The following is a 56214-nucleotide window of genomic DNA, read 5'->3' as shown; positions in this document are numbered from 1 at the left end:
GGGGTGAACAGCGAGTAGGCCGCGTGGCCCTCGTCGCCGTTGCCCTTCCACTCCCACGGCCAGAACAGGAAGACACCGATCAGCGCGGCGGCGGACAGGCCGGAGATGGCGAACCAGAACGTGACCTCACGTTCGGCGCGCTTCTCGGCCTTGGTGCCCGGCACCGGCCACCGCTCGTTGCGGTAGACAACATCGACGTCGTCGCGCTTCGTGCCGAGCTCCGCGAGCTCGGCGGTCGACATCGCGTCGAGTTCGTCTTCGGTGGGTTCGCGACCCATGTCGCCGTTCTCCTGTCCACTCATGATCGGGATCCGATCCACATCGCTGCGCCGACAACGGCGGTGATGCCGATGACCCAGATGGCGAGACCCTCTGTGGCCGGACCGAAGCCGCCCAGATCCCAGCCGCCGGGAGCCTTCTCCTCGGCGGAGTTCCTGACGTAGGCGACGATGTCGCGCTTCTCCTCCGGCGTGAGCTGCCGGTCGGAGAACTTGGGCATGTTCTGCGGGCCGGTGAGCATCGCGTCGTAGATCTGCTGCTCGTTGGCCTCGGCCAGCGGCGGCGCGAACTTGCCACCCGACAGCGCTCCACCGCGACCGGTGAAGTTGTGGCAGGAGGCGCAGTTCATGCGGAACAGCTCCGAACCACGGGCGATGTCGTCGCCGCGCAGCGATTCCTGCGCGATCTCACCGTTGGCGTCACGGACCACCGAGGGGCCGCCGCCGTTGGCCGCGACGAACGCGCCCATCGCGTCGGTCTGGTGCGCGTCGAACTTGGCCGGCTTGCGCAGCGCCTGGGCGCCGTTGGCGGCCATCGGCATACGACCGGAGGAAACCTGGAAGTAGACCGCGGCCTCGCCCACACCGATCAGGCTGGGACCACGGTCGGGCACACCCTGCAGGTTCGCGCCGTGGCACGTCACGCAGGAGGTCTCGTACAGCTGCTTGCCCTCGCGGATGAGCGCGGACTGGTCCTCGTGCGCGGTGGCGACCTGCGGCGCGGGGGTGAGCGCGGCAGCCAGGAAGCCGGCTCCGACCAAGCCGATCATCAGCGCGAGAGCACCCGCGATACGACGACGGGTGCGACGCTGTTTACGCGCCTTGGCGGCGGCCTGCCCGGTGCCGGGGCCGACGGCGGGCTCTGGGGCCGACGGGGGAGATGAACTCATCTGTGTCCCTTTGGAGTAGACGGAACCGACTTGTGCAAAAGCTTGGTGCGCCAGCGCGCTAGCGGACGAAGTAGATCGTGGCGAACAGCCCGATCCAGACGATGTCGACGAAGTGCCAGTAGTACGACACCACGATCGCGGCGGTGGCCTGGGCGGGGGTGAACTTGCTCAGCGTGGTGCGGATGAGCAGGAACACGAACGCGATCAGACCGCCGATCACGTGCAGACCGTGGAAGCCGGTGGTGATGTAGAAGACCGAGCCGTAGGAGCTACCGGCGATCGTGGTTCCCTCGTGCACCAGGTGGTAGTACTCGTACCCCTGGCCGAACACGAAGAACGCACCCATCAGCAGGGTGATCGTGTACCAGCGGCGAAGGCCGAACACGTCGCCCTTCTCCGCGGCGAACACGCCCATCTGGCAGGTGAACGACGATGCGATCAGCACGGCCGTGACCGGAATGGCGAGCGTCATGTTCAGCTCGGTCGGCTCCGGGGGCCAGTTGCCGTGCGCTTGCGCGCGCGCAACGAAGTACATCGCGAACAGACCAGCGAAGAACATCAACTCGCTCGACAGCCAGATGATGGTTCCGACGCTGACCATGTTGGGCCGGTTCAGCGAATGCACACGCTGAGTAATGGCCGATCCTGGGGTGCCTACTGCGGTCGTCACGGGGTAAGTATGACTCTTCGTAGTACGACACATGTACCCGGGTACGAAAGTTTGTGGCGCGAGTCGGAAAACCCACGCACAGAGGGGGTCTACGACTTCCGTCGGCGTGTTGGCGACGATCGCGCGACAACACATTGTGACAGCGGTTGATGTGGATAGGCTGAGACGCGAGGAGGCGGCGATGGTCGTGGTTCGGATGTGGCGGCGCGTGTTCGGTGGGTCCGCGCAAGCGTTGGATCCCGCGCGCGGGGACCTGGAGGTGGTGGCGTCGAGCTTCGACGATGTCGAGGCGTGTTCGACGGCGCTGGATCGGGCGAGCGAGCTGGATCGGGAGGCCGACGCGGTGTTGCGACACCATCTGCGCCTGCCCGCCGACCAGATCGAGGCGGCGTGTGAGATCGCGGGGTACGACGGTTATGAACGCGTCGACAGCGATGCCGCGTCCGGGGACTTGGTTCCGATCATCTTGCAGCGAGTGCAACGACTGGATCCGCTGACCTGTTCGCAAGAACGCTCCCGCATGGCGGGCCTCGCGCAACGCCACGACGGGATCGCCGACGGGTGGGACGCCCTGCAACCCCCGCGTACAGCCCCTTAAACTTGCCCGAACGGCGCAAAAGACATTGCGTCACCTCCGCGGTGCCCGATCTAGTAGTGGCGCAACGGTGTCGTCGAAGGAGAAGCAGAGCGAATGAGCGTGCGCAGCTGGCCCCAGGTGCTGGGAACCCTCGCCGACGGTGGCGACCTGGCCGCGGACGACACCACCTGGGTGATCGACGAGATCTTCACCGACAACGCCACCGCCGCCCAGATCGCCGCGTTCGGCGTGGCCATGAAGATCAAGGGGCCAACACCCACCGAACTGGCGGGCATGGTGGCCGGCATGCTCGGGCACGCGAAACTGGTGCGCATCGACGGCGACGCGGTCGATGTCGTGGGCACCGGCGGGGATCGTTCGGGGTCGGTGAACATCTCGACCATGTCCTCGGTGGTCGTGGCCGCGGCCGGGGTGCCGGTGGTCAAGCACGGCAACCGGGCGGCGTCGTCGAAGTCCGGCGGGGCCGACGTGCTCGAGGCGCTGGGTGTGAAGCTGGCGCTGGGGCCGGAGTCGGTGGCGCGGTCGGTGCGCGAGGCGGGGATCGGGTTCTGTTTCGCGCCGCTGTTCCACTCCGGGCTGCGGTTCGCGGGGGCCGCACGCAAGGAAATCGGCATTCCGACCGTGTTCAACGTGTTGGGTCCGTTGACCAATCCGGCGCAGCCGCGCGCGGGGCTGATCGGGTGCGCGTTCGCCGATCTGGCGCCGGTGATCGCGGGCGTGTTCGCCGCGCGGGGATCCAGTGCGCTGGTGGTGCGCGGGCGCGACGGCCTGGACGAGATCACCACCTCCGACCTCACCGACGTGTGGGTGGTCAGCGGTGGGCGGATCCGGCAGACGGTGTTGGATCCCACGGTGCTGGGCATCGCCCGCGTGGATCTGGCGGAACTGCGCGGCGGGGACGCCGAGGTCAACGCCAGGGTTGCGCGGGAGGTGTTCGCGGGGACGCCGGGTGCGGTGCGCGACGCGGTGCTGCTGAACTCGGCCGCGGCGATCGTGGCCTATGACCTGTCGCGCGGGGTCGGCGACGTCGACTCCGATCTGGACGCGGCGCTGGCCGGTGGGCTCGAGCGCGCCGCCGCCGCGGTGGACAGCGGCGCGGCGGCGAAACTGCTGCAGAGCTGGGCCGAACTCACCCAGGTGCTCGACGAGCGCTGAAAGCCCTACTCCCCCAACGAGAATCCGGCCTCGACGTCGTGGCTGGCGTAGGACTTGAACGCGATGTGCGTGGTGGTGTCGACCACGCCGTCCACCTTGTCGATGCCCTCGGTGACGACGTCGGCGATGCGTTCGAAGTCGCGTACGCGCACGATCGCGATCAGGTCCACGTCGCCCGCGCAGGAGTACACCTCGGTGACGCCTTCGGTGTCGGCCAGTGCCTGCGCGGTCTCGGGGATGCGAGAGCTCTGCGCCTGGATCATCACGATCGCGGTAATCATGGGATCACTCTAGAACTTCCGCGCCCGCGGTGGCAGCTTTGAACCGTCGCATCAGGTCGTAGCTCTTCACACCCGGTGCGGTTTCCAGCGAACTGGACACGTCGACGCCGTAGGGGTGGTGTCGGGCGATCACCGCGGCGACGTTGTCGGGGTCGAGGCCGCCGGCCAGCACGACGCGGCCCGGTTGGGCGCGCACCCAGTCGGGGAACTCCTCGAACACACCGGAGCCCGCGCTGGCGTCGTAGAAGAAGTACTGACTGGTCTGGTTGGGTTCGGGTGGGGTCGCGGAGCAGAAGGCCAGGTTCGGCAGGTCGGCCCACTGGTAGAGCTGGACCACGTCGAAGGCATCGGCGACATCCGCGACTTCTTTTGCTTCCAGTGCGACGGCGAAGGTGGTGATGCGGCCGCGGGCGTAGTCGGCCAGCGCGCGGGCCTGTTCGGGGGTGCGGTAGCGCTTGCTCTTGGTGGTGGTCATGACCCCGATCGCGGAGTACCCGAGCTCGACGGCCCAGTCGATCTGCTCCTCGGTGGTCAACCCGCACACCTTCACGAACATTCGCCGCTACTCCTTATCTCTGCGCCCGCTGCCCGCGGGTCGTAGTCCATGATCCAGGATCGTCCCTTCGGCCGACTCCAGCGGCTGCATCCGCCGAACTTCCACCCCCTTGCATTTCTCACCGTTCGGCCAGATATTGCTCTTCGGCACTCTTGGTGGTCGCGGCCGTGCGCGCGAGTTGCGCCCAGCCCATCCAGCGCGCGGCGCCGTGAAGGGGTTCGCAGTACCCGTCGCTGGTCCGCACGATCCGTGCACCGGGTTTGGCCAGCCACCGTGCGATTACGCCGACCTCCTCCGGGGGTGCGCCTCGCAGCGGCGGGACGTCGTGGTCGGGCTGCACAGATGCGAGGTCGGTGGGCAGGTGGGTTCGAACTTCCGACGCCGCGCCACCCGTCTCGGGGATCACCGTCTCGGCGGCGGCCACGATCTGGTCGACCAGCGCCATCGGTGGGGTGCCGCGTGCGGCGGTGCCCGCGGAGGCGAGGCGGCCGTAGCGGATGACGGAGAATTCCCAGCCGCCCGCACCGTCGGGCAGCGCGATGATCAGCTCCGCCAGGCGAGCCAGCGCGGCCAGTCGCTGGGTGCGGTGCAGTCGGGTGACCACAGTGGCGGTGCGATCGCGAAGCCGGGCGGCTGCCTCGAAATGCTGTGCGGCGGAATAGGTTTCGATGCGATCGATCATGGATCGAAGCAGAGCGTCGGAACGCCCGGTGAACAGATCGCGGACCGCGTCGACGGCGGGTGCATACCTGACCGCGTCGAGATCACCGTCCTGGCGCGCGGCGGAGCACCCACCGACGACCGCGGGCGGACAGGTGTGTTTCGCCGCACGCGACAGCCGAGTCGCGCACGTCCGCATCCCCGCGAACTCTGCGATGATCAACCCCACCTCCACGGCATCGGCACGAGAAGTGAACGGCCCCACCGCCGTTCGAGTCGGCGTACGCACCGCGATCAATCGAGGAAACGCCTCGTCACTGAGCGTGAGCCACCATCCCCGCTTCGGGAACTTCGACCGACGGTTGTACGGCGGCGCGTGCGCGGCCAGCAACCGCAACTCCCGCACCCCCGCCTCGAGCCCGTGCGCGCACACCACGTGATCCACCCGAGTCGCCAGCGCCACCATCTCTTTCATCCGGCCCCGAGTCTCCGAACCGGTGAAGTAATTGCGCACGCGCCGACGCAGATTTACCGCTGTCCCTATATAGAGGACTTCATCCGACGGCCCACGGAACAGATACACGCCCGGTGAGGCAGGCAGATCGGTCGCGAAAGTGCGCTTGGCGCGCTGGGTTCCGGTGACGCCGGGCAGATAGTCCAGCAGTTCGGTCAGGCTGTGCACGCCCTGATTGCCCACCCGGGCGATCAGCGCGTGCAGCACGTCGACGGTGGCGCGGGCGTCATCGAGCGCGCGGTGCGTCGGCGTGACCGACGCACCGAGAATCCGGGCCAGCACCCCGAGTTTCGCCGACGGCGCCTCATCGCGCGTGAGCACCCGCCGCGCCAACTTCACCGTGCACAGCACCTGCGGGTTGGGCCAGGCGATGTCCTGCCGTGCCGCGGCCGCTTTGAGAAAGGCGGTATCGAAGCGCGCGTTGTGCGCCACCAGCACCGCCCCCGCCGCGAACTCCATGAACCCCGGCAGCACCTCCGCGATCCGCGGCGCCCCGTAAACCATCGCGGTGGTGATCCCGGTGATCTGCACGATCGCGGGCGGTATCGCGTACCCCGGATTCACCAACGTCGCGAACTCCCCCAACACCTCTCCCCCACGCACCTTCACCGCCCCGATCTCGGTGATCGCGTCCCGATCAGCGCTGGTCCCGGTCGTTTCCAGGTCGACGACGACGAAAGTGGTGGCGTACAGCGGCGTATCGAGCTCATCGAAGGCCAGCTGCCGCGCGGCGGCTGGGAGCGGAACGGGATCGGGCACGGCGAGCAGCGTAGGGCGGGGGTCCGACAAGCTCGCCGTGTCCGAGCGGTTCACCCCTCCGACGATCGATGTCAGCGCCGTCCGTCGAACCGACGGCAGGTCGGCGATCAGCCGCCCGGCGACGTCCATCGCGGTGCGCCCGTCGGCGCCACTGTTATCGGCGCGCGCAGATCACCGGGCACGAATGTCTCGGAATGTCGAGGCTGCGACGGCGGCGCGAAAAGTGGAGAGTTCACCAGCTTCGCCAAGAACAACATGGCCAGAACGATCACGGCACCGACAACCCCGACCATTCTGAATGCCGCGCGCACCTTCGACTGGACGGGCTCCTGTGAGCGCCGCGCCGGTCGACCAGGGTGCCGCACCGGATCCGTCCCGGCCGCAGGAGCTGGTGCTCGTGCAGGCGAGCCGCCGTCAGCAGGCGAAGAGCTCGCTGAGTCGAACGCATCGGCAGGCTGGTCGTTGCCCGACCTCGCGGCCGCGATCCACGCCAGCAGATCACGCACGCGCGACCCGAAGCCCGGGTCGATCTCGGCAGCTCGCCGCAACCACAGGTCCGCCTGAGCCAACTCGCCTCGGTGCGCTGCGTCGTAGCCGAGCAGAAACAGCGCTTCGGCATCATCGGGATCCAGTTGCAGCGCGCGGTTGATCGCCTGCCGCCCAGCCTCACAGAAGTCGGGCTCTTGCCCGTCCCAGAGGATCTGTCCCCGCAAGCGATGAAGGTCGGCGTTGTCGGGGTCGAGTTCGAGCGCGGTCTCGATCGCCGCTATCGCACCGGGCTTGTCGCGATGCCGGACCGCCAATGCAAGCGCCCGATATGCCCCCACGCGTGTCGGATCCAGCTCGAGGCAGCGACGCGCTGCCACGATCGCCGCTTCCTCGTGCTGGACCGCGCGGGGGTCATCACCGGCACGCTCGGCCAAGACGCCCTCGACGATCGCGACGACCTCCCAGGGGACCGCGAAGTCCGGCCGCAGCCGGATGGCGTCCCGTGCCACCTCGGTGGCACGGGAATATTCGCCGGTCTGCATCAAGGTCACGGCCAGCATGGCGACTGCCACGACGTTGTCGGGCTCGGCGGCGACCACCTGCGCGAACTTCTCTCGGGCGGCCTCGTGACGCCCGAGTTTTTCCAAGACCATCGCCCGGTCGAACTCCACCGATGTCATCGACGTCCCTTCAGATACCGCGCCAGCTCGTCATAGCTGCCGTCACCGTTGGCGAACTCGACCACGTTGCGGGCAGATTCGAACCACGCCCCCGTGCTCGGCCGGATCTGAGCCAGAGCCGCTTGCACGTCCGGCATGCCGATCGGGCGCACCTCACCGGTGCGCATCGAGTCGGCCATCGCGAGTTGGGTGGCCGAGGTGCAGACGTGGGCGAGGTCGGCGCCGGAGAGGCCGTCGGTGTGGGTGGCGAGGGCGTTGAGGTCGATGCCCGCCACGGGGCGCTCGCGCAGGTGGTAGTGCAGGATCGATTTTCGGGCGGCGAGGTCGGGGAGGCCGACGAAGATCATCCGGTCGAAGCGGCCGGGTCGGCGCAGGGCGACGTCGACGTCCCAGGGGTGGTTGGTGGCACCGAGCACGAACACGCCGTCGTTGCTGTGGGTGGCCGAGTCCATTTCGGTGAGCAGCTGGTTCACGACCGTGCGCATGCCCGAGGACGCGTGCATCTGACTGCGTTTGTGGCCGAGTGCGTCGACCTCGTCGAGGAACAGCACGCAGGGGGCGTTGCGCCGGGCCATCTCGAAGACGCTGTGCAGGTTGCGTTCGCTGGCACCGATGTAGATGTCGAGAATGTCGGCGATCTCGATCGGGTAGAAGTTGGCGCCGAGCTCCCCGGCCACCGCCGAGGCGATGAAGGTCTTGCCGCAACCGGGCGGGCCGTAGAGAAGGAGGCCGCCGCGCGCCGACGTGCCGAAGGCCTTGGCCAGTTCGGGATTGCGCAGCGGGCCGAGCAGCGTGAGGTCGAGTTGCCGCTTGACCTCGGCCATGCCGCCGACATCGGCCAGTCGCAGGGTGGGGTGTTCGACGGTGGCGGCGTCGTCCTCGGTGACGAAGTCGGTGGGCACGCCGTGCACGAACGCCGGTTCGATGATGTCGCCGACTTCGTGTTCGGCGGCGTCCCAGTCGAAGCCCGACGGTGCCGCGGCGGCGGTTTCTAAAGCGGGAGAAGCACCCGACAGTGCCGTCGTGCACCGCGTCATCAACCCCAGGACCTGCGCGTTTCCCGGATCATGGCCGAGCGCGACCCCACAGTGGGCCAGTCCGTCGGCATAACGCTGCCGCTCGATCAGCAGCTCGATGACGCACACGCGCAGCGCGAGCACCTCCGGACTGCGATCCAGCATTGTCAGCATGTCGGTCAAAACCTGGTCGTCGGCCACCCGCGCCCCCTTCGAACTGCGAACATTCGGCCGTACCTTAACTGCCACAACGGGTTTCCGCCGAGGCGATGGGACGGGACCGGACCGCTGCGCGACGCGGGGCAACGGGGCTCGGGATCTTCTGTGCCGGGATTTCGGTGCGAGGGTTTCGTTCTGATCCGAACAAAATGCCCAAGATCAAACTCAAAAGTGACCGGGCTCACACATATTGGAAATTCACATGAATTCCTAAGATTCCAACGGGTAATCGGCCTTACCGGTCGGCGGGTGCCGGAGTCGGCGGCGCGCCGCCCGCGCGGTGAGCCACGCAACAGGCCCCTCGCGAGGGAGTGTTACGTACGCCACCTGCGCATTCACTGATTCCCCTCGGAAAAACGCCCGAGTGGACGGCGCCTCCGACGCGCCGCTAGCACCGAAAAATCTCGGCTGACGCGACCTGGCGTTATCGTTTCGTGATCGGGTGTGACCCAGCTCGCACCCATTCTTCGGCGATATCACCCAAAACGCCCTTTGGACCCATGTCCGACTTTACAAACCCCCGTGATGTCTTCGTAACCTTTTCGAGACCTCACGGAGTCCCGCCGACCGGAAACGGCTAGCGAGACGAAGCCCGCCGCGTCATACGGATGCGTCGTCGTGGGGCAGATTGGAAGTTCCGCATCATGGCGAACAACACCGTCAAGCGTCAGGCGCAGCGTGCCGTTGCCGTCGGAGCCGTCGGCGCTGCCACCATCGGCGCGTTCCTCCTGCCGATCGCCCCGGCATCGGCGACGCCGGTGACCGTGCCCGGCATCGGCACCTTCGAGGTTCCCAACGAGATCCCCCTGCCCCAGGGTGTGCCCGGCATCGAGATCCCGGCCGCACCGCCGGTGTTCACCGCACCGCGCGCCACCGCCGCCGACATCGCCGTCGACGCCGCGCTGAGCAAGATCGGCTCCCCCTACGTCTACGGCGCGGCCGGCCCGAACGCCTTCGACTGCTCGGGTCTGGTCCAGTGGGCCTACGCCCAGGCCGGCGTCGACATTCCGCGCACCAGCGGTGCCCAGCTGGGTGCGGGCACCCCGGTGTCGATCGACGCCCTGCAGCCCGGCGACATGGTGTCGTTCTACGGTGGCGGCCACTCCGGCCTGTACACCGGCGACGGCAACGTCGTGCACGCCTCCACCGCGGGCACCCCGGTCCAGATCGCCTCGGTGTCGTCGATGCCGTTCGCGGGCGCTCGCCGCTTCTGAGTCGACGCGGGGTACGGTGCGTCGTTCACGGGGAAGGGCGCACCGTCACCGCCGGTTCAGCGGAAGTCCAGCCTCGCTGGACACGGGCGCATACTGTTCCGTAACCTGATCGAGACCTTCTCGGCTGACGGGAAGTTCGCGCTGCGGTATGCGCTGGAATCGGCGACAACGAGAGAACGGGGCACGGGGCACTGTGACTGCACACCACCGGAACTCACGCGTCACGCGTGGTCTGGCCGGGACCCTGTCCGCCGCGATCCTGGTGTGCGCGATCTACTCCGCGGGCCCCTCGGTCGCCGACCCGGTCGCCCTGCCCACCACCGCCACGGACGCGATCACCGCGATGGTTGACCTGTCGCACCGGTCCGAGCAGCTCAATCAGCAAGCGCTGAACGCCCAGATCGATCTCGACGCGAAGCTGGCGACGCAGCGCGTGGCCGACGACAAGGTCGCCGCCACCACCGCGGTCGTGGAGGCCGCCCGCGCCGAAGTGCGCAAGTTCCAGCCGATGATCGACCGCACCGCCGTGGCCGCCTATACCGGCGTGCGCACCAACAGCATGTTCGCGGTGCTGTCCAGCGGTTCGCCGCAGCAACTGCTGGACAAGATGTCCACCCTGGATGTGCTGGGCCAGCAGACCGCCGACACCGTGCGCCAGTTCAAGCTGGCCGCCGACGCCGCCACCGCCGCGGACACCGTCGCCCGCGCCGCCGCCGACACCGCGCACGCCGCGACCGCCGCCGCCGATGCCGTGCGCATCGACGTCGACCGCAAACGCCAGGAGCTGGCCACCTCCACGACCCAGGTGGTCGAAGCGTGGAGCCAGCTGTCCGCGCGCGACAAGTCCGCGCTGGCCGGTTCGCCGTTCCCGCCCGGTTTCGACCGTGATTCGCTGCTGGCCGGGCTGGTCCCCGGCAGCGGCACCAGCGCGTTGGCCGCCGCGTTGACCCGCGTGGGCGATCCGTATGTGTGGGGTGCCACCGGCCCCGATCAGTTCGACTGCTCCGGTCTCGTGCAGTGGGCGTTCAAGCAGGTCGGAAAGAGTGTGCCGCGCACCAGTTCTCAGCAGGCGAGCTACGGCACGCCGGTGTCCAAGGACGAGCTGCTGCCCGGTGACGTGATCCTGTTCTATCCCGACATCACCCACGTGGGTATCTACGCGGGCAACGGAATGATGGTGCACGCCTCCACCTTTGGTGTGCCGGTGGCTGTCGCGCCGATCAACACCACCCCGTACCACTCGGCCCGGCGATACTGAGCGGCACCGGTGACCGATCCGTTCCCTCGCCCCGGCCTGCGTTCGTGGTTGTCGTCGAACGGCAGACTCGAATTCTGCATCACCCTCGCCTCGGTCACCCTGTTGACCGGGGCGTGCGTGGCCCTGATCCTGGTGCCGCGCAACGCGGGTCCGCTGCAGCTGGCCACCGATGAGGCCGAGGTGCTGGGCACGTCGACCGCGATCGACAATCCGCGCCTGAGCTCGGTGCGCCGCGACCTGCAGCCCTACGGCCCGATCCTGGTGCGTGAAGTCGACGCCTCGCAGGCATTGCTGGTGGCGCATCCGAGCCATCGCGCCGACCTGGATGTGCTGGAACATCAACTGCCCCCGGCCATTTCGGATGTGAGCGAGGTGTGGGGCACCGACTGGAACCGCGCGCCGGTGGTGGTCGTGGCGGGCAGCCCTGCCGAGTTCACCGCGCTGACCAGGTCCGCGGGCACCACCGCCGCCGATGTGGCCGCGGTGTCGCTGACCGGGTCCTACACGCCGGGCACGCAGCCCACCGACCAGCGCGTGGTGTTCAACCCCGACGCGCGCCGCCGAGTCGGCAACGAGGGTCTGGCCACGCTGCTGCGTCACGAGCTCACCCACGTCGCGACCAGGGCCGATACCGCCGACGGCGCGCCGCTGTGGATTCTCGAGGGTTTCGCCGAGTACGTGGCCCAACGCAGCCAGGGCAGCACCTTCTCCCAGATCGCGCCCACCCTGACCACCCGGTTACGCGCGGGCACGCTGCCCACCGATTTCGTCGTCGACGCCGATTTCACCGGTGTCGACGCGGCCTACGCGTACGAAAGTGCTTGGAGCGCTTGCGCATTCCTGGCCGACCGGTACGGCACCGCCACGCTCACCGCGCTGTACAAGCAGCTCGCGACCGGCCCCAAGTCCCCCGCGGCGCAAGATGCCGTGTTCACCGATGTCCTGCGCGCCTCGCGCGCGGAGTTGCTCGACGGGTGGCGTGCCTGGTTGCGCGGCCACGCCGTCTGACCGGTTAGGTTGTTCTCTTATGGCTCGAACTCTGCTGGTCACCAACGATTTCCCGCCGCGGCCGGGCGGAATCCAGTCCTATCTGCAGGCGCTGTCGCATCAGCTGCCGCCCGAGGATCTCGTCGTGTACGCGCCGCGCTGGCGTGGTGACAGCCACGAGAAGTTCGACGCCGCGCAGAAGTTCCAGGTCGTGCGGCACCCGTCCACGCTGATGCTGCCCACCCCCGCGGTGATCAAGCAGGCAAGCGCGCTGCTGCGCGAACACCAGTGCGACACCGTGTGGTTCGGTGCGGCCGCACCGCTGGCGGCGATGTCGCCGATGCTGCGCCGCGCCGGTGCGCAGCGCATTCTGGCCAGCACGCACGGGCACGAGGTCGGCTGGTCGATGCTGCCGGGTTCGCGCCAGGTGTTGCGGTCGATCGGCGAACACACCGACGTGATCACCTACGTCAGCAAGTACACGCGCGGCCGTTTCGCGTCGGCGTTCGGCCCGCACGCGGCCCTGGAACACCTGCCGCCCGGCGTCGACCCCAGCGAATTCCGGCCCGATCCCGCCGCCCGCGAGGAGTTGCGCGCCCGCTACGGGCTCGGCGACCGGCCGACCGTGCTGTGTCTGTCGCGGCTGGTCCCGCGCAAGGGCCAGGACATGCTGATCGTGGCGATGAACGAGATCCGCGAGCGGGTGGACGGCGCGGTGCTGGTGATCGCGGGCGGCGGCCCGTACGAGACGCGGCTGCGCGCGTTGTCCGAGGCGCTGGGCGTGCAGGACAGTGTGGTGTTCACGGGCAGGGTGCCTTCGGGTGAGCTGGCCGCGCACCACACCCTCGCCGACGTGTTCGCGATGCCGTGCCGCACGCGCGGGGCGGGCCTGGACGTCGAAGGCCTGGGCATCGTGTTCCTCGAGGCCTCGGCCACCGGCGTGCCCGTGGTCGCCGGCGATTCCGGTGGCGCCCCCGAAACCGTGCGCGAGGGCGAGACCGGGCTGGTCGTGCACGGCCGGTCGGTGTCGCAGATCAGCGACGCCATCGTCGAACTGCTCACCGATCGCGACAAGGCCGCCGCGATGGGTGCCGCGGGCCGCGCGTGGGTGGAACAGAACTGGCATTGGGATCGGCAGGGTGCCCGCTTGCGGGAACTGCTGCGGTGACACCCCGGCCGGTCGCGGGTGTGGCGTCTACTACGCTGCACCAGGTGAGCAGTATCCAGGTCGCCGATCAGACTTTCCTCGCCGCCCCCGGCACCGCGGTCGCCCCGGTGCTGTGCGCCCCGAACAACTGGCAGCGCTGGTGGCCCGACCTGCGCCTGGACGTGCGCGAGGACCGCGCCGACAAAGGCATCCGCTGGACCGTGGCGGGCGCGCTGACCGGCACCATGGAGGTCTGGCTGGAAGCATTCCCCGACGGCGTGATCCTGCACTACTTCCTGCACGCCGAACCCACCGCCGCGGAGTCGAAGTCGGCCCGCACCCTGGCCGCCGCCAACCGCTCCCGCCGAGTAGCGGGCCGCAACATGGCCTTCGAACTCAAAGCCCGCCTCGAAGCAGGCCGCCCGGCAGGCGTAGCCCCCGCAGTCGCAGCACTCCACTGATTCAGAGAATAGGGATTCGTGTTATGGCCGATAGGACTCAACGCTCGATCCTCATCGACGCACCTTCACGGGAAGTGATGGCCGTCATCGCGGATCTGGAGTCCTACCCCGAGTGGGTGGCCGCCGCGAAATCTGTCGAGGTCCTCGACCGTGACGCGCAGGGCCGCGCCGCCAAGGCCCGTTTCGTGCTGGACGCGGGCGTGGTCAAGGACACCTACGTGCTGTCGTACACCTGGCGCGCCGACGGTATGGCCGTGAGCTGGGAGCTGCTCACCGGTGACCTGCAGAAGGCCCAGGACGGCAGCTACGAACTGTTCGATCGACCGGGCGGCACCGAGGTGGTCTACGAACTCACCGTCGACCTGAACATCCCGATGATCGGCATGTTCAAGCGCAAGGCCGAGAAGGTCATCACCGATACCGCGTTGAACGAACTGAAGAAGCGGGTCGAAGGCTGAACGCCCCGGGCGGAACCCGCGTCGAATTGTTCGTCGGCAAGGGCGGTGTCGGGAAGACCACGCTGGCCTGCGCGACGAGCATGACCTATGCCCGCTCGGGCCAGCGTGTGCTGATCGCGTCGCTGGACCAGGCGCATTCGCTGGGTGACGCCCTGGGTTTCCGCATCGCCCACGACCCCGGCACGGTCGCGGGCGTGGTCAGGGTCGCGCCCGGCATCGAAGTGATCGAGATCGACTCACTTGCCCTGTTGGAAGACCGTTTCCGCGATGTGGTGGCAATGCTGGCCAAGGGCGGCAACCACGACCACGGCATCGACCTGGCCGCGCTGGATCCCGCCGAGCTGACCGGTCTGCCCGGCGTGCAGGAACTGCTGATGCTGGTCGAAATCGCCCAGTACGCCGAGGAAAACGACTGGGACGTCATCGTGGTGGACTGCCCGCCCTCGGCCGACATGCTGCGCATCGTCACCGCCCCCGACACGATGCTCAACTATCTGGAACGCCTGTGGCCCAAGCACGCCCGTACGATGAGCGCGATCAGCCTGGACCTGCGCAAAGCGGTCCTGGCGGCGGCGGTCGAACGGATCGTGGTCGCGGTGACGCAGGTGCGTGACCTGCTGGCCGACCGCACCCGCACCAGCGCCCGCCTGATCACCGGCCCCGAACAGGTCGCCGTCGCCGAGGCCCGCCGGGTCCGTTCCGCGGCCGCGCTGCTCGGCCTTCGGATGAACGCGGTGGTGGTGAACAAGGTGCTGGCCGCGGTACCGCCACCGGGCGACAACGCCCATCCGGCCGTGCACTGGTACCTCAATCGGCGCGCCGAACAGCTGGAAGTCGTTGCCCGGCTGCACGAACAACTCACCGACGTCCCGATCTTGATCGCCCAACACGCGGGCGCCGAACCGGTGGGCGTGCATTCGCTGTCGGCGTTCTCCTTTTCGCTCGACACGCTGCCCGCCCAGCGCGCTGCAGGTGCGGAAACCGGTGAACCGATGGTTCGATGGGAGTCCGGCTCCGGTGTCGACTCCGTGTACGCGATGCGGATGCGGCTGCCGGTGGTCGATCCCGGCACCTTGCGGCTGGGCCGAGTGGAGGACGATCTGATCGTGGGAGCCGATGGGGTACGTACCCGCGTGCGCCTGGCACCGGTGCTGCGCCGCTGCACGGTGGCGGGCGCCGAACTCGATACCGGTCATCTCGTGGTCCGCTTCCGGCCCGATCCGCGGGTGTGGCCCGCCGATCCGAACTACACGAAGGCCACCGCAGATGAGCAGTGACAGGCAATCCGACCGCCGCGGGCCCAACCCCGACGGCTTCGCCGAGTTCACCGAGGAAATGCGGTTACTCGCCGAAGTCCTGCTGGCGCGCGTGGAACCGATGCTGCGCCGCACCGCCGCCGACGGCCAACCCGACCTGGGCGGCTGCGCCTGGTGCCCGGTCTGCGCCGCCGCCGCCCTGGTCCGCGGCGACCACCACGACGTCATCGCCGCCCTGGCCGAACACGGCACCTCCATGGTGACGGTGCTGCGCGAAGCCCTGGCCGGCATTCCGGTGGAGCCGGTGCTGCCGCCGGAGTGGGCGGATCACGCTGCGGGACACCCTGATTCGAACCCCGGCGAACCGTTCACCGCTACCGCCCAGGACGACCAGACCGCCTCGAACCGAGCACACCGGCACCACACCGCCGCGCCCGCCGACGCCGCCGGTCACCCACGGTGGGCCACCGCCGACCATGCCCAGTCAGCACCCCCGCGCCCCCGCCGAGTAGACGGCCACGCCGCCCCCCGCCCGACCCGCGCACCCTCCACCCCGCACATCACTCCCGAGCCGACCGAAGCCGCCGACGATCGATCGACCCCCACCCGCGCGCCACGCTCGCAATATGTCGACATTCCGGTGACGATCCGGGGATGACGCAGCGGACCGACCCGGCCCACCTGCTCACCGTCGGTATCGACGTGGGTGGCACCAACATTCGCGCGTCGGTGGTCGACGCGCAGGGCGAGGTGCTCGACACCGTGCAGGCGCCCACCCCGCATTCGGCGCGCGCGCTCGAGGACGCGATCGACCGTTCGGTGCGCGAGCTGGCCCGACGGCATCCGATCGCGGCGGTCGGGCTGGCGGTGGCCGGGTTCATCTCCACGGATCAGTCCACGGTGCTGTTCGCCCCGCACCTGCCCTGGCAGAACGCCCCTGTCGCCCAACGTCTTTCCGCGCGTCTGGGCCTGCCGGTGATCCTGGAGCACGACGCGAACGCCGCGGGCTGGGCCGAATACCGTTTCGGCGCCGCGGCCGGCGGGCACATCGTGATGCTCGTGGCGATCGGCACCGGCATCGGCGCCGCGCTGCTCATCGACGGCAAGCTGTACCGCGGCAGTCACGGCATCGCCCCCGAACTCGGCCACCTGCAGGTCGTGCCCGACGGCCGCGCCTGCCCGTGCGGCAAACACGGCTGCTGGGAGCGCTACTGCAGCGGAACGGCCTTGGCCGACACCGCCATCGAACTGCTGGCCACCGACCCCGTGCGGTCGGTGCTGGCCCGCGACGTGATCGCGGACCCCGGCTCCCTCACCGGCCGCCGAGTCGCGGGCGCCGCGCAAGACGGCGACCCCCTCGCGGTTCGCGTCATGGCCGACTTCGCCCGCTGGCTGGGTCTGGGCCTGGCGTTCGTCAGCGACCTGTTCGATCCCGATCTGATCGTGATCGCGGGAGGCGTGAGCAGTTCGGCCCCGCTGTTCCTCGACGAGGCCCGCGAGCACTACGCCGCCGCGGTCACCGGCGCCGGCCACCGCCCGCTGGCCCGCCTGCGCACCACCCAACTGGGCGAGGCCGCGGGCATGATCGGCGCGGCGGAATTGGCCAGGGCGGCGGTCGATGCCCCGGTGGCGGGCCGCGCGGGGAGATGAGCGTCACAGCCATGCGCGTCGGCTACCAGCCTGGGTTGGTTGTGACCTGTAACCACCGGTAAAGTCGGTATTCGACCAGGCACTACCCGTCATCCGGTCCCGGAGAAAGGACGCCATGTTCTACTGGCTACTCAAGTACGTTCTCGTGGGACCGTTCATGCACGTGTACAACCGGCCCGAGGTCGAAGGCGTCGAGAACATTCCGACCTCCGGCCCGGCGATCATGGCCGGCAATCACCTGTCTTTCTCCGACTGGCTGTTCGCCCCCCTGCTGAGCCCGCGCCGGATCAACTACCTGGCCAAGGCCGAGTACTTCACCACCCCCGGTTTCAAGGGTCGCCTGCAGAAGTTCTTCTTCAGCGGCACCGGCCAGTACCCGATCGACCGCAGCGGCGCCTCGGCTGCCGAGGACGCGCTCAACGCGGCCACCAAGCTCCTCGACGAAGGCCGTCTGGTCGGCCTGTACCCCGAGGGCACCCGCTCCCCCGACGGTCGCCTGTACAAGGGCAAGACCGGCATGGCGCGCCTGGCGCTGGAGACCGGCGTGCCGGTGATCCCGGTCGCGGTGATCGGCACCGACAAGGTGTCCCCGCCCGGACCGTTCAAGTGGCGTCGCCAGAAGGTCACGCTGAAATTCGGTGCGCCGCTTGATTTCTCGCGGTACGAAGGCATGAGCGGCAACCGTTTCGTCGAGCGTGCGGTCACCGACGAGGTGATGTACGAGCTGATGCGCCTGACCGGTCAGGAATACGTCGACGTGTACGCCCACAGCCTCAAGAAGGGCGTGGCCCCCACCGACCGCCAGCTCGACGCGACCCGCATCCCCGACACCGCCGCCAGCTGAAACCCGCTGTCCCCCTGAGATAAGTTGCCCGGACAGGCGCGCCCGCTGTTGGTAGCGTCTGCGGGCAGAGACCGACCGGTGGGTGGACAACCGGTCGGCGTCGGGGGACAGCGAGGGTCACATGGTCGGCGAATCCGAGGGCGGTCGGGTCATGCCGTTCGTTCGACGGTCTCGCGAGGGCAATCCGCCCACCGGCCGCGTTGTCCGCGGTGCTCGCCTGGCCGCTGTTCCGGTCGCGTACGCCGGTCGACGCCTGGCGGGCATCGGCAAACGCGTCGCGGGCCGCGACCCCGGCGAGGTGGACCGCGACATCCGCGTCCGCACCGCCGAACATCTGTTCCAGGTCCTGGGCGAACTCAAAGGCTGCGTCGCGAAATTGGGCCAGTTCCTCGGCCTGCTCGAAATGGGCTTGGCCCCCGACCTCGCCGAACCGTTCCGCCAAGCCCTTGCGCGACTTCACGATTCGGTCCCGGCGATGCTGCCCGGCGCGGTCCACGCCGAACTGTCCACCCACCTCGGCCCGGACTGGCGCGCACTGTTCACCGAGTTCGACGACCGCGCCTGCGCCGCCGCCTCGGTCGGCCAGGTGCACCGCGCTCGCTGGCACGACGGCACCCAGGTCGCGGTCAAGATCATGTACCCCGGCGCCCGCGCGGCCGTCCTGGCCGACCTGCAAGCCCTGCGCCGCGCGACCCCGCTGTTCACCGCGCTGCTCCCCGGCGCCGACACCCGCCCGGTCGTCGAGGCCCTGTGCACCGAGATCCGCGACGAACTCGACTACGCCCGCGAGGCCGACAACCAGCGCGCCTTCGCCACCGCCTTCGCCGATGATCCCGAGATCGTGGTCGGCCGGGTGATCGCGCAACGCGGCGATGTCCTGATCACCGAATGGCTCGACGGAATCCCCCTGTCCCAGTTGATCATCGGCGGCAACGCCGAAGAACTCGACCGCCTCGGCGTGTTGATCCTGCGGTTCCTGTTCTCGGCCCCCGCGCGCGCCGCCCTGGTCTATGGCGACCCGCACCCCGGCAACTTCCAACGCATGCCAGACGGCCGCCTCGGGGTGGTCGACTTCGGTGCCTGCACCCCGTGGCCGCCCGCGTTCCTGGACGTCGTCGGTGACGTAGGCGCCGCCGTCATCGCCGATTCCCCGGCCGACCTCGAAGCCGCCATGCGCCGCCACGGCTTCGTCGCCCCCGACCGCGACCTGGACATCGCCACCGTCGCACAGCGCCTGCAACCGGTCCGCGAAGCCCTGCTGGCCACCACCTACCCGCTGTCGGCGGGCTGGCTACGCGAACAGGTCCGCCTGATCACCGACCTGCGCCTGACCAATATCCTGCGCCAACTGACCATGCCGCCCAGCCACACCCCCATCCTGCGTTCCTTCCTCGGCGGCGTGGCCATCCTGTGCCAACTGCACACCACGGTCCCCCTGCGCGCCGAATGCACCCGCTGGTATCCCGAAACGGCCAAAGCCGCGGGCCTGTAGTTCGACGTTCACGCACTGTTGCCGCGCGCACGACCGCCCGTTCCCCTCGGTGGCGCACCGTAAGTCGCATGGCTGTCCCGAATTTCGCGATGTCTCGGCGCACGCTGCTGCGCGCAACCGCTCTCGGCGTGGTGACCACCCCCGCCCTCGTTGCCTGCGGCGACGACGGCCCCGGCCTGGTCCGAGCCCGCCCCACACTGACTCACGGTGTGGCAGTGGGTGATCCGCGCAGCGACGGCGCGTTGATCTGGGCGCGCTCGGACAAGCCCGCGACGCTGGTAGTGGAAACCTCGGCCACCGAAAAGTTCAGCGACGTCAAACGTTTCACCGGCCCGCTGCTCACCCCCGCCTCCGACGGCACGGGCCGCGTGCGCGTAAACGGTTTACCCGCAGGACAACTCGTGCACTACCGCGTGCGTCTGGACGGTGAAGACGGCGCGAGCTCGGAAACCCTCACCGGCGTATTCCGCACCGCCCCGACCGCCCCCTCGGACATCTCCCTGCTGTGGTCCGGCGACGTCGCGGGCCAGGGTTACGGCATCAACCCCGACCTGGGCGGCATGAAGGTGTTCTCCACCATGGCCGCCCGCGACCCGCACCTGTTCCTGCACTCCGGCGACTGCATCTACGCCGACAACGCCCTCAAAGAGACGGTGACCCTGCCCGACGGTCGGATCTGGCGCAACATCACCGCCGAGGCCAAGAACGCCCCCGCGGAAACCCTGGACCAGTTCCGCGGCAACTACGCCTACAACCTCAGCGACGACAACTACCGCCGCTTCAACGCCTCGGTCGCCCAGATCGTGCAGTGGGACGACCACGAGACCACCAACAACTGGTCCCCCGGCGGCACGGTGGCCGCGGACAAGAACTACACCGAGCGCAGCATGGACACCCTCGCCGCGCGCTCCTGGCAGGCGTTCCACGAGTGGATGCCGTTGGAGCCCAAAGAAGCTGCGGACGGACGCCTGTACCGCAAGATCTCCTACGGCCCGCTCCTGGACGTGTTCGTCCTGGACATGCGCGCCTACAAGGACGCCAACACCGCCAACACCGGCCCCCAGGGTCAAACGATGGGCGCCGCCCAAACCAAGTGGCTCACCGAGGGCCTGAGGGACTCCAAGGCCACCTGGAAGATCGTCGCCGCCGACCTGCCCCTGGGCGTGGTCGTCCCCGACGGCAAGACCGCCTTCGAAGGCCCCGCCAACGCCGCCCCCGGCGCCCCCTCGGGCCGCGAAACCGAGATCGCGCAGATCCTGTCGTCGATCAAGGCCAACAAGGTCAGCGACGTCGTCTGGCTCACCGCCGACGTGCACTACACCGCCGCGCACCACTACTCCCCCGCCCGCGCGGCCTTCACCGATTTCGACGAGTTCTGGGAGTTCGTCTCGGGCCCACTCAACGCGGGCGCGTTCGGCCCCAACCCCCTCGATCCCACCTTCGGACCCGAAGCGGTCTACGTCCACGCACCGCCCACGCCCAACACTTCCCCCATGGACCCGGAGTACCAACACTTCGGCGAAGTGAAAATCGACGGCCGGTCCGGAGAAATGACCGTCAACTTGTGCGACGCGACAGGAAAAGTCCTGTTCAGCAAGCTACTCGCGCCCACACGGAAATAGGTGGGAAGTACTGTGCGCAAGAACCGCGCGGCTATGGTTAGCTATGCGGTCATGGGCACGCCGCATACCGTTACCTCCGAAGAATATCTCCCCACCGACACCGCGGATGTCGTTCGCACCGTGCGGGATTCGCGCGATCGGTCGGAACGGTTGACGGTGCGCGGCGGTGAACAGACCGAAGAGTCCTTCGGCATGACCGATCAGCGCGGGGTGCTGTCGCTGCGCAAGATGAACTCGGTCCTCGACATCAACCTGGGCCGACGCACCGTGCGCGTGCAGGCGGGCGCGAAACTGTCCGAGATCGACCGACGCCTGGGCGCGCACGCGCTGGGCCTGCCCGTGGTCGGCGACCACCGCGACATCACCGCGGGCGGTTTCGCCTCCGTCGGTGGCGTGAGCACCGCCTCGCACCGCTACGGCATGTTCATCGACCAGATCGTCGACCTCGAGTACGTGGACCCCGACGGCCGCATCGGCACCTGCGGACGCGGCCACCACACCGAACGCTTCCATCGCATCCTGGGCGCGGGCGGGCGCGCGGGCATCATCACCGCCCTGACCCTGGACGTGGTCGACGTCGACAAAGACCACACCATGCTCACCACCGCCGCGGACCGGTTCCTGGACTTCGACTCCTTCGTCGAACACGCCACCACCGAGATCACCAACCCCGGCAGTGCCGCCCTGCAGGTCGGCCGCTGGGTCGACACCGCCCCGCTGAAGGTGGCGCGCCCCGTGGGCACCGGCCAGGTGACCCTGGGCGCGGTCCGCTTCGGCCAGTGGTCGAGTCTGTACCCCACCGCCCCCACCCGCGGCCTGCGCGCCCGACGTGAGGTCGGCACCCGCACCCGGAAGTCGTTGGGCGCCATCGCTTCCGCCGCCGGTGGTCGTGCCGGTATGCCCGTGCGCAACGCCGCCGCGGGCGCGCTGATGTTCGCGCCGAAGGTACTGACCATGCGCGACGCGGAGTACCTGGCCGACACCGTCATCAACTCCTCCGAGCGCGGCCCCGCCTACCGCGTCGGCGTGTTCGCCCCCCTGGCCAACTACGGTTCGGTGTTCTACGGCCTGCACGACCTGTTCTCGGCGCACCGCGAACGCTCGGGCTGCTTCACCGTCATCTCCGCGATGACCTACGGCGTGCGCTCGGAATACCTGCGCGCCGAAGCCGCCGCGCGCGGGCTCGCCCCCGCCGACTACGGCCTGATCACCTTCACCTGCCGCCTTCGCCCGTCGGCCCTGCCCTCGGAACAGTTGCGCGAGATCGTGTCCGGCATCGACGACATCTGCCGCTCCGAACAGGCCCTGCGCTACAGCGTGTAAGAACAAGCCGAAAAGGAAGGCCCCCACCGGATTCGGTGGGGGCCTTCCTTATCGCTTGTCGCTCAGTGCTTTTCAGCACCCAGGTAGTACTCGAACACCAGCCCGGCCGACGCGGCCAGCACCAGCACCACGCCCAGACCGATCAACCAGAACTGGAAGAACGCCAGGCCCAGCGCCGTCACCGCGCCCGCACCCGCGAGGGTGATGGGCCAGAAGCTACCGGGCGAGAAGAAGCCCAGTTCACCGGCGCCGTCGACGATCTCGGCCTCTTCGTAGTCCTCGGGCCGCAGGTCGATGCGACGCGCGACGAACCGGAAGTAGGTGCCGATGATCAGCGACAGGCCCGCGGTCAGCACGATCGCGGTGGTGCCTGCCCACTCGATACCGGTGCGCGACTGGGCGGTGAAGAACCCGTAGACGATGCCTACCAGGATGAAGAACGCCGTGAGCAGTTCGAAGATCCGCGCTTCGATCCTCATATCAGAATCCTCACTTGCTCTCGTTCACCGAAGCGCTCTTGGCATCGCGCTTGGTGTTGAAGGGGTACGTGGAGGTGGCCACCGGCGACTCGCCGATCGAGGCCAGGGCCTCACCGTTGGTCATGCCGGACTCACGTGCCTTGATGTACTGGGCGAACTTCTCCGGCGAGACCGCACGGACCTCGAAGTTCATCATCGAGTGGTACGTGCCGCACATTTCGGCGCAGCGCCCGACGAACGCGCCTTCCTTCTCGATCTTCGAGATCTGGAAGACGTTGTCGGAGTGGTTTTCCTTCGGGTTCGGCATCACGTCGCGCTTGAACAGGAACTCCGGCACCCAGAAGGCGTGGATCACGTCCGCGGCGGCGAGCTGGAACTCGATGCGCTTGCCGGTGGGCAGCACCAGCACCGGAATCTCTTCGCTGGAGCCGAACGTCTCGACCTTGTCGTAGTGCAGGTACGAGAGGATGTCGTTGGCCGGCTTGCCGTGCAACGGACCCGGCTGCGGGTGACCCTTGTCGTTCTTGAGCTCACGGTATTCGGCGAGCTGCTCTTCGTTCAGCAGCTCTTTCTCGGTGTCGATGCCGTTCCAGGTGAGACCGCCCACGTTGTTCACGTTGCGGTAGCCGAACTTCCAGTTCCACTGGAAGGCGGTCACGTCGACGGTGACATCGGGGTTGTCGGTCTTCTCGTGCACGTAGTTCTGCACGACCACGGTGAAGTAGAACAGCACCGCGATGATCACGAACGGAATCGCCGTGTAGGTCAATTCCATCGACACGTTGTAGCCGGTCTGCCGCGGGAACTCCGGGGAGTTCTTGCGCTTGCGGTGGAAGATGACCGTCCAGAAGGTCAGGCCCCACACCAGCACGCCCACCACGAGCGCGGCCAGGACCGACCAGGTCCACAGCTCACGCATCCGGGCCGCCTCGGGGGTGATACCCGATGGCCAGCCGAACCGCAGCCAAACATTGTCGATCGAGCAGCCCGAGACGAGCACCGCGGTGATCCCCAAGGACACCGCCAGCCCAGCCCGCCGAAGGATCCGGCCCTGCCGACCCGCTACGGGTCGTGCCCCGATCTCTTCGCTCGCCTTGTGCGCCACGCTCACGCCTTCCTGGTCGCCACACATTCGGAACACACTGCGCCGGTCCGGGCGGCGATTCGCCCGTTCCGACACCTCTTCAAAGCAATTTCAGGTCGCCTCGAGTATTGCCGCTGTGACGCACGCACACCTGAGAAGGACCTGAGTACTACGCAGCGTAGACCAAAGCGGGCACTGTCTTGTCGCGGGGTCACTTTCGACACTCCGCAGTGACCGCGTCCGCCATCGCGACCTGCGGTTTGCCCCCGATCTGTCACGCGCGCACCGCACGTGACCGGGCGCACGCGGCGTGTCGGGCAGGTGTGCGGCATACTCGGACACAGCGTTTCGGCCCATTCTGTGGCCACCCATCATCGAACGAGAGAAGGTTGCCGACACCGTGTGCGGACTGCTCGGATTCCTGACAGCTGATACGGCGACGACCGAGGTGGTCGATCAGGTGTACGACGCGCTGCACTGCCAGCGGCACCGTGGCCCCGACGAGAAGGGCACCTGGCACGACGAGCACATGATCTTCGGGTTCAACCGCCTGTCGATCATCGATATCGAACACTCGCACCAGCCGCTGCGCTGGGGCCCCGCGGAGAATCCGCAGCGGTACGCGATGACGTTCAACGGCGAGATCTACAACTATCTCGAACTGCGTGAGCAGTTGGCCGCCGAGCACGCGTCGCAGTTCCCCGACGGCCAGATGTTCGCCACCGAAGGTGACGGCGAGGCCATCGTGGCGGCGTTCCATTACTGGGGCCCCGAATCGGTGCGCAAGTTGCGCGGCATGTTCGCGTTCGCGATCTGGGATACCGAGACGTCGCAGCTGTTCCTCGCGCGCGACCCGTTCGGCATCAAGCCGCTGTTCATCGCGACCGGCCCCGGCGGCACCGCGTTCGCCAGCGAGAAGAAGAGCCTGCTGGATCTGCTGGGCCCGCTCGGGGTGTCCGACGAGCTGGATCCGCGCGCGCTCGAGCACTACACGGTGCTGCAGTACGTGCCCGAGCCCGAGTCGCTGCACAAGAGCATCCGCCGCCTGGAATCGGGCAATTACGCCACGGTCAGTGTCGGCCAGGAGCCCGTCGCCACCCGCTACTTCCGCCCCGACTTCCGGGTTCGCCCGTTCACCGAGGGTTCGGAGAAGGCCCGCTACGCCGAGATCGCCGCGGCGCTCGAGGACTCGGTCGCCAAGCACATGCGCGCCGATGTGACCGTGGGTTCCTTCCTGTCCGGCGGCATCGACTCCACCGCCATCGCGGCGCTGGCCATGCGCCACAACCCGAACCTGATCACCTTCACCACCGGGTTCGAGCGCGAGGGCTACTCCGAGGTCGACGTGGCCGCCGAGAGCGCCGCGCTGATCGGCGCCCGCCACATCGTCAAGGTGGTCTCCCCCGCCGAGTTCGCCGCCGCGATCCCCGAAATCGTCTGGTACCTAGACGATCCGGTCGCCGACCCGGCCCTGGTCCCGCTGTACTTCGTGGCCAAGGAAGCCCGCAAGCACGTCAAAGTGGTGCTGTCGGGCGAGGGCGCCGACGAGCTGTTCGGCGGGTACACCATCTACAAGGAACCGTTGTCGCTCAAGCCTTTCGAGTACCTGCCCGCCGGTGCGCGCAAGCTACTGGGCAGGCTCGGCGACAAGATGCCCGATGGCAAGCGCGGCAAGTCCCTGCTCCAGCGCGGTTCACTGTCCCTCGAGGACCGCTACTACGGCAACGCCCGCAGCTTCAACGACGCCCAGTTGCGTTCGGTGCTGCGCGACTTCCGCCCCGAGTGGACCCACCAGGACGTCACCGCCCCCATCTACGCCCAGTCCACCGGCTGGGACCCGGTCGCCCGCATGCAACACCTGGACCTGTTCACCTGGCTGCGCGGCGACATCCTGGTCAAGGCCGACAAGATGACCATGGCCAACTCCCTGGAACTGCGCGTCCCGTTCCTGGACAACGAGGTCATGCGCGTCGCCGAAGGCATCCCCTTCGACCAGAAGATCACCAAGGAAACCTCCAAGTACGCGCTACGCCAGGCCCTGGACGGCATCGTCCCCGACCACGTCCTCAACCGCGCCAAGCTCGGCTTCCCCGTCCCCCTGCGCCACTGGCTGCGCGGCACCGAACTCTACGACTGGGCCGAAACCCAAATCGCCGAGTCCCAAACCGACCACCTCCTGAACAAGCCGGCCATCCTCCAAATGCTGCGCGACCACAAAGCCGGCGTCTCCGACCACAGCCGCCGCCTGTGGACCCTGCTGGTCTTCATGGTCTGGCACGGCATCTTCGTGGAGGACCGCATCAAGCCCGAAATCCAGGAACCGGTCTACCCGGTCTCCCTCTAAACGCACGAAACCCCCCCAGGACCGAAAACCCAGGGGGGACTTCAAGATCACCACGCTGTGGTGGCGGAGGCCTCTCGGGCGATGCCGCCACCACAGCGTGGTGATCATTGGTCCAGTTAGAGCAGGCGGGCCAACTCGTCGGCGGCTTCGGGGCCGTAGGCCTTGGTGAGGCGTTCGAGGGCGTCTTCGGTGGACAGGGTCCATTCCTGGGTGCCGGTGGTTTCCAGGATCAGCACCGCGATCAGGGAGCCCAGTTGGGCGGCGCGTTCCAGGGACAGGCCGGCGCGGTGGGCGGTGAGGAAGCCGGCGCGGAAGCCGTCGCCGACGCCGGTGGGGTCGATCTTGGCGACCTCGGGGACCACGGTGACGCGGACCTCGGTGCCGTCGGTGTCGACCACGAGTACGCCTTCGGAGCCAAGCGTGGTGACCCGGATGCCGACCTTGGCGGTGATCTCCGCTTCGCTCATGCCGGTCTTCTGCTGCAGCAGCGCCCACTCGTACTTGTTGGTGAACAGGTAGGCCGCGCCGTCGACCAGCTCGGTCGCCTGCTCACCGTCCAGGCGGGCCAGCTGCTGCGAGGGGTCCGCGGCGTACGCGATGCCCTGCGCCTTGGCCTGGCGGGTGTGCGCGACCATGGCCTCGGGGTCGTTGGCGCCGACCAGCACCAGGTCGATGTCGTGTTCGGCGGCGATCGCGGCGATGTCGATATCGCGCGCCTCGCTCATCGCACCGGGATAGAACGACGCGATCTGCGCCATCGTCTCGTCGGTGGTGCACACGAAACGCGCGGTGTGCGCCTTCTCGGAGACATGCACGGCCGAGCAGTCGACGCCGCTGCTTTCCAGCCACTGCCGGTAATCGGCGAAATCGGCACCGACGGCGCCGACGAGCACGGGGCGCTGCTTCAGCAGACCCATCGCGTAGGCGATGTTGCCCGCCACTCCGCCGCGGCGGATCTGCAGGTCGTCGACGAGGAAGCTCAGGGACACATGGTCGAGTTGATCGGCGAGCAGCGCATCGGCGAACCGGCCGGGAAAACGCATGAGGTGGTCGGTGGCGATGGATGCGGACACGGCAACAGGCACGAGGCAGGGCCCCTTCGACGCTAGAGGTAGGAAAACAGAGAAGTCCGGGATCACCGAGATCCCGGACTTCAACGGTAGCAAGCGCTACCGCCTGTGGTTCACCTGTTCGCTACCTCGCCACGCAACGACAACGATCCCGGGCGTGGCCTGGTGGGTGCCGCTGACTCGCGGCACCGAGCATCAGTTGAACGAGTCGCCGCAGGCGCAGCTACCCGTGGCCTGCGGGTTGTCGATGGTGAAGCCCTGCTTCTCGATGGTGTCGACGAAGTCGATCGAGGCGCCGTCGATGTACGGGGCGCTCATGCGGTCGACAGCCAGCTTCACGCCGGAGAACTCCACGACGATGTCACCGTCGAGGATGCGATCGTCGAAGAACAGCTGGTAGCGAAGGCCGGCACAGCCACCGGGCTGAACGGCGATCCGCAGGGCGAGGTCGTCGCGACCCTCCTGATCCAGCAGCGCCTTCGCCTTGATGGCGGCAGCGTCGGTCAGCGTCGCACCGTGGGTCTCGGTGGCGGTCTCGTTCTGCACAGTCATGGACACTCCTAGTTCGACTCAGCCCGTCAACGGACCTGCGGTGCACAGCGCACGACGTATTCCAACGCTGTCGCAGCTACTACTTATTCCTATTTTGCCACCCTCGGCGCAGCCAGTAGACGCCACCTGGGTGCTGATGGCCACACTACGCCCCGAACGGGTGTGATCGCGGCCTCAGCCCGACGATCGATGAGACCGGGCCCACCGCTGAGCGGACCGCATTTCCCGATGATCGGCCCCATCGAATAGCCTGGTGAACGTGAAATTGTTCCGTCGCGACGAGTCCAGCACCATCGACGAGTCCGTCGACCCGTCGGTGCCCGGCTCCGAACAGGCCGCCGCCACCACCTCGTCGACCCCCGGTAAGGGCAGGCCGACTCCGAAAAGGCGTGAGGCCGAAGGCAAACGGCGCGGCCCGGTCGCGCCCGCCCCGCTCACCGCCAAGGAAGCCCGCGCCCGCCGCAAGACTGTCAAGGGCACCAAACAGGACCGCAAGGCCGCCGCGGCAGACCGTCGCGCCGCCGTGCAGGACCGCCGTGCGCGCATGCTCGCCGGCGAGGACAAGTACCTGCTGCCCCGCGATCAGGGCCCGGTGCGCGCGTACGTGCGCGACCTGGTCGACGCCCGCCGCAACCTGGTCGGCCTGTTCATGCCGATGGCGCTGGTGCTGATCCTGTCGATGTTCGTGGCCCCCGGCCTGCAGACGATCGTCACCCTGGCGATGCTGGTGATGATGGTCTTCATGATCATCGAAGGCTTCGTGCTGGGCAAGATCGTGAACAACCGGGTGATCGAACGTTTCCCCGACACCACCGATACCGGTTTCAAGCTGGGCTGGTACGCGTTCGTGCGCGCCTCCCAGATCCGCAAGATGCGCGCCCCGAAGCCCCGAGTGGGCCCCGGCGCTGCCGTCTAGTCCCCTCCTTAACAACGAATGCCGTTCCCTCCAGAAGGGGACGGCATTCGTGTTTCCCGGGTAGGTGCGGTACAGGCCGCCTTGTCAGATATGGCCGGGGCGGATGTAGCCGGAATGTCCTGCGATGGCCGCGAGTTCTACATTCATGCGCTGGGCGTCGCGATCGACGATTCCGGTGGAGCCTGCGGTGCCGCGACCGATCAGTACGGCGAGTCCGACGATGACGGTGAGGACGATCAGGAAAGTAAGCATGGCAGTAATTTTGCTCTCGCTGACATCCTGCCGAAAGTGGCTGTTCTGTCATTGTGCGTAAAGATTCAGCCAGCTATGCTTCAGGCATGCTGTCGAAGGTTTCCGTAGTCCTCAACGATCGACTCGCCATGTTCGAATTCGGTGTCGTCTGTGAGGTTTTCGGCCTGGACCGCACCGCCGACGGCCTGCCCGGCTTCGACTTCCGTGTCTGCGGCGCCGACCCCGGCAAGCCCCTGCGCTCGACCACCCCCGGCATCACGGTCACCCCCGAGTTCGGCCTCGACCAACTGGCGGGCGCCGACCTGGTCGCCCTGCCCGCCGCCCCCATCGGCGAGTACGACGACCGGGTCGTGGAAGCCGTGCGCAACGCCTCCGACGCGGGCGCCACCATCCTCACCGTCTGCTCGGGCGCGTTCCTGGCCGGCGCGGCGGGCCTGCTCGACGGCCGCAAATGCACCACCCACTGGCGCTACGTCGACAAACTCGCGGGCATGTTCCCCGAAGCCACCGTCGACCCCGACGTCCTCTACGTCGACGCGGGCAACCTGATCACCAGCGCGGGCACCGCCGCGGGCATCGACGCCTGCCTGCACCTGGTCCGCCGCGAGATCGGCACCGCCGCCGCCAACGGCATCGCCCGCCGCATGGTCGTGCCCCCGCAACGCGACGGCGGCCAACGCCAATTCATCGAAAAGCCCGTGCCCGAATGCTGCTCGGTCGGCCTGTCCACCACCCTGACCTGGCTCACCGAAAATCTCGCCCACCCGCACACCGTCGACGAACTGGCCGCCCGCTCGAGCATGTCCACCCGCACCTTCGCCCGCCGCTTCGCCGCCGAAACCGGCACCACCCCGGTCAAATGGCTCACGACCCAGCGCGTGCTGTTCGCCAAGCAACTCCTGGAAGACACCGAGATGGGCCTGGAACGCATCGCCGACGAGTCCGGTTTCGGCTCCGGCGCGCTGCTGCGCCACCATTTCCAACGCCAGGTCGGCATCGCCCCCACCGAGTACCGCCGCCGCTTCGGCTCAGCGTGTTGAACGGCCGGTGATGCGAAACCCGTCGCGGGCGTTGAGGGACATGAGCACGATATTGGTTGCGCCGCCGATCAATTCGATGGCCTGCACGCCGTAGAACAGCGGCCCGAACTCGTCGCGACCAGCGAGCACCGCCAGGATGATCGCCGAGGGAACCAGGACCAGCAGCCCGTTGCCCGCGATGAACGGCATCCGACGCTTCTTGGCAAGGATGGCGGGCATCGTCGAGTCCCCCGCCAGGCGGAATCCGGTGCCGCCGGTGAGGGCGAGCGCGACTATCAGGATCGGCAAGCCCCACGGAATGGCCTGCTTGACCGCGACGATCGCCTCCTTGGACCCACTGAGCTCGCTGACCACTGTGGAGATCCAGAAGGTGACAATGATGAGCAGCCCGACCGAACCCGCGATCGGATGGATGCGTGACGTCATGGCGTGCCTCTTTCCGATGCCGCACGAGCGGCCTCGAGGTTGTCGATCGACTGTCGAGCCATGCGAAGGAACGCGTCGACGTCAGTAAACCCTGCTGTAGCAAGGTCATTCACGTCCTGGGCGGCCGAGGTGAGGGCGGTGCGTAGCGCGCGGGATCGGTCGGTGAGGTAGATCAACGCCCGCCTGCCGTCGCGCGGATCAGGAACGCGCGCGATGAGGCCGTCCCGCTCCATCCGTTTGAGCGTGTGCGCCATCGTCGACTGATCGATGCGCACCTTGTCGCACAGCGCCAGTTGCGAGATCCCCTCTTCCTCGTACAGTGCGAGCAGTTGCGCGAATTGCCCTGGTACTACGCCATATTCGGCGATGCGATCGCGCAACGCCTGTTCCATAAGCCGCGCGAGGTGGTTGATCACGTACCCCAGCGAGTTGTTGCGTACCATCAAAATCCGCTCCCCTCCATGACCTGATTTTCCGCCGACTCCAGTTTACATGGCAAGCCATATACTTGCAGAATGTCAGCAAATCCAGCCCCCGGCGCTGTTGTGAGGCACCACAGTCGGCTTGACGCAAGTCGCTGAAACTGATCAGCTTGCCGTGTGTTTCACGTTGGGTGGGGTAATTTTCGTCGGCTGAGCAAGGCTCTCACGATCGCTACGGCGGCCGTGGTCATGTCGACCGTGGGGACGTCCGCGGCCAGTGCCGTGCCGAGTGCGGCGCCGGTATTGCGCACGCCCGCAGGCAGTTTCGAGGAACTGTGGGTGCCGTCGGGTATGGGCCCGATCAAGATTCAGGTGCAGTGGGCCTCGCGCGGTGGCAGCGCGGCACTGTATCTGCTCGACGGTTTGCGCGCGCCCCGCGATCACAGCCAGTGGACCACCGACACCGACGCGGTGCGCCAATTCGCCGGTGACAACGTCACTTTGGTGTTCCCGGTCGGCGGCCATTCCAGCTTCTACACCGACTGGTACCGACCCAGCAGCACCAACGGGCAGAAGACGCCCTACAAGTGGGAAACGTTCCTCACTCGTGAACTGCCCGATTTCCTTGCGGGATACGGTGTTTCACGCACGAACAACGGCGTGGTCGGTGTGTCGATGGGTGGTAGTGCCGCGCTGGCGTTGGCCGCGCACCATCGCGATCAGTTCCGGTTCGCCGGTTCGTTCTCCGGCTTCCTGAACCCGACCTACCCGATGTGGAACCAGGCCATGCGCGCGGCGATGCTCGACGAGGGCGGCTTCAATGTCGACGACATGTGGGGTCCCGCAGGCGATCCCGCGTGGGGCCGCAACGACGTGACCGTCCAGGCCGAGCGCCTGCGCGGCCTGCCGATGTACATCACGACCGGCAACGGCGTGCCCGGTCCGCTCGATCTGCCCGGTGGGGTCGGCAACACGATCAATGCCGCCGGGATCGAAGCGCTCGCGGTGATCGCGGCGAGCATCTTCCGCGACCGCGTCAACGCGCTCGGCATTCCCGCCCGCATGGACTTCACCAACGGCACCCACACCTGGCCGTACTGGCAGCAGTCGCTCACCAATGCCCGCCCGATGATCCTCGATGCCCTTGGCGCGCACTGATCTCGCAAGAACATGGGTAACTCACCAACCACCCCAAAACCGCAGTCCTACTAACCGCAGGCCCGGCACAACACCGTCCCACCGCCCTTCGACCGGCAGAATACGCGGAGAGGCGGAGGGGCGGCAGACAAGCTACCGTGCTCGAATGCCCGCCACCGCCAGGCCACCCCGGACCCTCGTGCTCGGAGGCGCCCGTTCGGGTAAATCCGCCTTCGCCGAGAACCTGCTGACCGACGCACCCACGGTCCGCTACCTGGCCACCGCCGTCCTCGACCCCACCGATCACGACTTCGCCGACCGCATCACCGTCCACCGCGACCGCCGCCCCGCGCACTGGACAACGGTCGAGAACACCGAGCCCGCAACAGTTCTCGCCACCGAAGCCCCCGCGACCCTGCTCGACGACATCGGCACCTGGCTCACCGCACGCCTGGACGCCCGCCACGCCTGGGACGCACCGCGCGGCACCGTCACCCCCGATTGCGACGAGCTCGTCGACGCCGTGCAGGCCTATAACCAGCGGCTGGTGATCGTATCGCCCGAGGTAGGCATGGGTGTCATCCCGGCAACGCGCTCGGGCCGGTTGTTCCGCGACGAGATCGGCACCCTCAATCAGCGACTGGCGGCGGTCTGCGATCAGGCCTATCTCATCGTCGCCGGGCTGCCCGTTCGACTGAAATGAGCCGGGTCGGTCGCCGCCGCGCACCGCGATCCGGGCAAGATGGGCCCCGAACACACCACTTTCGAAAGGCTTGCCAGTGACGCACGGATTCGACCCGGTCGCGGCCCCGGACGCGCAGGTGCGCGCGGCGGCGCAGGTGCGCCAGACGCAGCTCACGAAACCGGCCGGATCGCTGGGACGGCTCGAGGAACTGGGCAACTGGGTCGCCGCCTGCCAGGGCGTGTGCCCGCCGAAGCAGTTCGACCGTGCCCGCGTGGTGCTGTTCGCCGGTGATCACGGTGTCGCCAAGCACGGGGTTTCGGCGTATCCGAGCGAGGTCACCGCGCAGATGGTGGCCAATTTCCTGGCCGGTGGTGCCGCGGTGAACGCGCTGGCCGCCGTGGCGGGCGCGACCGTGCGCGTGGTCGATATCGCCGTCGACGGTGACACCGAAGCGTCGATCTCCCAGCACAAGGTGCGTCGCTCGAGCGGTTCCATCGACCGCGAGGACGCCCTGTCCGAAGACGAAGTCGCCGCCGCGTTGGCCGCGGGTCGCGCGATCGCCGACGAGGAAATCGACTCCGGCGCGGACCTGCTCATCGCCGGCGACATGGGCATCGGCAACACCACCCCCGCCACCGTGCTGATCGCCACCCTCACTGGTGTCGAACCCGTGGCTGCCGTCGGCCGTGGCACCGGCGTGGACGATCAGGGCTGGATTCGCAAGGTCGCCGCCATCCGCGACGGTATGCGTCGCGCCCGCCCCGTCGCCTCCGACCCGGTCGACCTGCTGCGTGTCGCCGCGGGTGCCGACTTCGCCGCCATGACCGGTTTCCTCGCCCAGGCCGCCGCGCGCCGCACCCCGGTGCTGCTGGACGGCGTCGTGGTCACCGCCGCCGCCCTGGTCGCCGAAGACCTCGCCGCGGGCGCGAAAGCCTGGTGGCTGCCGGCCCACCGCTCCACCGAACCGGCCCACGACCTGGCCCTGAAACACCTGCGCCTGACCCCGCTGATCGACCTCGAGATGCGCTTGGGCGAAGGTTCCGGCGCGCTCACAGCCCTGCCGATCCTGCGCGCCGCGGTCGCGACCCTGGCCGAGATGTCGACCTTCGCCGACGCGGGCGTGAGCACCGCCGCCGCGGAGACCGACACCGTCGACCTCGCGAAGTGAACAAACCACGTCCGACGCACGTCGAATCTTCCTGCAGGCCAAAGGAATCCGACACACTCGCTCAACCCAACAGCGTTCCCTCGGCGGCCGATCGTCGTGACACCGCATCGAGCGCATGGTCATGAACGGCTTACGGCTGGCCATCTCCTGGCTGACGGTTATCCCGGTTCCCGGCCCGTCGGACGTCGACCGCCGCACCGCAGGCCACGCGATCACCCTGGCCCCGCTGATCGGCGTCGCCCTCGGCGCATTCGCGGCGGCAGCCCTGTACCTGTTGGTCACCGCAGGTCTGACCACCCTGCTCGCCGGACTACTCACCGTCGGCCTACTAGCCCTGCTCACCAGGGGTATGCACCTGGACGGCCTGGCCGACACCGTCGACGGACTCGGCAGCTACGGCCCACCCCAGCGCGCCCGCGAGATCATGAAGTCCGGCGGCGCGGGCCCCTTCGGCGTCGCAGCCCTCATCTTCGCCATCGCCATCCAATCCGTCGCGTTCGCGACCCTGGCCGAGCAACATCGCTGGTTCGCGATCGCGCTCGCCGTCACCGCGGGCCGCGTTGCGGTGGTCCTGGCATGTCGAGGCATCCCCGCCGCCCCCGACGCGGGCTTCGGCGCCTTGGTAGCGAACACCCAACCGCGCGCAGCCGTCCTGCTGTGGCCCGCCCTGGCCACCCTCGCCGCGGTCGCGGCCATCCCAGACAACCTCTGGCTCGGCCCGATCATCATGCTCGCGGTGCTCGCTGTGACCGTGTTCGTGACCCGGCACTGCGTCCGTCGTTTCGAGGGCCTGTCCGGAGATGTTCTCGGCGCGGTCGTGGAAATCGCGGCTTCTTGTGCCGCAGTGGGTTTCTCGCTGGCGGGATAACCAAACAACCGGGCAGGACAAACTCGGACTGGTCACAAGTCCAATATGTCCGGGGTTGTGTGGTCCCACAGACCGTCCGGTCAACGGTACTCGGGTGCACCCCCAGCACACCGGTGGCAATACAGTGGACCGCATGTCATCCGAGCGCCTCTATTTCCGCCAGCTGCTGTCCGGCCGGGATTACGCCGTCGGCGATCCGATCGCCACGCAGATGCGCAACTTCGCGTATCTGATCGGCGACCGCGAGACCGGCGAGACCCTGCTGGTGGATCCCGCCTACGCGGCGGCCGACCTGGTCGACGTCGCGGCGGCCGACGGCATGCGCGTGTCCGGTGTGCTGGCCACCCATCACCACCCCGACCATGTCGGCGGCACCATGCTCGGTTTCACCCTCGGCGGCGTGGCCGAACTGCTCGAGAAGGCCGACGTGCCCGTGCACGTGAACAAGCACGAACTGGAGTGGGTCGCGCAGACCACCGGCATCGCCGACAGCGAGCTGACCGGCCACGACCACGGCGACAAGGTGAAGGTCGGCGCCTTCGACATCGAGTTACTGCACACCCCCGGCCACACCCCCGGCAGCCAGTGCTTCCTGTTCGACGGCCGCCTGATCTCCGGTGACACCCTGTTCGTCGACGGTTGCGGTCGCACCGATTTCCCCGGTGGCGACTCCGACGAGATGTACCGCAGCCTGCAGCAACTGGCCGCCCTGGACGGCAACCCCGTCGTCTACCCGGGCCACTGGTACTCCGAAGCACCCAGTGCCGCACTGGCTTCCGTGCGCGACAGCAACTACGTCCTTCGCCCGAAGTCGCTGGGCGAGTGGCAGGCATTGATGCCGGGCTGACAGCACGAGAGCGGGCCCCGCGAAGGGACCCGCTCTCCAATGCTGTTGTGGGACTTACAGAGTGCGCATCCACCCGTGCGTATCGGCGAACGTCCCGCGCTGAATCCCGGTCAACGTGTCACGCAACGCCATGGTCACCTCACCGGGTTCCCCACCGCCGATAGCGAATTCGCCCTCCGCGGACTTCACCCAGCCGACCGGCGTGATCACCGCGGCGGTCCCGCACGCGAAAACCTCACTGATCTCACCGGATTCGGCACCCTTGCGCCATTCCTCCACCGAAATCTTGCGCTCCTCAACGGGATACCCGGAATCCGCGGCCAGCGTGAGCAGCGAATCACGGGTGATACCGGGCAGCAGCGAACCGGACAGTTCCGGCGTCACCAGGCGCGCGTCGGAACCGGTGCCGAACACGAAGAACAGGTTGTTGGTGCCCATCTCCTCGACATACCGGCGCTCGCAAGCGTCCAGCCACACCACCTGGTCGCAGCCTTCTTCGGTGGCCTGCGCCTGCGCCAGCAGCGACGACGCGTAGTTGCCCGCGACCTTCGCCTCACCGGTGCCGCCGGGTGCCGCGCGCACATATTCGGTCGACAGCCACACCCGCACCGGCTTCACACCGCGCGGGAAATACGCACCCGCGGGCGAGGCGAGCAGCAGGTACTTGTACGCCGACGCCGGCTTCACGCCGAGGCCCGCCTCGGTGGAGAACATGAACGGCCGCAGGTACAGCGAATCCTCGCCCCCGGCGGCGGGCACCCAGTCGGCGTCCACGTCCAGCAGCTGACGCACCGATTCGATGAACAGTTCCTCGGGCAGCTGCGCCATCGCCATGCGCGCCGCCGAGCGACGGAAGCGCGCGGCGTTGGCGTCGATGCGGAACGTGGCGATCTCACCGTCGGGCTGACGGTAGGCCTTCAGGCCTTCGAAGATCGCCTGCCCGTAGTGGAACACCATGGTCGCCGGGTCCATCGACAGCGGACCGTACGGTTCCACGCGGGCATTGCCCCACACGCCGTCGGCGTAGTCGATCGACACCATGTGGTCGGTGAAGTACCGGCCGAAGCCGGGCGCCGTCAGTACCTGTTCCCGCTGCTGCGCCGGGGTGGGCGCGGGATGCGGGATACGGGTGAACTGAGCGGCGACTGTCATGGTGCGATCCTATCCGGGCCGATGTGGTGGTGGTACGGGGAGTTACTTGGTCTTGGTGTCGACGAACGGCGGCCGGATGACCTGCGCGCGCAGCTTGCGTCCGCGCACGTCGACCTCCACCTCGTCGCCGGGTTCCAGCTTCGCGTCGGTGTCCAGCAGTGCCAGCGCGATGCCGACCTTCAGCGACGGCGAGAACGTGCCCGAGGTGGTCTCACCGATCGGTTCGCCGTCGCGCAGCACCGTCTGGCCCTGCCGCAGCACGCCGCGATCCAGGGCTTTCAGGCCCATCAGCGTGCGACGCGGGCCGTCGGCCTTCTCCTGCGCGAGCGCGTCCTTGCCCCAGAATTCCGGCTTCTTCCAGCCGACCGCCCAGCCGGTGCGGGCCTGGTTCGGAGTGATGTCCAGGGACAGTTCGTGTCCGTGCAGCGGGTAGCCCATCTCGGTGCGCAGGGTGTCGCGCGCGCCGAGGCCCGCGGCCTGACCACCCGCGGCTTCGACCTGGGCGATCAGCGCGCGGAACACCGGTTCGGCGTCGTCCCAGGCGGGCAGCAGTTCGTAGCCGTGTTCGCCGGTGTAACCGGTGCGGCATACGCGCACAGGGCGACCGTCCCACTCGGCGTCCTCGTAGGCCATGTACTCCATGTCGGTGGGCAGGCCCAGCGCGGTGAGCACCTCGGTGGCCTTGGGGCCCTGCACCGCGAACACCGCGAAGTCGCGATGCTGGTCGGTGATCGTGATGCCCGCGGGCGCCACCTTGCGCAGCTGCGCGACCACCGCGGCGGTGTTGGCGGCGTTCGGCACGAGGAACACCTCGTCCTCGCTGACGTAGTAGGCGATCAGGTCGTCGATCACGCCACCGTCTTCGGCACAGCACAGCGTGTACTGGGCCTTGCCCGGCCGGATGCGATCCAGGTCGTTGGTCAGCGCCGAGTTCACGAACGCCGCGGCGCCGGGACCCGCGACCGTGGCCTTGCCGAGATGGCTGACGTCGAACAGCCCGACCGTGGTGCGCACCGCCGTGTGCTCGCCGACCGTGCCCGCGTACTGCACGGGCATCTCCCACCCGCCGAAGGGAGCGAAGGTGGCCCCGAGTTCGACGTGAACGGCGTGGATGGGGCCCTCGAGCAGTGCGGTGTCGGTCATGGGGCGAGTTTATCGGTCGCGGTGTGACCGCTGTCGGCGAGATCGCGGACAGTGCCTGATCGCATCGAAAGATGCTGACGGCCAACGGCTGTAGGGTTCTCGGTGTGAGTGAGTTGCCCCGAGCACGCTTCGGCCATGTCGCCCGGATGGACGACACGATGAGCCGGGCGGTGTCGCGAATTCCCGAATCCGCGGTCGATCGCGGGATGCTGCGGTTGACCAGATCCGCCAACACCGGCGGGCTGTGGCTGGCGGTCGCGGCGGCGCTCGCGGTGAAACCCGGACCGCCGCGACGGGCCGCGTTGCGCGGGGTGATCGCGCTGGGTGGCAGCAGTTTCCTGGTGAACCTGGTGCTCAAAACGCTCATCCCACGCCGCAGGCCACCGGCGGAACTGATGCCGCTGGGTCGCAGGCTGGTCGCGGCGCCTGCGTCGTCGTCGTTCCCGTCCGGGCACAGCGCCAACGCCGCCGCCTTCGCCACCGCCGTCGCCCTGGAGAGCCCGCGCACCGCACTGGCCGTGGCGCCGGTGGCCGCCGCGGTGGCGTATTCGCGCATCCACACCGGCGCGCACTGGCCGTCGGACGTGCTGGTCGGCGCGGGCGTTGGCACCGCGATCGCCCTGACCACCCGCCGCTGGTGGCCGATCCGCGAATCCGACGAAGCCGACGCGCACGTGGTGCACGGTGCGCCGATCCTCGCCGACGGCAAAGGTCTTCTGCTGCTGGTGAATCCGCGTTCGGGCGATTCTTCTTACGATCCCACCGCCGATATCGCGGACGCGCTGCCCGCAGCCACCCTCGTGCAGACCGAACCCGGACGCGACGCCGTCGAAATTCTGCAGAACGCGCTGAACCGTTCGGCCGACGACGAGCACTCAGCGATCCTCGCGGTCGGCGCGGCGGGCGGTGACGGCACCATCGCCGCGGCCGCAGCGGTCGCGATCCGCAACAAACTCCCCCTGGTCGTCATCCCCGCGGGCACCCTGAACCACTTCGCCCGCGACCTGGGCGTCTACGACCTGCGCGAAGTAGCCGACGCCACCGGCGCGGGCGAAGCCGTCGAAGTCGACATCGCCGCAGTCGAATTCGACACTCCCACCGGCCCGCACACCCACCACCTGATCAACACCGCCAGCATCGGCGCCTACCCCGACCTGGTCCGGCTGCGCGAGCAGTGGGAGGACCGCTGGGGCAAGTGGCCCGCGTTCGCCGCCGCCCTCGTGGTCACCCTGCGCCGCGCCGAACCCATCCACATCCGCCTCGACGACCGCTGGCACGACATGTGGTTCCTGTTCATCGGCAACGGCCCCTACCACCCCCACGGCGCCGTCCCCGCCTTCCGCTCCCGCCTCGACGAGGGCCTCCTGGACGTCCGCTGGCTACGCGCCGACGTCCGCTTCTCCCGCACCCGCGCCGTCATCGCCCTCATGCTCGCCGCCATCGGCCACAGCCGCGTCTACGGCGAACGCCAAATGCACGAACTCACCATCACCTCCAAAATCCCCCTGGCGGTAGCCGCCGACGGCGAAGTAGTAGGCACCGCAACAACATTGCGCTTCTCGGTAGCAGGCCGAGTCCCGGTCTACCGCCGCGACGAACAAAACCCCCGCTGGGAAAACCGCCCCCGCCCCCACCACCGCCGCCCCCTGGCCTGGCTCACCGACCGCCGCAGATAACCCCAGAATTCCGACAAACCGCCCACCCGTGAGCCCTGACTCAGTCGGCCATCCGACACCAATCCCGTCGATAGTCGGCCCAATCTCGAGGCGTGGCAGCGAAATCCACGTACATCGCGACACCGAAGTTCGCACGGTGGACATCGGAATCCGTCAATCCGAGGCGGATTCCCCGCACGGCCGCGGCAACCGTTTCGGCCGCACCCCGGTGGCCACGGTCATCAGCCCAGAACGCGGGTGCTCCCATCAGCAGGTCGACGTCGGCGGGTGTCACCTGCGCGGCCAGCTCGGTCTGCTGGGCCACGTAGCCGCTGTACAGGGCTCGTGTGGGCATCGCCGTGTCGTAGGACATCACCGCGACCTGATCGACTCGGCGGGCCACCTGCGCGAAATAGTGTTGGCTCCACCATTTTCCGTGGTCGGCCACGGCCAGACCCACCGAGTGCAGACCCGGCAGCGGATCGATCACCGGCGCAGATACCGACAGCGGCACGTGGGCCGCGGAAGTCACCGCGCGCGTCGCGTCGAGCAGGGCGAGAAATCCCGGCGACCCCGACCGGATGGGTTCGAGGTCGTAGTGGATCCCGTCGAACCCGTAGGCGAGCACCCGCCGAGCCGACGCCACTACTCGATCACGGGATTGCGCGGATTCCACGTCCAGGCCGTCGAATTCGGGCTGCACGATGTCGCCCAGCCAGGACTGGACCCGAATCTCGGGTAATCGCGCGTGCACCGCGTCGACGAACCATTGCGCGCGCGGCGCGAGATCGTCGCGCAGACTCCCGTCGTGCTCCAACGGCCCCGTGTGCACGTACAGATCCCGAACACCGGTGCCCGCCAACAAGGTGACCAAGCCGTCGATATCGGCATCGGTTCGACGCCCGTCAACCCAGGCGTGACCGAGCCACACCGCGTCCTTGCCCCTGGTCCGCGCCTGGTCGGACTGCTCCCCGACGTTGTACACCAGCAACGCGATCACCACCCCCACCACCGGAAGCGACACCACGACAACGGCAACCAGCGCGAGCACCACACCCCGCACCCACCACGACCGACCCCGCCATGTCCCCCGCATCGTTCCCCCTTGTTCGAAGAATTCCGATGCTACCGACAGCCACCGACAAGTGCGTTTCCGACGAACTGCCCCTGCACAGCACGAAGGGCGTGCGATCGAATGTCGCACGCCCTTCGTGGGTCAACTGTCAGCGGTTACCTTCGGGTCCCCAACCCTGGTCACCGGGCTTGCCCAGATCAGGACCATCGGGGTAGCCGGGCCCACCGTAACCGGGTCCGCCGGCACCCGGACCGCCGTAGCCCGGTCCACCGGGACCGCCGTAACCGGGCCCACCTTCGGGTCCGCCGTAGCCGGGTCCGCCATAACCCTGTCCACCTTCGGGACCGCCGTACCCCGGCTGCCCACCGAATCCACCTGCGGGCCCGCCGTATTGCTGCGGGTACCCCGGATCAGCCACACCCTGTCCGCCCACGACCGGTCCGCCCACGATCACGCGGTAGGCATAGGTCGAGGCGATGACCGAGACCGGCAGCGTGACCAGCAGGCCGATGCCGCACAGCAGCGCGCCGACGATGTTGATGCCGACCAGGGCCAGTGCCAGCAGCAGCAGCGTGCCCGCGTTGGCGGCGACCGCGGAGAAGCTGGATTTGATGGCGGTGATGGCGTCCTGGTCGCGGTCGAGCACGAAGTTGATCGTGAACCAGGTGAAGAACATGATCACCAGGCCCGGCAGCACGCACAGCGCGAAGCCGATGCCGGTGGCGATGCCGACGAGGAAGCACGCCAGAATCACCGCGCCCACGTTGGTGAACTGGAAGAAGTCACCGAAACCTGGCTTGCGGCCGTCGGTTTCCTCGAGCGAGCCGCGCACCATGGCCGCCGAGATCAGGTACCCGACCACGGTGCTGATGACGCTGCCGAGGAATCCCCAGAGGCTGAATCCGAAGCTGATGTCACCGTCGGCGTCGGTGACCAGGAAGCCCGAGGAACCGAAGATGAAATTGATCGCGACCTGGATCAGCGCGAACACCACGATGATGCCGATCCACACCAGGGCGTTGTTCTTGAATTTGTCCCAGCCGTAGCCGAGTGCGTCACCGACGCTGAGTTGCGGTCCCGGCGCGGCATATCCGGGTTGCTGTTGTCCGTACGTCATTCGAAATCTGTCCCCTCATCGTCTGCGGCGACCACGGCCACCGTCGTGAGTTGTTTCGAGCCGACGCCTTCGCACGCAACGCCGATACTGCCGATCATGGCATATCGGCGGTGCGCCGTGCGGAGTACGAAACAGTTAGCCGCCCATGGTGTCGCGATGGGGCAGTGTCCAACCGGGGCGCGGAAAATGGCAGGTATAGCCGTCGGGGTAGCGGATCAGGTAGTCCTGGTGTTCGGGTTCGGCATCCCAGAATGTGCTCGCCGGGGTCACTTCGGTGACGACCTTGCCCGGCCACAGCCCCGAGGCGTCCACGTCGGCGATGGTGTCGAGCGCGATGCGGCGCTGTTCGTCGTCGAGATAGAAGATCGCCGAACGGTAGCTGTCGCCGAGATCGTTGCCCTGCCTGTCCTTGGTGGTCGGGTCGTGGATCTGGAACAGGAACTCGAGCAGCGCACGGTAATCGGTGACCGTCGGGTCGTATTCGATCTCCACTGCCTCGGCGTGGCCGGGATGGTTGCGGTAGGTCGGATTGTCGTTGGTGCCACCGGTATAGCCCACGCGGGTGGCTACCACGCCCGGTTGGCGCCGGATCAGATCCTGCATTCCCCAGAAACATCCACCGGCCAGAATCGCTTTGCGAGTGTCGGTCACACGTCCTCCTCGATTTGCGTCATACGGTCGCACAGGTCGGCCACAACCCTGTCTATGGAACGCCGGTGTTCGCGCTCGAGTTCCCGACAGTATTGTTGCCGCCGCAGCAGCGTTACCTCGTTCGAAATCCACGCGCACATCCAGTGTCACCGAGGAAGTAGGAGGAACACGGCCCGATGCCACGGTTGGTCATCTCACAGTGTTTGACGATCGGATTGGCAGCCACCGCTGCGATCGGCTTGGCGGTGGGCAGCGCGGGGGCGCATCCCGGCCACGACGATACGATCGCGCAGGAGGCAGCACCCTGCGAGCAGGTACGGCAGGCGCAACCCAACGACCGGGGCGTGCGAGTAGCCACCCCGACGGCCGCGGGCCAGATCGACGCGGTGTTGATCGCGCAGGCCAGCCGCAAGCCGATCGCCGGCGGCAAGATCGTGCTCACGGGCATCGACGCGTGCGGTGACAACATTCACCGCCACATGTCCACCGGCGTGAACGGCCAGGTGAGTTTCCGCGGCCTGCAGCCCGGTCGCTACCAGCTCACCGCGTATCGCCACGATTCGGCGGTCCGCGCGGTCACCTCGGCCGAGGTGGATCTGTCCACGCCGACGTTGAAAACGATTCAGTTCACCGCGGACTGACCCGCGTTCGGGCCGGGCACTGCACTGCCCGGCCCGAAACCCGTTGACCCCCTGCACAGTCACGGTGACCGTGATAGACATCACCCCAGACTGAGATGGGGTGGTGCGCACATGGAAACTACGGCCGAACAGCGGGCAGCGTTGCGCATGATCTGCGAGACGTTCGTCCCCGGCGACGACAGTGCGCCCAGCGCCGGCGAGGTGGGCGCGGTCGAGACGATCTTGTCGATCCTGAGCCGCAATCCGCGCGAGGCGGAGCAGAAACAGCTGGCAATGCTGTTGGGGCTGTGGGACTCTCGCGCTTTCGGGCTGCTCACCGGCAGTGGGTTTCGCCGGTTCTCCTCGTTGGCGCACGGGCAGCGTGAAGCGGCGCTGTTGCGTCTGGGCGATTCCGGATTGGCCCCGGCCCGCGCGATCTTTCAAGCGCTCAAGCAGGCCTCGCTGCTGTCCTACAACGTGAGTCCTGGTGCGACAGGGGCGAATCCGCTGTGGACCGCGATCGGCTACCCGGGGCCCGCCGGACGTCTGGACAGCGCACCGAAACCGCCGCTACACCCGCTCCACTACACCGAGGCGACGACCTTGGATTGCGATGTCGTAGTGGTCGGCTCGGGTGCCGGCGGTGGTTCCGCAGCCGCCGTGCTCGCCGAGGCCGGTCTCGATGTAGTGGTGCTCGAACGCGGAAACTATTACGACGACCAAGATTTCGGCGACGGTGAACTCGACGCGCTGACCCGCCTGTACTCCCCCGGCCCCGCAGCGACCGCCGAAGGCCAGCTCACCCTGGTCGCCGGTAGCTGCCTGGGCGGCGGGACCGTGGTCAACTGGAGCACGTGCCTGCCCACACCCGATGCGGTCCGCGCGCAGTGGGCCGACACCGGGGTGCCGCAGTTCGCCGAGGACGAGTTCGGCGACGCACTCAGCGTGGTGCAGAAGCGAATCGGGGTCACCGACCAAAAGTCCCCTCTGTCCGCGCGTGACGGCATTCTCGAACGCGGCGCCCGCGCACTGGGCTGGGACGTGGACACTCTGCCGCGCAACGTGACTGATGCCTGCGATGCCGGAATCGAATGCGGTCGTTGCGGTTACGGATGCCGACTAGGCGCGAAGCAGTCAGCGACCAAGACATGGCTCGCCGACGCGGCCGCGCACGGTGCCCGCCTGGTCATCGATGCGAATGTTCGTACCATCACGGTGAATTCGGGTCGCGCCGAATCAGTTTCGGCGCTGAGCTCCGACGGAGTCGAGATCACCGTGCGCGCCCGTGCGGTAGTGGTCGCCGCGGGAGCGATCCAGACACCGGCGTTGCTACGCCGATCCGGCCTGGGCAACAAGAACATCGGCAAACACCTGCGACTACACCCGGCCGCAGCGGTTTTCGGCGTCTTCGAGGAACAGATCCGCCCGTGGGAGGGCGCGCTGCAAGCCCGCATCAGCCGCGAACACGCCGACCTCGACGGCAACGGCTACGGCGTCATCTACGAAACCGGCCCGATGCATCCGGGCCTGGCAACCGGCTTCATGAACTGGCGCGGCGCAGCCGAATTCCGCACCACCATGGGCGCTTTCGCACGCACGAGTTCGATCGGCGTGATCACTCGCGATCGCGACTCGGGCACGGTGTCGGTCGACAAAACCGGCGAGCCGATCGTGAAGTACCGCCTGTCCGACTACGACGCCAACCACCTGCACACCGGCATCGTCGGCGCGGCCTCGGTGCTGGAAGCAGCAGGCGCACAAAAGATCTACTCCGGTCATCAGGCAGGCGTGTCCTTCGAACCAGGCAACCGCGGCTCACTGGCGCAGTTCGACGCGGCCTGCAGGACAGCAGGCTACGGACCGGGCAGATGTTCGATGGGCGCCCTGCACATCATGGGCTCAGCCCGCATGGGCGGCACCCCGGCCCTGTCAGCGACCGACCCGGACGGCGCGACCTGGGAGGTACCCAACATCGTGGTCGCCGACGGTTCGACCTTCCCGACCGCTCCCGGCGTGAACCCGATGGTCACCATCGAAGCGATCGGCTACATGAACGCTAAACGCCTTGCGGCACGGTTGAATTAGAACGGGCTCAGCCCACACCACGCACCCTGTGTGCCGAGAGATGGCTCAACACAGCCTGATTCGCCTCCCACCCATCCGGGAACTTCACCGCCACACCCAGGTGAACGGGCTCGGCCGACGGATGAGCATCGAGCAACTCAGGAATACCCGCCCGACCGACCAGAATGCACGCGTGCCGGTGCCGCGACGCCAGCACACACAACCGCCCCGCCTCCAGGTGGAACGCACTGGCATCCCGCCGCCCCGACAGCGGATGCAGCACCAACGTCACGTCATATTCGCGCCCCTGCAACCGATTGGCCGTATCCACGGTGACAGCCTCAGCACACGTCCCCCGCAGGGCAGTCCGCACAGCATCGGCCTGATCCCGATGCGCCGTACCGACCGCCACCCGCTCGACCGTCACCGGATGACTACCCGATTCGGAGTGCGCGGTAGCCCCCCGCTCGATCAGCCGAGCAGCGATCGCGGCAATCGCAGCCACCGCTTCCCGGTCCGTACGCAAAGTATGCCGAGCGGGCAATTCGTACCAGCCCCAACCGGATACAGCCGCTTCCTCCAACACCGCGTCGACCGACCCACCCATCCCGCGCGTGGTGAAATCCATACGCCGATCACCGAATCCGGTACCCGACTGGAATTCGGTGAAGGGATAGAACGCCTTCGACACCACCGGCGCCGCGGTCGCGGGCAGCCGCCACGACACCGGCAGCCGGTGGGTGGGGATGTTGTCGTTGTTGGCCAGCATCACGCTGACCGCACTCATGGTCGGATCCCAGGTGAGCCCGGCCCACCGCGCGGTCTCCACGGTCGCGAACGGATCCAACTGCCCCGGATCACCCACGAACAGCCCGCGCTCGAACCGATTCGCGATGCGCAACAACATGTCCGAGCGCATCTGGTACGCCTCGTCGATGATGGCGTGCGTCCAGGTGCCGTCGGTGATGGTGGCCCATTTGGCCGCGGTGCCGATCACGATCGCACGGTCCTCGAGGTCGCCGGGCTGCTTGGCGACCCGGACATTGCTGTGCCGGTCGACCCGGTCGCTCACCACATAGGCGGCACTGGACAGCCGCCCGATCCGCAGCGCGGGGTCGGCGGCGGCGAGCCGGTCGATGAGGTCGTCGACCTGCTCGTTGGTCTGGGCGACGATCATCCGCTGATCGCCGTCTTCCGCGAGCTGGCGGGCGGCGCGCACCACCAGCGTGGATTTGCCTGCCCCCGGCGGCGAGTCGACGACGATCGCGCGATGGGTGTCGTCGCGCAGGTCGGACAGAATTCCCGCGACGGCCTGGTCGGGTGTGGTCACTGCAGTTCTTCCCCGTCGTCGTCGGTCGGCGGTGTCCACTCCGGCGGCGGCCCGCCGTGGGTCCACGGAGTCTCTTCGCGTGCGGGCAGATTCAGCATTCCGTTGAACGGTGTCGGCTTGAACCGGGCGAACCCGAGCTCGTCGCCTTCCTCGGGCACCGTGCCCGGATCGGCGATCATCTTCCGCCCCATCCCGCCGGACAGTTCGAGAACCATGGTGTCCCCGTCGATGTCGACCACAAGCCCGGTCTGCTTCGGCCGTTCGACGCAGGTGAGTTCTTCACCGACCGCAGCGATGAATGGATCAGTGGTGCGAATGTGGATGTGCGGGCGAAGCTTTGGACGCGACCCCGTCCTATCCACTCGTTCCGGCTCACTGTGCACGACGGTGCCGCGAAAGGCCGCCCCGCTGACGCGATGTTCGAGCATGAGCAGCGGATCATCGAAAGCGCACTGCGCCTGCAAAGCCTCCAACGCCCGTTCGCGTTCCAACAGCCTGCGCACCGCGGGAACAGCGGAATCGCGGCGCGCCTGCGGAATACCTTCCAGCACGTCCGCGGCGAACCGGGAGAACGCACCCCGATCGTCGGTCCACCGATTCTCCACACTGGCACCTTCGGGCAACGCATCCAACAGCTCGATCGCACGCCACATCAACTGCCACGTCGGTTCGAGCTGACCACGCAGCGACCGCTCGAGCCGTTCGGCTGCAACAGATCTCGCCGAATCATCGGCGGCCGCGTTGTAGGCGGCGATCAACGGCGCGAGTTCTTCGTTGTCGAATCCGGGATCACTGGCCGGACCCGCAGGCGGCGACAACAACGGATCCTCCGCCAGCGCAGCAGCTTCCGCGCCGGTCAACCCCGCCGGCGGGTCGATCCACCCCAGCAGTGCCGCGAGATTGCCGTCCTCCAACGAGGATTGACCCGACGCCCAGTGCGCGGCCAACACCGACGTCATCGCGGGCAACACCGCCGAACCCGGATGCTCGGCCCGATCACCGAACCAGGTGAGCCAACGCCCCAGCAGCGGAATCGATTCCGGCACAGGGTGTTCCCCGTCGACCCGATGAAACCGCACCGAACGCCCCAGCAGCTTCAGGAAATTCACGCCGCCGGGGTTCGGCGTCCACATCTGCGGGGCGTCCAGGCACCGGGTGTAGGTCTCCCCCGCTTTGGTGGTGAGCTCTTCGGTCTCCACCAGATACGACGAAAGATACGGCAGCACAACATCAGCGAGCTGTTCGATGAAACGCAACCGCAGCACCCGGTCACGCGGCTGCGGCACCGTGAGCACGTTCTGATCACCGGGCGAGCTACCGATCATGATCGCCACCGGCGCCGCCGCCTCCCCCGCCAACCGCAACGGCACCGCCACCAGCGGCCGCTGCGCGAGGTGGATGTGCCGCATCGCCGCGGTCGCCTGCGCACGCCCCGCCCGCACCGCCTCGGCTTTGGCCAGCGCCGCCAGCACGCTCATCCGGCCATCTCCCAGCGCAGCCGGTGCGCGGTCCGCAGCATGGCGGTGATGTCGGCGTGTTCGGGTCCGGGTTCCAGTGTGCCGTCGGCCAATCCGAGCACGGTGTGCACGTTCTCGATCCCGCCCATCACGTCACACACGCCCCGCCCCAGCGCGTCCACCGAACCGCACACCCGCGCCTCGTCCCGGCACGCGAACGCCAACTCGCAACTGGACATGCATTCGGGCGCATAGCGGGCCGGGATCGCCGCGATGGTCTTCTCCAGGTTCTCCCCCGGTGCGAACGTGGCCTCGGGCGGCAATTGTTCGAGCAGTTCGGGAATCGCGGTGAGTCGGGTCAATTGCCGTGACACCACCGCGAGCTGTTTGCGCAGATCGACCATCGCGGCGGTCGGCCGGTTCGAGAAATCCTTCGCGCACACCAGAATCGCGTTGTGCGACACGATCTCCGGCGATTCCCCGATCTCGGTCATCAACTCACGCAACGCGATCACATACACCGCCGACTGTCGCGCCGCGGCCGCCACCTGTTCGGGATCGGCCTGCCCGTCGATCACCGGAAAGGCCTTGATCTCCACCACATGGAACTTGCCGTCCACCTGCACCGCGACCACATCAGGTTCGAGATAGGCGGTGGCACCGGCGATATCCAGCCGCAACATCGGATGATCGAACAGCGTCCCGTCACCGGCGGAGATCGTGCTCTTCAGCAGCTGCCTTGTGCGTTGATAGCGCACGGCATTGCCGGTGTTCTCGCCCACCGAATTCAGGTCGTGGTAGGCGACTTCGGGAATGGTCAGGCCCAGCGTGTCGCGCAATAGAGCCAACAATTCCGCGCAACCGTTCGCCTTCACCATCGCCTCGAAGGCATTGCCGCGAGTGATCGCGAACTGGGACTGACCGAATTGCGGTGGGAAACCCAATGATTGGGCGATCACGGTCTTGTCCACCGCGGCCGCGTCGAGCAGGGCACGGCGGGCACATCCGGGATTGGCCGTCAGCGCGGCGATGGTGCGGGCATTGTGCCTGGTCGCGGGGGTGTCGCCGCGCAACTGGTCCAACTGTGCTGCGAGAGTGCTCATTTCACCTCGATTCGTCGCCGATCGGCTACGCCGAGCCGAACACCGAATAGTTGTGCCGCCGGATCGGTGAGCTGATCCGCCGCCCGACGCGCGGCGGACAGCCGCTGCCGCGCGTCTTCGTCCTCGTGCACCGCCAGCTCGCGCCGCGCGGCCTCGATCACCGTCGCCGGATCCAGCGAATCCGGGGCACTGGAGATGCCGGGAATCGACACCGCGAGCCGCCACAGTACGCGCAAACCCGACGTTTCCCGCGCAGGCTGCGCCGAAAGATGTTCCGCCAACCGAATAGCGGAAATCAGCAGCCCCACCCGCGGACTCAACGGCCCCACCATCCGCTTTTCCAGCGGCCACGAACTCACCGCCATCAACCCCCGCGCGGGGGCGAGCAGATCGGTGGTCAGCGCCGCGCACAGGTAGTACGGACGCGCATACGGCGCCGACCGGAACGACCGTTCCTCGTCGCGTCGCAAACTGGTCAGCCGGGCGGGCAGCAGTTCACCGGAGAAGAACGCGTCATGGGTGGCCAGCACCAATTTCGGCGAGGACGGCACCGACAGCAACGTCAACGCGCGGTGCACGTGTTCACGCACCGGCACCCCCGGCGCTTCGGCCGGTTCTTCGGGCTCCGAGCCCAGAACGGCCGCGTCCCAAGCCAATTCGGCCCTGCGCAATTCCGCCCGCAATTGTCGAGCCGACGCCCGATCCCCACCCGCGGCGGCGCGGCGCACCTGCGCCCGCAAACCGGAGATGCGCTCCTCCAGCTGTTCCGCCGAGTCCATCACGCCACGGAGCGTATCCACAGCTACCAGTATTGTCCAGTAATTCCCAGTAATCCCCGACCATCCGGACTCGTGATGCGAGCCCCGAGCGCGACGGAATAACCTGGGGCAATGACAGCTGTTGCAGAACGCTCACTCGGACCGGAACTGGCGCGCACCGAAACCCTCGCCGCGGACACCGACGTGCTGGTGATCGGGTTGACGTCCTCGGAGAACGGACCGGCCATCGTGCCCGCCGACCTGTTCGGCGATGTGCTCACCGCGCAGGTCCGCGCGGAACTGCTGGACGCGCTGGGCTCGGTCGGTGCCAAGGGCAAGCCCGAGGAACTCACCCGCGTGCCCGCGCCGTCCGCGCTGGCCAACGTCGGCAGTGTGCTGGCGGTGGGACTGGGCGCGGCCGACAAGGTCGACGCCGAACAGGTGCGCCGCAGCGCCGGTGCCGCCGCCCGCTCGCTGGCAGGCACCGAACTGGTCGCCACCACGTTGTCGGGCATCGATCTGGGTGCCGCGGCCGAAGGCTTCTACCTCGGCGCCTACACCTTCCCCACGTTCAAAGCCAAGAGCGCGCCCAAGCCCGACGAGCAGCCGGTCGTGCGTGTCGAATTGCTGGTTCCCACACCGGAATTCGGCACCCTGGAACTGCTGCGCGCCCAGCTGGTGGCCGAGGCCATCGCCACCGCACGCGATTTCGTGAACACCCCGCCCAGCGCCCTGTACCCCGCCGAGTTCGCCGATCGCGCCCGTGTGCTCGCCGAGGCGGCGGGCCTCGAGGTCGAGATCCTGGACGAAAACGCGCTCGCCGCAGCCGGTTACGGCGGCATCATCGGCGTCGGCCAGGGCTCCTCGCGCCCGCCGCGGCTGATCCGCATCACCTACGCGGGCGGCCCGAAGAAGGTCGCGCTGGTCGGCAAGGGCATCACCTTCGACACCGGCGGCATCTCGATCAAGCCCGCCGCCAATATGGAGAACATGACGTCGGACATGGCCGGCGCGGCGGCGGTCATCGCGACCGTGCTGCTGGCCGCGCGGCTGGGTCTGCCGGTCACTGTCACCGCGACCGTTCCGATGGCCGAGAACATGCCCTCGGCTACCGCGCAGCGCCCCGGCGACGTGCTCACCCAGTACGGCGGTACCACCGTCGAGGTCATCAACACCGACGCCGAAGGTCGCCTGATCCTGGCCGACGCCATCGTGCGCGCGGTCGAAGACGACCCCGACTACCTCATCGACGTCGCCACCCTCACCGGCGCGCAGATGGTCGCCCTTGGCACCCGCACGCCGGGCGTGATGGGCACCGAGGAATTCCGCGACCGCGTCGCCGCGACCTCGCGCGAGGTCGGCGAGAACGGGTGGGCCATGCCGCTGCCCGCCGAACTGCGCGCCGACATCAATTCCAAGGTCGCCGACCTGGCCAATGTCGCACCGCACCGCTGGGGCGGCATGCTGTCGGCCGCGCTGTTCCTCAAGGAATTCGTGCCCGAGGGTCTGCCGTGGGCGCACCTCGACGTCGCAGGTCCGGCCTACAACACCGGCGGCCCGTTCGGCTACATCGGCAAGGGCGGCACCGGCGTTCCCGTGCGCACGCTGATCACCGTGATCGAACAGATCGGCGCCGAGTAGTCAGTCCCCCAGTTCGGCTTCGCGAGCCCGCCGCGCTTCGATACGGCGGCGGGCATCGAAGTCGCGCATCCGTTGCGGATATCCGGTGCGGTTCACGTCGTAGACCGGAATCTTCAACGCACCGGCCAACCGCCGCGCGCCCTTCTCGCCGACGATCCGACGGGTCCATTCGCCGTCGGAAGCGACCAGCACCGCTGTGACATCGGTCACAGTCGTCCGCGGTTCGATGAACGCCTCGACCCCACGCCGCGCCCGCGCCCAGTCCGCCAGCGCGCTCACCTCCGACGCGCCCGCCCGCGCGACTGACCTGCTCGCACCGCGCCCAACGCGGAAACGATCCAGCAAACCCATCCGGCCCGACCTCCTACATTCCGGCGGAATTCTGCTCACCGCCGTACATTCCATGGTGCCAGCTTCGCCCGGATCGCCGCCCTGCGCTACACCGGCGGCGAGCGAGTGCAAGGATGGTTGCCGGAACAAGAACCAACGTTTCCCGGGTGCTCCGCCGAGACCGGCGGGGTGGACGAAAGCCGCGACCCGCGACGAATGTCCGCCGGGTACACACTGCAGAGGAGTCAGAGGACATGGCCTTCTCCGTCCAGATGCCAGCCCTTGGTGAGAGCGTCACCGAGGGAACGGTGACCAGGTGGCTGAAGCAGGAAGGGGACACGGTCGAGGTCGACGAACCGCTGCTGGAAGTCTCCACCGACAAGGTCGACACCGAGATCCCGTCGCCCACCGCGGGCGTGCTCTCCAAGATCGTCGCGCAGGAAGACGACGTCGTCGAGATCGGCGGTGAACTCGGCGTGATCAGCGATGCCGACGAAACCCCCACCGAAGCCCCCGCGCCCGCCGCGGCACCGGCCCCCGCGCCCGAGCCCGCACCGGCTCCCGCCGCCGAGCCTGCCCCGGCCGCCGCGCCTGCCGCTTCCGCGGCTTCGGGCACGCCGGTGAAGATGCCCGAGCTAGGCGAGTCCGTCACCGAAGGCACCGTCACCCGCTGGCTCAAGGCCGTGGGCGACACCGTCGCGGTCGACGAGCCGCTGCTCGAGGTGTCCACCGACAAGGTCGACACCGAGATCCCTTCGCCGGTCGCGGGCACGCTGCTCGAGATCACCGCGCAGGAAGACGATGTCGTCGATGTGGGCGGTCAGTTGGGTGTGATCGGTAGCGGTCAGCCCGCCGCCGCCGCGCCTGCTCCGGCACCGGCTCCCGCCCCGGCACCGGCTCCCAAGCCCGCCGCCGCGGCGCCTGCTCCGGCACCCGCGCCCAAGCCCGCTCCGGCTCCGGCCCCCGCACCGGCACCGGCACCGGCCCCCGCGCCGGCCCCGAAGCCCGCTGCGGCTGCGAAGCCCGCCGCGGCCCCGGCCTCGTCGAACGGCAGCACCCCGTACGTCACCCCGCTGGTGCGAAAACTGGCCGACGAGAACAACGTCGACCTGTCGACCCTCACCGGTTCCGGTGTCGGCGGCCGCATCCGCAAGCAGGACGTGCTCGCCGCCGCCGAAGCCAAGAAGGCGCCCGCCGCACCGGCTCCGGCCGCTGCCGCAGCACCCGCGGCCCCGGCCAAGCAGTCCGCCGCCCCGAAGCTGGCCGCCCTGGTGGGCACCACGCAGAAGGCCAGCCGGATCCGGCAGATCACCGCGACCAAGACGCGCGAATCGCTGCAGTCCACCGCGCAGTTGACCCAGGTCCACGAGGCCGACGTCACCAAGATCGCGCAGCTGCGTCAGCAGGCGAAGGCCTCGTTCAAGGCGCGGGAGGGCGTGAACCTCACGTACCTGCCGTTCTTCGCCAAGGCCGTGGTCGAAGCGCTGGGTGTGCACCCGAACGTGAACGCCTCGTACAACGAGGACACCAAGGAGATCACCTACCACGCGTCGGTGCACCTGGGTATCGCGGTCGACACCGAGCAGGGTCTGCTGTCGCCGGTCATCCACAACGCCAGCGACCTGTCGCTGGCAGGCCTGGCCCGCGCGATCGCCGACATCGCCCACCGCGCGCGCACCGGCGGGCTCAAGCCCGACGAGCTGTCGGGTGGCACCTTCACCATCACCAACATCGGTAGCGAGGGCGCCTTGTTCGACACCCCGATCCTGGTTCCGCCGCAGGCGGCCATGCTCGGCACCGGCGCGATCGTGAAGCGCCCGGTGGTGGTGACCGACGAGACCGGCGGCGAGTCCATCGGCGTGCGTTCGATGGTGTACCTGCCGCTGACCTACGATCACCGTCTCATCGACGGTGCCGACGCGGGCCGGTTCGTCTCCACCATCAAGCACCGGCTGGAAGATTCGGCGTTCGAGGCCGATCTCGGCCTGTAGTCGAGGAATCGCATGAAGGTGGTCATTGCCGGTTCGTCCGGCTTGATCGGCACGGCGCTCGTCGCGGCATTGCGCCGCGACGGGCACCAGGTCTGTCGTCTGGTGCGTCGCCCCGCCGCCGCGCCCGACGAATACACGTGGGATCCCGCGCGCGCCCAGCTCGATGAGCGGGCGTTGCGCGGGGCCGACGCGGTGGTGAACCTGTGCGGCGCCGGTATCGGTGACCGTCGCTGGAACGGCGGCTACAAACAGTTGCTGCGCGACAGCCGCATCACCCCCACCGATGTGCTGGCCGCCGCAGTCGCCGCCGCCGGTGTCCCTACCCTGGTCAACGGCAGCGGCGCGCACTTCTACGGCAACGACACCGGCGACGCCATCATCGACGAAACCTCCCCTGCGGGAACAGGTTTCCTGGCCACGCTGTGTCGCGACTGGGAAGCCGCCACCGAGCCCGCGGTCGAGGCGGGCGTGCGCGTGGTGCTGGTCCGCACCGCCGTGGTGCTGTCACGTAACGGTGGAATGCTCAGCAAACTGCACCCCCTGTACTGGCTGGGCCTGGGCGGACGCCTGGGCAGCGGCCGCCAGTACTTTCCGTGGATCTCCCTCGATGACGAAGTGGGCGCGATCGTTTTCGCACTCACCCACCCCGAGATCTCCGGCCCGATCAACGCCACGGGCCCCGCCCCCGTCACCAACGCGGAATTCAACCGCGCCCTCGGCCGTGCGCTGAACCGCCCGGCCCCGTTCATCGTCCCCGGCTTCGCCCTGCACGCGCTGGTCGGCGAGCTGGCGGACTCGATCATGCACGGTCCTCGCGCCATCCCCGCCGTGCTGGAAGACGCCGGTTACACGTTCGCACATCCCACTATCGGCGCCGCTCTATCGGCCGCCGTCGGCCCACAGTGAGTTCTTCATGCTGATCCGCGACGCCGACAAGGCCGACCTGCCCGCCGTCCTGACCATCCACAACACCAACATCGCCGAGTCGACAGCGCTGTGGGACACCGCCGAAGTCGACCTCGACGACCGCCTCACCTGGTTCGCCGATCGCACCGCGGCCGGGATGCCGATCCTGATCGCCGAGATCGACGGCGAGGTGGCCGGTTACGCCTCCTACGGCCAGTGGCGCCCCAAGTCCGGCTTCCGCTTCACGATGGAGAACTCGGTCTACGTGGACAGCCGCTTCCATCGCCGCGGCGTGGCCACCGCTCTGCTCACCGAATTGATCACTCGCGCAACAGATTCCGGCCGCGTCCACGCCATGATCGCCGCCATCGAAACCAGCAACGCCGCATCCATCGTCCTGCACGAACGCTTCGGTTTCACCACCGTCGGACAACTCCCCGAAGTCGGCTACAAATTCGGCCGCTGGCTGGATTTGACCCTGATGCAACGCAACTTCCCCGTCGAACCCTGACCCGGGCCGAAAGGCGCGGCGACCAGCCTTCGCCACCATCCGCCGGTGGGCGTAACGTCGCAACGGTGAACGACACGCGCCCCACCGCGTCCGCTCGATTCGATACGACCCCGATCGTGGTCGAGGATCTCGGACTCATCGATTACCACGCCGCCTGGGACCTGCAACGGCAGACCGCCGATCAGCGCGCCGCAGCAGAAGGTGCCGACCGACTGTTCCTGCTCGAGCACCCGTCGGTCTACACTGCGGGCCGCCGCACCGAAACCGAGGACCTGCCCATCGACGGCAGCCCCGTGGTGCAGGTCGACCGCGGCGGCAAGATCACCTGGCACGGCCCCGGCCAACTGGTCGGCTACCCGATCATCCGACTGGCCGAACCCGTCGATGTCGTTCACTACGTACGTCGCCTCGAAGAGGCACTGATCCAGGTGATCACCGGTCTGGGCATCACCTGCGGTCGCGTGGAAGGCCGCTCCGGTGTGTGGCTGCCCGCCACCGAGCTGCTGGCCGAACGCAAGATCGCCGCGATCGGTGTGCGCGTGCAACGCGGCGTCGCCCTGCACGGCATCTCCCTGAACTGCAATTCCGCCCTCGACGGCTTCCAGGCGATCGTGCCCTGCGGCATCAAAGACGCGGGCGTGACCACTCTGACCCGCGAGCTCGGCCGCGAAGTCACCGTCGCCGAACTCAAGCCGCTGGTGGCCGCCGCGATTGTTGCCGCGCTCGACGGTGAAATTCCCGTCGCACCCCATGACATTGATCGCACCACCACCCCCGCCGCCGCGCAGGCCCCGAGCGTAGAGTCGGTCCGGTGAGTTCCGTAGACGCCTCTGCCCCCGCCGGACGCAAGCTGCTTCGCATCGAGGCGCGCAACTCCGAAACCCCGATCGAACGCAAACCCAGCTGGATTCGCACCCGCGCCACCATGGGCCCCGAATACACC

57 protein-coding genes (2 of these 57 running past the window's edge) are annotated in these 56214 nt (G+C 67.9%); 32 read left to right on the top strand and 25 right to left on the bottom strand.

Annotated features, from left to right (window positions below; translation table 11 throughout):
* The 3 genes in view from ACFWVD_RS18200 to ACFWVD_RS18190 are tightly spaced (at most 58 nt apart) and all read right to left on the bottom strand, a layout consistent with a single transcriptional unit that may run on beyond the window.
* A protein-coding gene (locus tag ACFWVD_RS18200; RefSeq protein WP_379244164.1) for a ubiquinol-cytochrome c reductase iron-sulfur subunit crosses the window boundary here: on the bottom strand, positions 1-302 show its start. Its footprint begins 838 nt before the window's first position; 302 of the gene's 1140 nt are visible here — the first part of the coding sequence; its start codon is at positions 300-302; its stop codon lies off the left edge, out of view.
* Complete coding sequence (locus ACFWVD_RS18195; protein WP_379244162.1) at positions 299-1168, bottom strand: c-type cytochrome; 870 nt, start codon at positions 1166-1168, stop codon at positions 299-301. The genes ACFWVD_RS18200 and ACFWVD_RS18195 overlap by 4 nt, the downstream gene beginning before the upstream one ends.
* Positions 1169-1226: 58 nt before the next feature.
* Positions 1227-1838 carry a heme-copper oxidase subunit III gene (locus tag ACFWVD_RS18190; RefSeq protein WP_379244160.1) on the bottom strand — a complete coding sequence of 204 codons (612 nt, stop codon included), beginning with the start codon at positions 1836-1838 and terminating at the stop codon, positions 1227-1229.
* 181 nt (positions 1839-2019) lie between these two features.
* Between ACFWVD_RS18190 and ACFWVD_RS18185 the strand changes: the two genes are divergently transcribed.
* Both ACFWVD_RS18185 and trpD read left to right on the top strand, forming a co-directional pair.
* Positions 2020-2436 carry a hypothetical protein gene (locus tag ACFWVD_RS18185; protein WP_379244158.1) on the top strand — a complete coding sequence of 139 codons (417 nt, stop codon included), beginning with the start codon at positions 2020-2022 and terminating at the stop codon, positions 2434-2436.
* Between the two features lie 93 nt (positions 2437-2529).
* Positions 2530-3591 (top strand): anthranilate phosphoribosyltransferase, encoded by a 1062-nt coding sequence (gene trpD, locus ACFWVD_RS18180; protein WP_379244156.1) that lies wholly within the window; start codon positions 2530-2532, stop codon positions 3589-3591.
* Positions 3592-3596: 5 nt separating this feature from the next.
* Here the strand turns inward: trpD and ACFWVD_RS18175 are convergent, their stop codons facing one another.
* From ACFWVD_RS18175 to ACFWVD_RS18155, 5 genes are all read right to left on the bottom strand, one after another.
* Positions 3597-3872, bottom strand: coding sequence for an Lrp/AsnC family transcriptional regulator (locus ACFWVD_RS18175; RefSeq protein WP_379244154.1), 276 nt, complete (start codon positions 3870-3872; stop codon positions 3597-3599).
* A gap of 4 nt (positions 3873-3876) precedes the next feature.
* Positions 3877-4428 (bottom strand): hypothetical protein, encoded by a 552-nt coding sequence (locus ACFWVD_RS18170; RefSeq protein ID WP_379244153.1) that lies wholly within the window; start codon positions 4426-4428, stop codon positions 3877-3879.
* A 118-nt stretch (positions 4429-4546) separates the two neighbouring features.
* Positions 4547-6361, bottom strand: coding sequence for a DEDD exonuclease domain-containing protein (locus tag ACFWVD_RS18165; RefSeq protein ID WP_379244151.1), 1815 nt, complete (start codon positions 6359-6361; stop codon positions 4547-4549).
* Positions 6362-6468: 107 nt separating this feature from the next.
* Positions 6469-7530, bottom strand: a complete 1062-nt coding sequence (locus tag ACFWVD_RS18160) for a tetratricopeptide repeat protein (protein WP_379244149.1) — start codon at positions 7528-7530, stop codon at positions 6469-6471.
* Positions 7527-8747: an ATP-binding protein gene (locus ACFWVD_RS18155; RefSeq protein ID WP_379244147.1), complete on the bottom strand. Its 1221-nt coding sequence runs from the start codon at positions 8745-8747 to the stop codon at positions 7527-7529. Before ACFWVD_RS18155 ends, ACFWVD_RS18160 begins: the two co-directional genes overlap by 4 nt.
* Before the next feature lie 662 nt (positions 8748-9409).
* On the opposite strand from ACFWVD_RS18155, the gene ACFWVD_RS18150 reads away from it, so the two are divergent.
* The 13 genes from ACFWVD_RS18150 (at position 9410) to ACFWVD_RS18090 (ending at position 22477) form a co-directional block, all read left to right on the top strand.
* The gene (locus tag ACFWVD_RS18150) at positions 9410-9979 is read left to right on the top strand and encodes a C40 family peptidase (protein ID WP_379244145.1); all 570 of its coding nucleotides are present in this window, start codon (positions 9410-9412) and stop codon (positions 9977-9979) included.
* Between the two features lie 193 nt (positions 9980-10172).
* Positions 10173-11237 (top strand): NlpC/P60 family protein, encoded by a 1065-nt coding sequence (locus ACFWVD_RS18145; protein WP_379244143.1) that lies wholly within the window; start codon positions 10173-10175, stop codon positions 11235-11237.
* 9 nt (positions 11238-11246) lie between these two features.
* On the top strand, positions 11247-12245 hold the full coding sequence (locus tag ACFWVD_RS18140; protein WP_379244141.1) for a hypothetical protein: 999 nt from the start codon (positions 11247-11249) through the stop codon (positions 12243-12245).
* A gap of 19 nt (positions 12246-12264) precedes the next feature.
* Positions 12265-13392, top strand: a complete 1128-nt coding sequence (locus tag ACFWVD_RS18135; RefSeq protein ID WP_379244140.1) for a glycosyltransferase family 4 protein — start codon at positions 12265-12267, stop codon at positions 13390-13392.
* A 44-nt stretch (positions 13393-13436) separates the two neighbouring features.
* On the top strand, positions 13437-13832 hold the full coding sequence (locus ACFWVD_RS18130; protein WP_379244138.1) for a polyketide cyclase / dehydrase and lipid transport: 396 nt from the start codon (positions 13437-13439) through the stop codon (positions 13830-13832).
* A 23-nt stretch (positions 13833-13855) separates the two neighbouring features.
* Positions 13856-14290, top strand: coding sequence for an SRPBCC family protein (locus tag ACFWVD_RS18125; protein WP_379244136.1), 435 nt, complete (start codon positions 13856-13858; stop codon positions 14288-14290).
* Positions 14291-14316: 26 nt separating this feature from the next.
* Positions 14317-15567, top strand: a complete 1251-nt coding sequence (locus ACFWVD_RS18120; protein ID WP_379244134.1) for an ArsA family ATPase — start codon at positions 14317-14319, stop codon at positions 15565-15567.
* On the top strand, positions 15557-16204 hold the full coding sequence (locus ACFWVD_RS18115) for a hypothetical protein (protein WP_379244132.1): 648 nt from the start codon (positions 15557-15559) through the stop codon (positions 16202-16204). The genes ACFWVD_RS18120 and ACFWVD_RS18115 overlap by 11 nt, the downstream gene beginning before the upstream one ends.
* Positions 16201-17196, top strand: coding sequence for an ROK family protein (locus ACFWVD_RS18110; protein ID WP_379244130.1), 996 nt, complete (start codon positions 16201-16203; stop codon positions 17194-17196). The genes ACFWVD_RS18115 and ACFWVD_RS18110 overlap by 4 nt, the downstream gene beginning before the upstream one ends.
* 115 nt (positions 17197-17311) lie before the next feature.
* Complete coding sequence (locus ACFWVD_RS18105; RefSeq protein WP_379244128.1) at positions 17312-18040, top strand: lysophospholipid acyltransferase family protein; 729 nt, start codon at positions 17312-17314, stop codon at positions 18038-18040.
* Between the two features lie 121 nt (positions 18041-18161).
* On the top strand, positions 18162-19532 hold the full coding sequence (locus ACFWVD_RS18100; protein WP_379244126.1) for an ABC1 kinase family protein: 1371 nt from the start codon (positions 18162-18164) through the stop codon (positions 19530-19532).
* A 68-nt stretch (positions 19533-19600) separates the two neighbouring features.
* Entirely contained in the window at positions 19601-21154 is a 1554-nt protein-coding gene (locus tag ACFWVD_RS18095; RefSeq protein ID WP_379244124.1) for an alkaline phosphatase D family protein, read from the top strand.
* Positions 21155-21205: 51 nt separating this feature from the next.
* On the top strand, positions 21206-22477 hold the full coding sequence (locus ACFWVD_RS18090) for an FAD-dependent oxidoreductase (protein WP_379244122.1): 1272 nt from the start codon (positions 21206-21208) through the stop codon (positions 22475-22477).
* A gap of 62 nt (positions 22478-22539) precedes the next feature.
* Here ACFWVD_RS18090 and ACFWVD_RS18085 read toward each other — a convergent pair whose 3' ends face one another.
* Together ACFWVD_RS18085 and ACFWVD_RS18080 are read right to left on the bottom strand one after the other, a co-directional pair.
* Entirely contained in the window at positions 22540-22956 is a 417-nt protein-coding gene (locus ACFWVD_RS18085; RefSeq protein ID WP_379244120.1) for a cytochrome c oxidase subunit 4, read from the bottom strand.
* Positions 22957-22966: 10 nt separating this feature from the next.
* Positions 22967-24088 carry a cytochrome c oxidase subunit II gene (locus ACFWVD_RS18080; protein WP_379244118.1) on the bottom strand — a complete coding sequence of 374 codons (1122 nt, stop codon included), beginning with the start codon at positions 24086-24088 and terminating at the stop codon, positions 22967-22969.
* Between the two features lie 352 nt (positions 24089-24440).
* Between ACFWVD_RS18080 and asnB the strand changes: the two genes are divergently transcribed.
* Complete coding sequence (gene asnB, locus ACFWVD_RS18075; protein ID WP_379244116.1) at positions 24441-26384, top strand: asparagine synthase (glutamine-hydrolyzing); 1944 nt, start codon at positions 24441-24443, stop codon at positions 26382-26384.
* A gap of 116 nt (positions 26385-26500) precedes the next feature.
* Here the strand turns inward: asnB and ACFWVD_RS18070 are convergent, their stop codons facing one another.
* A complete protein-coding gene (locus tag ACFWVD_RS18070; RefSeq protein ID WP_379244324.1) occupies positions 26501-27427 on the bottom strand; it encodes a carbohydrate kinase family protein in 927 nt (308 codons plus the stop codon).
* A 222-nt stretch (positions 27428-27649) separates the two neighbouring features.
* Positions 27650-28006 (bottom strand): iron-sulfur cluster assembly accessory protein, encoded by a 357-nt coding sequence (locus ACFWVD_RS18065; protein ID WP_056816608.1) that lies wholly within the window; start codon positions 28004-28006, stop codon positions 27650-27652.
* Between the two features lie 259 nt (positions 28007-28265).
* On the opposite strand from ACFWVD_RS18065, the gene ACFWVD_RS18060 reads away from it, so the two are divergent.
* A complete protein-coding gene (locus ACFWVD_RS18060) occupies positions 28266-28922 on the top strand; it encodes a DUF3043 domain-containing protein (protein WP_379244114.1) in 657 nt (218 codons plus the stop codon).
* Between the two features lie 84 nt (positions 28923-29006).
* Here the strand turns inward: ACFWVD_RS18060 and ACFWVD_RS18055 are convergent, their stop codons facing one another.
* Positions 29007-29174 carry a hypothetical protein gene (locus ACFWVD_RS18055; RefSeq protein ID WP_379244113.1) on the bottom strand — a complete coding sequence of 56 codons (168 nt, stop codon included), beginning with the start codon at positions 29172-29174 and terminating at the stop codon, positions 29007-29009.
* A gap of 86 nt (positions 29175-29260) precedes the next feature.
* On the opposite strand from ACFWVD_RS18055, the gene ACFWVD_RS18050 reads away from it, so the two are divergent.
* Positions 29261-30214, top strand: a complete 954-nt coding sequence (locus ACFWVD_RS18050; RefSeq protein ID WP_379244112.1) for a helix-turn-helix domain-containing protein — start codon at positions 29261-29263, stop codon at positions 30212-30214.
* On the opposite strand, the gene ACFWVD_RS18045 is transcribed toward ACFWVD_RS18050, so the two are convergent.
* Together ACFWVD_RS18045 and ACFWVD_RS18040 are read right to left on the bottom strand one after the other, a co-directional pair.
* Positions 30203-30640, bottom strand: coding sequence for a hypothetical protein (locus ACFWVD_RS18045; protein WP_379244110.1), 438 nt, complete (start codon positions 30638-30640; stop codon positions 30203-30205). The two genes, ACFWVD_RS18050 and ACFWVD_RS18045, sit on opposite strands and share 12 nt — an antisense overlap.
* Entirely contained in the window at positions 30637-31056 is a 420-nt protein-coding gene (locus ACFWVD_RS18040; RefSeq protein ID WP_379244108.1) for a MarR family winged helix-turn-helix transcriptional regulator, read from the bottom strand. Before ACFWVD_RS18040 ends, ACFWVD_RS18045 begins: the two co-directional genes overlap by 4 nt.
* 255 nt (positions 31057-31311) lie before the next feature.
* Between ACFWVD_RS18040 and ACFWVD_RS18035 the strand changes: the two genes are divergently transcribed.
* The 5 genes from ACFWVD_RS18035 to ACFWVD_RS18015 all read left to right on the top strand — a co-directional run bounded on the left by ACFWVD_RS18035 (position 31312) and on the right by ACFWVD_RS18015 (position 35767).
* Entirely contained in the window at positions 31312-32220 is a 909-nt protein-coding gene (locus ACFWVD_RS18035; protein ID WP_379244106.1) for an alpha/beta hydrolase, read from the top strand.
* A 145-nt stretch (positions 32221-32365) separates the two neighbouring features.
* Positions 32366-32902: a bifunctional adenosylcobinamide kinase/adenosylcobinamide-phosphate guanylyltransferase gene (gene cobU / locus ACFWVD_RS18030; RefSeq protein ID WP_379244104.1), complete on the top strand. Its 537-nt coding sequence runs from the start codon at positions 32366-32368 to the stop codon at positions 32900-32902.
* 76 nt (positions 32903-32978) lie between these two features.
* Positions 32979-34052: a nicotinate-nucleotide--dimethylbenzimidazole phosphoribosyltransferase gene (cobT, locus tag ACFWVD_RS18025; RefSeq protein ID WP_379244102.1), complete on the top strand. Its 1074-nt coding sequence runs from the start codon at positions 32979-32981 to the stop codon at positions 34050-34052.
* Positions 34053-34173: 121 nt separating this feature from the next.
* On the top strand, positions 34174-34920 hold the full coding sequence (locus ACFWVD_RS18020; protein WP_379244100.1) for an adenosylcobinamide-GDP ribazoletransferase: 747 nt from the start codon (positions 34174-34176) through the stop codon (positions 34918-34920).
* A 133-nt stretch (positions 34921-35053) separates the two neighbouring features.
* Positions 35054-35767, top strand: coding sequence for an MBL fold metallo-hydrolase (locus tag ACFWVD_RS18015; protein ID WP_379244098.1), 714 nt, complete (start codon positions 35054-35056; stop codon positions 35765-35767).
* 54 nt (positions 35768-35821) lie between these two features.
* On the opposite strand, the gene ACFWVD_RS18010 is transcribed toward ACFWVD_RS18015, so the two are convergent.
* Positions 35822-36919: a branched-chain amino acid aminotransferase gene (locus ACFWVD_RS18010; RefSeq protein WP_379244096.1), complete on the bottom strand. Its 1098-nt coding sequence runs from the start codon at positions 36917-36919 to the stop codon at positions 35822-35824.
* A 42-nt stretch (positions 36920-36961) separates the two neighbouring features.
* A complete protein-coding gene (gcvT, locus tag ACFWVD_RS18005) occupies positions 36962-38062 on the bottom strand; it encodes a glycine cleavage system aminomethyltransferase GcvT (RefSeq protein WP_379244094.1) in 1101 nt (366 codons plus the stop codon).
* 104 nt (positions 38063-38166) lie between these two features.
* On the opposite strand from gcvT, the gene ACFWVD_RS18000 reads away from it, so the two are divergent.
* Positions 38167-39738 carry a phosphatase PAP2 family protein gene (locus ACFWVD_RS18000; RefSeq protein ID WP_379244092.1) on the top strand — a complete coding sequence of 524 codons (1572 nt, stop codon included), beginning with the start codon at positions 38167-38169 and terminating at the stop codon, positions 39736-39738.
* A gap of 40 nt (positions 39739-39778) precedes the next feature.
* Here ACFWVD_RS18000 and ACFWVD_RS17995 read toward each other — a convergent pair whose 3' ends face one another.
* The 3 genes from ACFWVD_RS17995 to msrA form a co-directional block, all read right to left on the bottom strand.
* The gene (locus tag ACFWVD_RS17995) at positions 39779-40813 is read right to left on the bottom strand and encodes a hypothetical protein (RefSeq protein WP_379244090.1); all 1035 of its coding nucleotides are present in this window, start codon (positions 40811-40813) and stop codon (positions 39779-39781) included.
* Between the two features lie 127 nt (positions 40814-40940).
* Positions 40941-41909, bottom strand: a complete 969-nt coding sequence (locus ACFWVD_RS17990; RefSeq protein WP_379244088.1) for a hypothetical protein — start codon at positions 41907-41909, stop codon at positions 40941-40943.
* Between the two features lie 135 nt (positions 41910-42044).
* Positions 42045-42560 (bottom strand): peptide-methionine (S)-S-oxide reductase MsrA, encoded by a 516-nt coding sequence (msrA, locus tag ACFWVD_RS17985; RefSeq protein WP_379244087.1) that lies wholly within the window; start codon positions 42558-42560, stop codon positions 42045-42047.
* A gap of 215 nt (positions 42561-42775) precedes the next feature.
* Here msrA and ACFWVD_RS17980 point away from each other — a divergent pair, with 215 nt between their 5' ends.
* Both ACFWVD_RS17980 and ACFWVD_RS17975 read left to right on the top strand, forming a co-directional pair.
* On the top strand, positions 42776-43201 hold the full coding sequence (locus ACFWVD_RS17980; RefSeq protein ID WP_379244085.1) for a carboxypeptidase-like regulatory domain-containing protein: 426 nt from the start codon (positions 42776-42778) through the stop codon (positions 43199-43201).
* A gap of 111 nt (positions 43202-43312) precedes the next feature.
* On the top strand, positions 43313-45265 hold the full coding sequence (locus ACFWVD_RS17975; RefSeq protein ID WP_379244083.1) for a GMC family oxidoreductase N-terminal domain-containing protein: 1953 nt from the start codon (positions 43313-43315) through the stop codon (positions 45263-45265).
* A gap of 7 nt (positions 45266-45272) precedes the next feature.
* On the opposite strand, the gene ACFWVD_RS17970 is transcribed toward ACFWVD_RS17975, so the two are convergent.
* From ACFWVD_RS17970 to ACFWVD_RS17955, 4 genes are read right to left on the bottom strand one after another with little or no spacing between them, the layout of a single operon-like run.
* Positions 45273-46574, bottom strand: a complete 1302-nt coding sequence (locus tag ACFWVD_RS17970) for an AAA domain-containing protein (protein ID WP_379244081.1) — start codon at positions 46572-46574, stop codon at positions 45273-45275.
* Positions 46571-48052: a hypothetical protein gene (locus tag ACFWVD_RS17965; protein ID WP_379244079.1), complete on the bottom strand. Its 1482-nt coding sequence runs from the start codon at positions 48050-48052 to the stop codon at positions 46571-46573. The genes ACFWVD_RS17970 and ACFWVD_RS17965 overlap by 4 nt, the downstream gene beginning before the upstream one ends.
* Complete coding sequence (locus ACFWVD_RS17960) at positions 48049-49134, bottom strand: hypothetical protein (RefSeq protein ID WP_379244077.1); 1086 nt, start codon at positions 49132-49134, stop codon at positions 48049-48051. Before ACFWVD_RS17960 ends, ACFWVD_RS17965 begins: the two co-directional genes overlap by 4 nt.
* The gene (locus tag ACFWVD_RS17955) at positions 49131-49934 is read right to left on the bottom strand and encodes a hypothetical protein (protein WP_379244075.1); all 804 of its coding nucleotides are present in this window, start codon (positions 49932-49934) and stop codon (positions 49131-49133) included. Before ACFWVD_RS17955 ends, ACFWVD_RS17960 begins: the two co-directional genes overlap by 4 nt.
* Positions 49935-50024: 90 nt before the next feature.
* On the opposite strand from ACFWVD_RS17955, the gene ACFWVD_RS17950 reads away from it, so the two are divergent.
* Positions 50025-51533: a leucyl aminopeptidase gene (locus ACFWVD_RS17950; RefSeq protein ID WP_379244073.1), complete on the top strand. Its 1509-nt coding sequence runs from the start codon at positions 50025-50027 to the stop codon at positions 51531-51533.
* Here the strand turns inward: ACFWVD_RS17950 and ACFWVD_RS17945 are convergent, their stop codons facing one another.
* On the bottom strand, positions 51534-51884 hold the full coding sequence (locus ACFWVD_RS17945; RefSeq protein ID WP_379244071.1) for an oxidoreductase: 351 nt from the start codon (positions 51882-51884) through the stop codon (positions 51534-51536).
* A gap of 233 nt (positions 51885-52117) precedes the next feature.
* Here ACFWVD_RS17945 and sucB point away from each other — a divergent pair, with 233 nt between their 5' ends.
* From sucB to lipA, 5 genes are all read left to right on the top strand, one after another.
* Entirely contained in the window at positions 52118-53854 is a 1737-nt protein-coding gene (gene sucB, locus ACFWVD_RS17940; protein WP_379244069.1) for a 2-oxoglutarate dehydrogenase, E2 component, dihydrolipoamide succinyltransferase, read from the top strand.
* Between the two features lie 12 nt (positions 53855-53866).
* Positions 53867-54760, top strand: coding sequence for a TIGR01777 family oxidoreductase (locus tag ACFWVD_RS17935; RefSeq protein ID WP_379244067.1), 894 nt, complete (start codon positions 53867-53869; stop codon positions 54758-54760).
* 7 nt (positions 54761-54767) lie between these two features.
* Positions 54768-55271, top strand: a complete 504-nt coding sequence (locus ACFWVD_RS17930) for a GNAT family N-acetyltransferase (protein WP_379244065.1) — start codon at positions 54768-54770, stop codon at positions 55269-55271.
* Positions 55272-55336: 65 nt separating this feature from the next.
* On the top strand, positions 55337-56086 hold the full coding sequence (gene lipB / locus ACFWVD_RS17925) for a lipoyl(octanoyl) transferase LipB (RefSeq protein ID WP_379244063.1): 750 nt from the start codon (positions 55337-55339) through the stop codon (positions 56084-56086).
* Positions 56083-56214 carry the start of a lipoyl synthase gene (lipA, locus tag ACFWVD_RS17920; protein WP_379244061.1) on the top strand. The gene runs 891 nt beyond the window's last position, so 132 of the gene's 1023 nt are visible here — the first part of the coding sequence; its start codon is at positions 56083-56085; the stop codon falls past the right edge of the window. The genes lipB and lipA overlap by 4 nt, the downstream gene beginning before the upstream one ends.

The sequence above is a fragment of the Nocardia sp. NPDC058666 genome, assembly GCF_042714895.1.
In the GTDB taxonomy this organism is placed as follows: domain Bacteria; phylum Actinomycetota; class Actinomycetes; order Mycobacteriales; family Mycobacteriaceae; genus Nocardia.
This window is presented reverse-complemented; position numbering and strand designations above follow the sequence as displayed.

What these genes read in the sequence shown, in the direction of transcription:
- ACFWVD_RS17945 (WP_379244071.1), bottom strand. Translation starts at nt 51,884, where the DNA reads ATGGGTTTGCTGGATCGTTTCCGCGTTGGGCGCGGTGCGAGCAGGTCA.
- ACFWVD_RS17975 (WP_379244083.1), top strand. Translation starts at nt 43,313, where the DNA reads ATGGAAACTACGGCCGAACAGCGGGCAGCGTTGCGCATGATCTGCGAG.
- ACFWVD_RS18125 (WP_379244136.1), top strand. Translation starts at nt 13,856, where the DNA reads ATGGCCGATAGGACTCAACGCTCGATCCTCATCGACGCACCTTCACGG.
- ACFWVD_RS18055 (WP_379244113.1), bottom strand. Translation starts at nt 29,174, where the DNA reads ATGCTTACTTTCCTGATCGTCCTCACCGTCATCGTCGGACTCGCCGTA.
- ACFWVD_RS18070 (WP_379244324.1), bottom strand. Translation starts at nt 27,427, where the DNA reads ATGCGTTTTCCCGGCCGGTTCGCCGATGCGCTGCTCGCCGATCAACTC.
- ACFWVD_RS17935 (WP_379244067.1), top strand. Translation starts at nt 53,867, where the DNA reads ATGAAGGTGGTCATTGCCGGTTCGTCCGGCTTGATCGGCACGGCGCTC.
- ACFWVD_RS18110 (WP_379244130.1), top strand. Translation starts at nt 16,201, where the DNA reads ATGACGCAGCGGACCGACCCGGCCCACCTGCTCACCGTCGGTATCGAC.
- trpD (WP_379244156.1), top strand. Translation starts at nt 2,530, where the DNA reads ATGAGCGTGCGCAGCTGGCCCCAGGTGCTGGGAACCCTCGCCGACGGT.
- ACFWVD_RS17960 (WP_379244077.1), bottom strand. Translation starts at nt 49,134, where the DNA reads ATGAGCACTCTCGCAGCACAGTTGGACCAGTTGCGCGGCGACACCCCC.
- ACFWVD_RS18100 (WP_379244126.1), top strand. Translation starts at nt 18,162, where the DNA reads ATGGTCGGCGAATCCGAGGGCGGTCGGGTCATGCCGTTCGTTCGACGG.
- sucB (WP_379244069.1), top strand. Translation starts at nt 52,118, where the DNA reads ATGGCCTTCTCCGTCCAGATGCCAGCCCTTGGTGAGAGCGTCACCGAG.
- ACFWVD_RS18015 (WP_379244098.1), top strand. Translation starts at nt 35,054, where the DNA reads ATGTCATCCGAGCGCCTCTATTTCCGCCAGCTGCTGTCCGGCCGGGAT.
- ACFWVD_RS18170 (WP_379244153.1), bottom strand. Translation starts at nt 4,428, where the DNA reads ATGTTCGTGAAGGTGTGCGGGTTGACCACCGAGGAGCAGATCGACTGG.
- ACFWVD_RS18195 (WP_379244162.1), bottom strand. Translation starts at nt 1,168, where the DNA reads ATGAGTTCATCTCCCCCGTCGGCCCCAGAGCCCGCCGTCGGCCCCGGC.
- ACFWVD_RS18105 (WP_379244128.1), top strand. Translation starts at nt 17,312, where the DNA reads ATGTTCTACTGGCTACTCAAGTACGTTCTCGTGGGACCGTTCATGCAC.
- ACFWVD_RS18035 (WP_379244106.1), top strand. Translation starts at nt 31,312, where the DNA reads ATGTCGACCGTGGGGACGTCCGCGGCCAGTGCCGTGCCGAGTGCGGCG.
- ACFWVD_RS17930 (WP_379244065.1), top strand. Translation starts at nt 54,768, where the DNA reads ATGCTGATCCGCGACGCCGACAAGGCCGACCTGCCCGCCGTCCTGACC.
- ACFWVD_RS18090 (WP_379244122.1), top strand. Translation starts at nt 21,206, where the DNA reads ATGGGCACGCCGCATACCGTTACCTCCGAAGAATATCTCCCCACCGAC.
- ACFWVD_RS17965 (WP_379244079.1), bottom strand. Translation starts at nt 48,052, where the DNA reads ATGAGCGTGCTGGCGGCGCTGGCCAAAGCCGAGGCGGTGCGGGCGGGG.
- gcvT (WP_379244094.1), bottom strand. Translation starts at nt 38,062, where the DNA reads ATGACCGACACCGCACTGCTCGAGGGCCCCATCCACGCCGTTCACGTC.
- ACFWVD_RS18160 (WP_379244149.1), bottom strand. Translation starts at nt 7,530, where the DNA reads ATGACATCGGTGGAGTTCGACCGGGCGATGGTCTTGGAAAAACTCGGG.
- ACFWVD_RS17950 (WP_379244073.1), top strand. Translation starts at nt 50,025, where the DNA reads ATGACAGCTGTTGCAGAACGCTCACTCGGACCGGAACTGGCGCGCACC.
- ACFWVD_RS18095 (WP_379244124.1), top strand. Translation starts at nt 19,601, where the DNA reads ATGGCTGTCCCGAATTTCGCGATGTCTCGGCGCACGCTGCTGCGCGCA.
- ACFWVD_RS18085 (WP_379244120.1), bottom strand. Translation starts at nt 22,956, where the DNA reads ATGAGGATCGAAGCGCGGATCTTCGAACTGCTCACGGCGTTCTTCATC.
- ACFWVD_RS18020 (WP_379244100.1), top strand. Translation starts at nt 34,174, where the DNA reads ATGAACGGCTTACGGCTGGCCATCTCCTGGCTGACGGTTATCCCGGTT.
- ACFWVD_RS18065 (WP_056816608.1), bottom strand. Translation starts at nt 28,006, where the DNA reads ATGACTGTGCAGAACGAGACCGCCACCGAGACCCACGGTGCGACGCTG.
- ACFWVD_RS18135 (WP_379244140.1), top strand. Translation starts at nt 12,265, where the DNA reads ATGGCTCGAACTCTGCTGGTCACCAACGATTTCCCGCCGCGGCCGGGC.
- ACFWVD_RS18150 (WP_379244145.1), top strand. Translation starts at nt 9,410, where the DNA reads ATGGCGAACAACACCGTCAAGCGTCAGGCGCAGCGTGCCGTTGCCGTC.
- ACFWVD_RS18045 (WP_379244110.1), bottom strand. Translation starts at nt 30,640, where the DNA reads ATGACGTCACGCATCCATCCGATCGCGGGTTCGGTCGGGCTGCTCATC.
- ACFWVD_RS17995 (WP_379244090.1), bottom strand. Translation starts at nt 40,813, where the DNA reads ATGCGGGGGACATGGCGGGGTCGGTCGTGGTGGGTGCGGGGTGTGGTG.
- ACFWVD_RS18185 (WP_379244158.1), top strand. Translation starts at nt 2,020, where the DNA reads ATGGTCGTGGTTCGGATGTGGCGGCGCGTGTTCGGTGGGTCCGCGCAA.
- ACFWVD_RS17990 (WP_379244088.1), bottom strand. Translation starts at nt 41,909, where the DNA reads ATGACGTACGGACAACAGCAACCCGGATATGCCGCGCCGGGACCGCAA.
- ACFWVD_RS18175 (WP_379244154.1), bottom strand. Translation starts at nt 3,872, where the DNA reads ATGATTACCGCGATCGTGATGATCCAGGCGCAGAGCTCTCGCATCCCC.
- cobU (WP_379244104.1), top strand. Translation starts at nt 32,366, where the DNA reads ATGCCCGCCACCGCCAGGCCACCCCGGACCCTCGTGCTCGGAGGCGCC.
- ACFWVD_RS18080 (WP_379244118.1), bottom strand. Translation starts at nt 24,088, where the DNA reads ATGTGTGGCGACCAGGAAGGCGTGAGCGTGGCGCACAAGGCGAGCGAA.
- ACFWVD_RS18010 (WP_379244096.1), bottom strand. Translation starts at nt 36,919, where the DNA reads ATGACAGTCGCCGCTCAGTTCACCCGTATCCCGCATCCCGCGCCCACC.
- ACFWVD_RS18115 (WP_379244132.1), top strand. Translation starts at nt 15,557, where the DNA reads ATGAGCAGTGACAGGCAATCCGACCGCCGCGGGCCCAACCCCGACGGC.
- ACFWVD_RS18050 (WP_379244112.1), top strand. Translation starts at nt 29,261, where the DNA reads ATGCTGTCGAAGGTTTCCGTAGTCCTCAACGATCGACTCGCCATGTTC.